Raw genomic sequence first — 57,671 nt, forward strand, 5'->3', positions numbered from 1 at the left:
ATCGTCGCGATCGTCGGACTCTCATCCTGATCGTCGCTAGACTCTCATCCAGATCGTCGCGCTACACTCTGCCGAAGCGTCAGTCGCTCCGCTACCGCCAGAAGCAGTTTAAGCTCCTGCCGTTCCTTCTCTGGATCGACCCGAAGCAAATCGGTCTCAAGACGACCTCCGAAGTCGATCGCATAGTTGGTAAGCTCCATGAGCGCCCGACCAACCTCTCCAGCCGCACGCTGCCGTTCTGCACGGGGCAGCCACATCGCAGCCACGACTGCGAACAAGGTGGCTATCGCGCTCAGCGCACCAGTGATCACCTGCGCCCACTCCGGGGTAATGTGGTTCATCAGTCGAAAATTCCTGGATTACGGGTGCAGTCCACCTCCCGAATTGACCGAATTGACGGTGTTCCGAAGGTGGGGATCAGCCTTCTTAGGCGCAACCGAAGTTACGGTGACACGTGCAATAACCTCTCAATTGATCGCTCATAATCACATGAGAGAAAAGGGGTTATTGCACGTGTCACCGTAATGCGCTGTGCGTCGAAAGTACTTAAAGTTCGAATGTTTCGCCGGTTTCCGGGAGGCCGACTTTTTCAACACAGTCCACCCAATCGTGGCCGTTTGACGCGATTATGTGTACGCTTGCGCGCGTCGCTCTCACTCCTTGGCAAGCCGAGCGGCCGTTTCTTCGATGTGCTTGCGTGCAGCATTCTCCAGCGCGACGCACACCTTTTCGATGATACCATCGGGCTCCTCATCCCATCCGAGCTTGTACCAACGTCGAACTAGCTCGCTACCGTCTTGAGCAAATCTGTCCCAGTCCGTGCGGAGGTGCTGCGTCAAGATTTCGAAAATATAGCATTGGTCCAAGCTCGGTGCGCAACTGAGAACCAGCACCAATCGCTGGAGCGTACGAAAACGCGGCGTCAAGTTGAGTCGGAGCTGCGCCCTAGTCAGCGTACAATTCAGTTCTAGAGAATAGTGCTCTGTACCCATCCATTCTGGGCTGAGTGCAACCATTGAATGCGCGATTAGGCCAAAGGCGTCCGATTTGGTTTTAGCCTTCGGAATCTCGGCCGTCACTAGCCGGTCGGGTCGTGTTTCACGCGCCAAGACTCGGATTATGAGATCGCGAGCAGTTACCTCTTGGTACGTTGCGTGTTCTACCTTGTCGACCTCGAAGAACTCGCCAAACTCTCCGTTATTAAAACGGGCCAGAACGCCGTCGAACAACTCGTCGATCAAGAGTTTCACGCGTTCTGGATTGCCCAACCGCCCTTCCGCCGCCAACAGAAGTTTCTTTGCGCTGAGTGGCTCAGTGACTGCGAGCGCGCTTTCAGCCCCGTGCTCGCCTTGGTCGAACCCGCTCCAGCGAGTCGTTAGCAACTCCCGAAACTCGGCCAGCTTCGTCGCGTCGTCGACCAACAACTCACGACCCGTACTCTGGGAGACAAAAAACGGTGTCTGCTCGTCGTTCCCTAGATAGTCATCACGTAACGTATTGAAGATATCTGTGAAGTAGATGGGGCCCGATGTCTTCCGGACGCTCGCATCACAGAAGGCACGCGTAAAGACGCTGAGTGGCTCACCGGCGAGCGAAGTTTGGCTGTCCAAAGACGATGAGAACTGCAGAACGTGCCGGAATCCGTCTTTCGGGATGGCCAATTGTGGGAGATTCCCTTTGACCAAGAGAGTACCGGAGAAACAAGCGTCAACCACTTTAACCAAAAGGTCAGGGTTGACTGCACGAAGCAGGTTGTGAAGCTCGGCGTTTGAAACTCCGGTCTCATTAGGGCGAGCGTCGTCGAACTGGGTGCCGCAATAATAGAATTCTGTACCAATCTGGGTGCCGTGTCCGGAGAAGTAAAAAAACACCTCATCGTGCGTGTCATCGGCCGATATGGCCGTGCGGACCGCTTCACGCATCCCATCTGCGTCTAAATCCGTTAATGCATGAATTGCCGAGTAGCGACCGGTCGCTTCAACCAGCGCTTTCATGGCTGCCACGTCTTCAATGCAACAAGGCAAGCTATCTTGCCGACTGTAAGTGGCGTTCCCAACGAGAATAGCAGTCGACGCCATCTGGACCTCCGTTGCTGAAGCCGTCCGGCTCAGCCTTAATTCTCCTGCTTAGCAATGATTCCCTTGTCGGGTACAGCTGGTGGGCTAGCTGTTGGCATGGATGACAGCCGCTTCCTAGGCCCTGAGCCCAAGAGGCGCCCGACAGCAATCAGGTCGCACGAGTATATAGTTCCCTTGCTGGACGTTGTTCGACGCCGCCCCTTTATCCCCACCGCTCCGTCATACCCCCCCGCCTTTGGTGACGCGAGACCCCTCACCTCAGCGCCCGAACCCGAAAAATGCACCAGCGATTGCCGCGGCGCCCCGACAGGCCGGTCAATCCCGAAAGCCCGGCACCAGCAGCCCGCTGCGCTCGAACGCGGCCGTCGCCACCGCATCATGCCCCGGCACCAGCGCGATCCGCGGCTCGGCCGCTGCCAGGCGGTGAAGCGCCATCGTCTGCAGCATCACGGCCCGGCGATCGTCGTGCGTCATGAAATCCGTCACCAGCCTCGACCGGATCCGCTCGAGGCGGACATTGTCAGCCTCCGACGCGACATCGCCCATGAACAGATATTCCTGGCCGTCGGCGCGCTGGACATAGACCATCTGCGAGCCCGGCGTGTGGCCCGGCGCCCGGATCAGCACCACGCCGGGGGCGATCGCGATCATCCCCTGATAGTCGAGCGGCCTGAAGCCGGCGCGGCTGCCCTTCGGCCAGGCGAGCGGCGCGCTTCGCCCGGACTCGGCGAACTGTTCGGGGTTGAGGATGGTGTGCGGCAGGAGGCGCGGCAGATGCGGGCTGGCGAGCAGGCCGCCGATATGATCGGCATGTTCGTGCGTCACGACGATGCGCATCGCGCCGTCGAGCGCCGCCTGCACGCGCCGGTAGGCTGCGTCGTCAAACCGGTCGACCTTGTCCGCCGCTGCGGTCTTCGGATCGAAGCCCGTATCGATGATGATAGAGCCTGTCGGAAAGACGAGGCGATAGCTGTTGCGGACCAGGTCGATCTTCGCCCAGCCGGTCCCGGCGACCATCGCGATGCCGGGCTTCCAGCTGTGCGAGACCGTCTCGACCTGGATGAGGCGCGCCTTGTCACCGGGGATTCGCGCCGCCTCGGCGCGGATTGCGGCGATATCGAGCGGGAAGCTGCCTGTCGGTGGCAGGCGATTGTCGTAGAACAGCCAGTAGACCGCCGCAGCGAGAATCAGGACGATAGCGAGCAGGCCCTTGGCGAGTCTTGCAGGCCATTTCCCCGCGCGCATTCCAGTCTCCTGAATCAGAAGGTCGTCCCATTATGTATCGTCACCCCGGACTTGTTCCCATAAGCGCTAAGGTAAGCGGCTATATCGCTGTAACGCGTCCATTTTAGATACGAATCTGTTTCCAAATCGTCATGCCGGACTTGTTCCGGCATCCACTGAGCCGGCGTCTCGACCAGTCGAAACGTGGAGAATGTGGCCCGGTGGATCCCGGAACAAGTCCGGGATGACGGTAGGATATTGAGATAACGCGATCTTTCCTTAACTTAGCGCCTATGGGAACAAGCCCGGCATGACGGAAATAGAATCGGGCCGAACGACCTTCTGGTTCACTACGCTGGATTCTTCGTGGTCGCGTGCTTGTCTGCGAATAGCTTTCACCTGTTCGCGGCACGCTCATCCCCCGCCCTGCAGCTGCTCATGGTGGCGGATGACCTCGTCGATGATGAAGCGCAGGAATTTCTCGCTGAACTCGGGATCCAGATTCGCATCCCGGGCCAGCCCGCGCAGCCGGGCGATCTGGGCTTCCTCGCGGCCGGGATCGGCGGCGGGCAGGCCGCTTGTCGCCTTGTAGCGGCCGACCGCCTGGGTGACCTTGAAGCGCTCGGCGAGCAGGAACACCAGGGCCGCGTCGATATTGTCGATGCTCTGGCGATAGCCGCTGAGCGTTTCGTCGGTCACCTGTGTCTTCCTTGCCAGTTTCGCGAACCTTTTGCGTGCCCGAAACGACCCGCGCAACCCCGAAGGCTTGCCTTTGTCCGGCTCTGCGGCCACATCGCGCGGGACATGAGTGCAACCATCCACCGCCTCGACGCACGGCCCCAGCCCTCGCTCGACTCGATGGTCAAGCTGGTCGCGGGCGATCTCAATCTCGTCAACGCAGTGATCCTCGATCGCATGCAGTCCGAGATTCCGCTGATTCCCGAACTGGCCGGCCATCTGATCGCCGGCGGCGGGAAGCGAATGCGGCCGATGCTGACCCTCGCGAGCGCAAGGCTGCTCGATTATACGGGCGCGCGGCACCACCGGCTCGCCGCTTCAGTCGAGTTCATCCATACCGCCACCCTGCTCCACGACGATGTCGTCGACGGATCTGACCTCAGGCGCGGGAAGCGCACCGCCAACCTGATCTGGGGCAATCCGGCAAGCGTGCTGGTCGGCGATTTCCTGTTCAGCCGCGCCTTCGAACTGATGGTCGAGGATGGCAGCCTCAAGGTCCTCAAGATCCTGTCGGGCGCCAGCGCGATCATCGCCGAGGGCGAAGTCAACCAGCTCACCGCCGCGCGGCGGATCGATATCGGCGAGGAACGCTATCTCGACATCATCGGCGCGAAGACGGCGGCGTTGTTCGCCGCCGCCTGCCGGATCGCCGCGGTGGTGGCGGAGCGGCCCGAGGCCGAGGAAGCCGCGCTCGATGCCTATGGCCGCAACCTCGGCATCGCCTTCCAGCTCGTCGACGATGCGATCGACTATATCTCGGACGCCGGCACGATGGGCAAGGATGCCGGCGACGATTTCCGCGAGGGCAAGTCGACGCTTCCCGTCATCCTCGCTTATGCGCGCGGCAATCCGGACGACCGGGTCTTCTGGAAAGCCGCGATCGAGGGCCACCGCTCGCGCGACGAGGATTTCGAGCACGCCATCGCGCTGGTCCGCTCGACCCGGGCGGTCGACGATACGCTTGCCCGCGCCCGCCACTATGGCCAGCGCGCCATCGATGCGCTCGGCAGCTTCGGCCCCGGCAAGGCCAAGGACGCGATGGTCGAGGCAGTCGAGTTCGCGGTCGCCCGCGCCTATTGAGGCACGCGTCCTTCGGGACAGTTTTCGCCGAGGATCTCCACCTGGATCGTCGCGTGGCCAATGCCGAACTTCTTCTTCAGCATCGCGCGCGCTTCCTCGAGGAAGACGTCGCCGGGATGCCCCTTGGGCATCACGAGATGCGCGGTGAGCACGGTTTCAGTCGTGCTCATCGGCCAGATATGGACATGGTGGACACGGGCGACACCGGGCAGCAGGCGCAACTCGATCCACACCTTGTCGTAGTCGATGCCGCGCGGCACCGCATCAAGCGACATCTCGACCGATTCGCGCAGCAGCCCCCAGGTCTGGCCGAAGATCAGCACCGCGATCGCGATGCTGACGACCGGATCGATCCAGGCGTTGCCAGTCCACAGGATGATGAGGCCGGCGATCACGACGCCGGCCGACACGGCCGCGTCGGCCGCCATATGAAGGAAGGCGCCACGGACATTGATGTCGCCCTTGCGGCCGCGCGCGAACAGCAGCGCTGTCGCGAGGTTCACGACGATGCCGACCGCAGCGACGATCGAGACGGTCTCGCCCTGAACCGGCGCCGGCGCGGCAAGGCGCTGCGCGGCCTCGAGGACGATCGCCCCGAGCGCGACCAGCAGCAGCAGCGCATTGCTGAGCGCGGCGAGGATCGTCGTGCCCTTCAGCCCATAAGTGAATCGCTTGGTCGGCGCCCTTTTGGTGAGCGCCACGGCGCCCCAGGCTACAGCGAGCCCAAGCACGTCGGAGAGATTATGCCCGGCGTCCGCCAGCAGCGCGACCGAGTGCGCGACGAAGCCGAAGCCCGCCTCGATGATGACGAAGCCCAGATTGAGGGCGATGCCGATCGCGAAGGCGCGCTCGAACCCGGCCTCGGTGGGCGCGTGGGAATGGCCATGGGAGGAATGGCCATGCCCATGGTGATCATGGCCAGCCTCATGGGCGTGCGAATGGCCGTGATGATGGCTGTGAGCGGCCACGCGATTCTCCGTTTGTTGGCAACGCGTACCATCGCTCGCCCGGGTGATGCTAGGACATGGATGAAATTGGCGGGTTACAGGTGGTGTGAAGGCGATTTGGGGCATAGGCAGGCCCTCATGACCGGCCAGGCTATCGAATGACGCCGCTCCCTATTCACGCGGTTCTGCCCGACCTGCTCGCTGCCTTGCGGGCCGGCCCGAACGCCGTGCTCGTCGCCCCGCCCGGCGCCGGCAAGACGACGGCGGTCGCGCCGGCGCTGCTCGCCGAGCCATGGTGCAATGGCGAGATCCTGCTCCTGTCGCCGCGCCGCCTCGCCGCGCGTGCCGCCGCCGAGCGGATGGCGAGCCAGGCCGGCGAGCCGGTCGGCAAGACCTTCGGCTATGCGACGCGGATGGATTCGAAGCGCTCCGCCGCGACGCGGGTGACGGTGGTGACCGAAGGGATTTTCGTCAACCGGATCCAGGCCGACCCCGAGCTCGCCGGTGTTTCCGCGGTGCTGTTCGACGAGGTGCATGAGCGCAGCCTCGACAGCGATTTCGGGCTTGCGCTCGCGCTCGACGCGCAAGGTGCGCTTCGTCCCGATCTGCGGCTGGTGGCGATGTCGGCGACGCTCGACGGCGCCCGCTTTTCGGCGCTGATGGGCGGCCAATCGGAGGGGGCCCCCGTCATCCAAAGCGAAGGCCGCAGCCATCCGCTTACGCTGCGCCATATCGGCCGCGCCGCCGAAGCGCGGATCGAGGATTCGGTTGCCGCCGCGATCCGGCTTGCGGTGCGTGACGAGCGCGGCGGCGTTCTCGCCTTTCTGCCCGGCGTCGCCGAGATCGAGCGGACCGCCGAGCGGATCGAGGGGCTGGGTGAGGATATCATCCTCCACAAACTCCATGGCAGCCTCGACCCCGCAGCTCAGCGCGCGGCGATCGCGCCCGGTCCGCAGGGCCGGCGGAAGATCGTCCTCGCAACCTCGATCGCCGAAACCAGCCTGACGCTCGACGGAATCAGCGTCGTCGTCGATTCAGGGCTGGCCCGCCGGCCACGCTATGATCGCGCGGCGGGCATGACCCGGCTCGTCACCGAGCGGGCGAGCCAGGCCGCCGTCACCCAGCGGGCGGGGAGAGCGGCGCGGCAGATGCCCGGGATCGCCTATCGGTTGTGGGAAGAGGCGGCGACGGCCGGGCTGCCGCGTTTCGATCCGCCCGAGATAGTGGAGGCGGACCTGTCGGCGCTGACGCTGGATTGTGCGCTCTGGGGCGTCGCCGATCCGCGCATGCTGGCGTGGCTCGATCCGCCGCCGGCGGCGGCGATCGAGGAGGCGCGCGCGCGGCTGACGGCGCTCGAGGCGATCGACGCGGATGGGCGACCGACCGAGCATGGCAAGGCGATCGCCAGGCTGCCGTTGCCGCCCCGGCTCGGCCACATGCTGGTGCGCGCCGGAGAGATGGGGCTGGCGGAGACGGCGGCGGAGGTCGCGGTGCTACTCGGCGAGCGCGGGCTGGGCGGGAATGATGTCGATCTGGAGACGCGGCTGCGGCGCTGGCGGACCGAACGCGGGCCCAGGGCGGAAGGCGGGCGGAAGCTGGCGAAACGCTGGGCCTCGCTCGCTCCCTCTCCCGCTCGCGGGAGGGGAGAAGAAGTTGGCCTCGCCGTCGCCTTGGCCTTTCCCGACCGCATCGCCAGGCGCCGCGATGCCTCGGGCGAGACCTGGGCCTCGGTCGGCGGCCGGGGCTTCAAGCTCGATCCGACCTCCTCACTCGCCCGCAACGAGTGGCTGGCGGTCGCCGAGACTCAGGGCATGGCGGCGGGCGCGCGCATCCTCTCCGCCGCTCCGATCGATCTGGCCACCGTCGAGGCACTGTTCGGCGACCGGATCGAGACTCGCCGCACCGTGACCTTCGATGCGGCAACCGGCGGCATCCAGGCGCTGCGCGAGCGACGGCTCGGCGCGATCCGGCTGTCGAGCGGCCCCGACGCCAATGCCGATGCGGAGGAGATCGCCGCCGCCCTGCTCGCCGCCGTCCAGGCCGGGGGATTGTCGCTTCTCCCCTGGAGCGAGGCCGCCCGCGCCCTGCTCGACCGAATCGCCTTCGTCCGGAGCGCTGGCGTCGCGGTCGAGGAGATCGACGAGGCAGGGCTGCTCGCGCGCGCCGACGAATGGCTGACGCCGCTTCTCTCCGGCAAGCGCCGCCTCGACGCGCTCGACCCGGGCGCGCTTGCCGATGCGCTGCGCGGGGTGATCGGCTGGGATACGCTGCGGACTCTCGATGCGCAGGCGCCGACCTATTTTCATACGCCGGCCGGCAGCAGCCACCCGATCGATTACGCAGCGGAAGGGGGACCCCGCGTCGAGCTCCGCCCCCAGGCATTGTTCGGGCTGGCCGCGCATCCGACGGTCGCGGGCGGCCGGGTGCCGCTGGTGCTCAGCCTCACCTCGCCCGCCGGCAGGCCGATCCAGACGACGCGTGACCTGCCCGGCTTCTGGGCGGGGAGCTGGGCCGCGGTCGCGAAGGAAATGCGCGGCCGCTATCCGCGCCATCCCTGGCCCGACGACCCCGCCGCGGCCGTGCCGACGACGCGGACGAAAAATGCGGATGCGCGGCGCGCGCAACCGCGATAGAGGGTCCGGGAGTTCAAGGAATCGATATGGCAACCGCACGCATTTTCCAGCGCCCCAAGAACGCGATGCAATCGGGCCGCGCCCGCACCGATCGCTGGACGCTCGAATTCGAGCCGGCCGAGCCGAAGCGGCCCGACCCGCTGACCGGCTGGGCCGGATCGGGCGATACCCGCGACCAGATCAGGCTCGGCTTCCCGACAAAGGAGGCGGCGATTGCCTATGCCGAGCGCGAGGGCCTGGCGTTCACCGTGATCGCCGCGCCCGAGCGCAAGCTCAAGCTGCAGAGCTACGCCGACAATTTCCGCTGATCAGCCGAGGGCGTCAAATCATGATCGCCACCCCGTTCGTCCTGAGTAGGGACCGAGTAGCCGAAGGCGTATCGAGGGCCCGTATCGAAGGACAGGTTGTCGCGCGGGGCCTGTCCTTCGATACGCCCTCTCGATACGCCGCTGCGCGGCTACTCGATGGCTACTCAGGACGAACGGATCAGATTTAGCGCTCGGTGCTCTCGCAGAAGGGGCACAATTTCCGCTGATCAGCCGAGGATCGACGGCCCGAGCAGCATCATGATCCGGACATCGATGCCAACGCCTTCGGCGCGCTTCGCCGCAACGAAATCGCCGATTCCGGCAAGCGGCACGCGGTGGACGGTGATATCCTCGTCGGGGAGCCCGCCGCCATCGTTCACCCTGGTCAGGCCGGTCGCGCGGACCAGCGTGAAGCCTTCCGACACCATGCCCGGCGAGGAGTAGAAATAGCCGAGCGGCTCGATGTGATCGGGCCGGTAGCCGGTCTCCTCCTCGAGCTCGCGCGCGGCGGACAGCTCGACCGATTCGCCCTCTTCCTCGTCGCCGACCAGGCCTGCCGGCAGCTCGAGACAACGCTGCCCGAGCGGCACGCGATATTGCTCGACCAGGATGACGTCGCCGTCGTCGATCGCGAGAATCACCGCCGCCTGGATGCCGCGGGCGCGGGTGACATATTCCCAGCTGCCCTGCTTCTTGACGGTAATGAACCGGCCTGCCCAGACCGTGTCGGCGGGGTCGTCGCTCACAATTCGATCAGCCGATCCGGCAGTTCGTTGCGATCGCTCTCGGTCTTGGGGAAATTCTCCGCCAGGATCGTGCCGATGCTGGCGACCGCCGCGGCCATCCCCTGGCCCGGGCGACCCTCGCGCACCTCGTCGATCAGCGCCGCCATCGCCTCGCCCCAGCGCTCGGCCGGCACTGCCTTGTGAATCGCCTCGTCGGCGACGATCTCGGCCATGCGCTCGTCAAGCGACAGGAAGAGCAGGATGCCGACCCGCGCCCCGGTCCGGTGCTCGGCGCCGACCTTGAAATACTGAATCGCCCGCCGCCGTACCCGGCGCGCGCGCGTACTGCGCGGGGTCAGCGCCATGCGGAGCGGCATCCAGGCGAGTGCGTAGCGGACGAGCAGGAAGATGACCGTCTCGACGATCAGCACGCCGAACAGCAGCATGCGCGCATCGAGTGCCCCCCAGCCATTGGAGAACCAGCCGAACTTCGTCTCGAGCGCGCCGGGGCTGATCGCCGCCAGCGCGATCACCGCCAGCGCGGCGGCAAAGGCGTAATGCAGTGCCGCGTCGTGATATTGATCCGATCGCTCGCTGACGATCGTCACGATCTCGCCGTCCGTGTCCCGTTCGGCAGCTGTTACCGCCGCGGAGATGAGCGCGTGATCCTCTGACGTGAGAGTCGTAATCCGTACCATCACCAGCCCCCCGAAGCGCCGCCGCCCCCGAACGAGCCGCCACCGCCCGAGAAACCGCCGCCACCACCGCCGCCGCTTCCCCAGCCACTGCCCCAGCCGCTGCCGAGCCCGGACCCCCAGAGCGTCACCGGCGCGATCCCGCCACGATATCGGCGCCCGCTGGTGCCGCGCCGGAAGCGCGACAGGACGACGAAAGCGATCACGATGATCCAGAAGATGACCACGAAGGGTATGCCGCTCGCGCTCGATTGGCTCCGCTTGGGGGTGGCGGCCAGCTTGGCGGCGCGGGCCTCGCCGGCTTCGAGCGGCAGCTTCATCTGGTCGGCGATCGCATTGGCACCGGCAATGATGCCGCCCGGCATGTCGCCCGCCTTGAATTTGGGCAGGATCGTCTCGTTGATGATCACGCTGGACAGCGCGTCCGTCATGATCGGTTCGAGGCCGTAGCCGACCTCGATCCGGACTTTACGCTCCTTGGGCGCGACGATCAGGATGATGCCGTTGTTCGCGCCGCCCTGTCCGATCTTCCAGGCCCGGCCGAGCTGATAGCCATAATCCTCGATCTCATGGCCCTGGAGATCGGGGATGGTCGCAACCACGAACTGCCGGGAGGACGCCTTTTCGATATCCTCGGAGAGCTGCGTGAGCTGCGCGATCTGCGGCGCCGACAGGAGATGCGCGTCGTCGACGACGCGGCCGGTGAGCGGCGGGAAGGTCTGCGCCCCGGCGAACTGCGCGCCGCAGAGCATCAGCGCCGCGGCGAGGACGAAGCGGAGGAAACTCATGCGGCAAGCCTTTCTGGAGGGGATATCTCCCGGATCACGCCATCGACTCCGGCAGCGATGCGGCCGGGGCGGCAGCGCCGCACCCGGCCAGCATCAACAGGAGGGCACATAATCGGATCAGTTGCTGTTCCCGAAATTGACCGTCGGCGCCTTCTCCGCCCCGGGCGTCGTCGCCTCGAACGGAGTCATCGGCTTGGCACCGTAGAAGACCTTCGCGCCGATCGCGTCGGGGAAGGTGCGGATCCGGGTGTTATAGCCCTGGACCGCCGTGTTGTAATCGCGGCGCGCGATCGTGATGCGGTTCTCGGTGCCTTCGAGCTGCGATTGAAGCGCCAGGAAATTGGTGTTCGACTTGAGATCGGGATAGTTTTCGGTGATCGACAGCAGCCGGCCGATGGCGCCGCCCAGCGTGTTCTGGGCGTCCTGATACTGCTTCACCTTGGCGGGATCAGTGAGATCGTTCGCGCTGACCTGGATCGAAGTTGCCTTTGCGCGCGCTTCGGCGACCTCGACATAGACGGTCTTTTCCTGGGCGGCATAGGCCTTCACCGTGCTGACCAGATTGGGGATGAGGTCGGCGCGGCGCTGATATTCGTTCTGCACATCGGCCCAGCGCGCCTTGGCGTTCTCCTCAGCCGTGGGAACGCTGTTGAGGCCGCAGGCGGAGAGCGCGACGGCGGATGTCAGCGCGAAGACGTTACGGTAGTTCATGAACAATCCCTCCAACCCTTGCGCTGCCCTGATACCCGACTAGCGTAGGCACGCGGTAGCAAAATCGGATGGAGGCGAGGCATGTTCAAGGACTTCAAGGCATTCATCGCGCGGGGCAACGTGCTCGACCTCGCCGTCGCAGTGATGATCGGCGCTGCATTCGGCAAGATCGTCTCTTCGCTGACCGATGACATATTGATGCCGATTATCGGCAAGATTTTCGGCGGGCTCGATTTTTCCAGCCATTTCGTCGTGCTCGGCAAGGTGCCCGCGGCGCTGGCCGGATCGACCGACTATGCGGCGCTGAAAAAGGCCGGCGTCTCGGTGTTCGGCTATGGCGCGTTCATCACCCAGGTGGTCAATTTCCTCATCCTCGCCTTCATCATCTTCCTGATCGTGCGGGCCGCGACGAAGCTGATGACGAAGCCAGAGGTCGCTCCCGCGGAGCCGGCGGCCGAGCCGGCCGATGTCGCGCTGCTGCGCGAGATTCGGGACGAGCTGCGCAAACGCGCGGCCTGATCAGGCTGCGGCGAGATCCCGCGCGTTGGCGTCGGCGAGGCTGGTGCCGTCGAGGATTCGGGCGGTCTCGTCGCGGACGCGCATCATTGCGTGGCGAATCGCGCAGGTCGCCTCGTCCTTGCAGTCGCGGCACGCCCGGTAAGCAGTACGGCTGACGCACGGCACGAGCGCGAGCGGCCCTTCGATCACCCGGATGATCTCGCCGAGCGAGATCAGGTGAGTCGGGCGCGAGAGGCAATAGCCCCCCATCTTGCCGCGATGGCTGTGGAGGAAACCGGCTTCGCGCAGATCAGCGAGGATCAACTCGAGGAACTTGCGCGGCACGTTCGCCTCGGCCGCGATCCTGTTCATCGGGATCGGGGGGCCGCCTGCGGGTGCTTCTGCCAGGAACATCATCGCGCGGAGCGCGTAGCGGGAACGCTGGGTCAACATAACGCACCCGATATGGGCTTATATTGTGGCGAGTGAAAGGCGGGCTTTTCATTAAGTTCGCAGTGCCTATATTAGGCGTGCCGCCGGTTCGCCGTCGGCTATGGTGATAAATTGCGGCGTGCAATAGATGCAGCGGACCCGGGGGCAGTACCCGGCGACTCCACCACAACCGGCCCTCACGGACCGGTCATGACGGGGTCGAACCAGGATCGACGTGTATTGAAAAGCGCTGTTTTTGCCCGGGCTGAGTAACCTGTAAAAGGCTCAAAACCACAAGTGCTAACGACAACGAAGCACTCGCGATTGCCGCGTAAACCGGACCTAACGGTCTAGTTTACTAAGGACGAAAGCGCGGTCCGGGCCGCACCGGGCAACAGAAGCGGATTCCAGCGGTACGGGGGGCACCGGGCAACAGAAGCCCCCCACTACGGGCCGATCGAGGTTTCGCCCATGCCGGGCTGCAAATCGCGCGCCACTGCGCTTCGGTGCTCACGTGCCGTAAGCACGCTGCGCTCCGATGCTCGTATCTCACGATTTTCGCCTCGGCCTGGACGAAACCTCGACCGGCCCTTCCTCACATTGTCATCATCGATACGGCTGACTCCCATTCGGCTTCATGCCGGCGATCCAGCGGGTCAGCATCGCCAGCGCCTCGTCATGCGCGGTGGCGCGGCCGAGTTCTGGCATGGCGACGCCAGGCTCGGTGCTCACCATGCGGAGCAGGATGATCGAATCCTCGGGGTGACCGGGGTCGATATCGTAGATCCGGTCGCCACTGCCGCGGCCGGCGGCGACCGGGTGTTTGAGGATACCGCGCGCAGTCGGGTCGGGTTCCTTCCAGCCGAAGAACAGGCCCGAGTTGGACGCAGCACCTTCCCGGTTGTGGCAATGGGCGCAGTTGGTTTCGAGATAGGCGGTCGCGCGGTCGGCGAGCGGGGCGGTTGCGTCGTCCCAGCGGGCGAGGCGCGGCGCGTCGGCGGGCGCGCGATCGAGCAGGCCCGCTGCTACCAACGCCTGGAGCTGGACGCCGTCGTTGAAGTTTCGCGCCTTGGGGCCAATCGGGGTGATGACCCCCGCCAGCGCGTGGCAATCCTTGCACTGGTTCTGGTTGGGGACTGAATAGCTGATCGTGCGGCTGCGGCCGGCGGGATCAGCGAAGGTAATGGGGATCCGGGTGCCCGCCCGTTTCAGTACTGCGTCGCTGCCATCGGCGTTCCAGACATAGGGAATGGCGACCCAACCGCTCGCGCGGTGGAGAAGCAGGCGGGTTTCGAGCGGCCTGAAGGTGCCTTGCTGCCGATAGCCGAAGGTCTTGATGAGGGCAGCGCCGATCGGGAGATCGAGGACCTTGTCCGGATCGTACCGCGCGCTCTTGCCGGCGGGAATGTAGAGATAGCGCTGCTTTTCGGCATAGTCGGAAAAGAGCGGGGTGTTGAGGTGATAGGCGGCAACGCGAGGGGCCGGGGTGCGGGTCTTCAGGTCGGTGAAGAGATGGTATTCGGAGAGGGTGGCGGGGTAGCCCTCCGCCGTGATGGCGGCATCGTTGACCTGAGTTGGACGGTCGAGCGCGGCTGTCAGGATGGTGACGCTCGCAAAGGCTGAAACGCACCAGGATAGAATCTTAGCCGGCGAGGGCCGGGGCCCAGTTGTGATGTCCCCCAACTGGGCCGCGGCCTTCGCCGGGGAAGGTTTAAGCAGAAGGGCCCAGAGGAGCTTCACCTTGCCGCTTCCTCCATGCCGGTCGGTAGTATTACCGGAGCCGGTGGCGCGATCGCGGCGCCCTTGGACAGATCAATAACCGCCGGTTTCACGGCTTCCATCGCGGCGCCCTGGGGCAGACCGAGCGAGAGGACCGGCACCTTGTCGGTCACCAGCAACCCAAGCTCCGGCCCGCCGGCACCGTCCCACAGGATCGGCGGGATCGCGCCGCCGAACGCCGCCTTGAGCTGGTCGGCGCCGGGCAGCTGCGGGTCATAGCCGGCGCGGCCATGGCGGTTGCCGGCGACCTCGATGCGGCGCGGATAGGGATTGTAGTGCGCATCAGTGAAGGCGTTGCGGTAGCTGACGACCATCACGTTCGCCGTGGCGTTTCCCGACAGATCATTGTCGGTGACCTGGACGTTCTCGTTGGCCATCACGAGCACGCCGGTGCCGTTGCGGACGCTCGCGACGATATTCCCCTTCGGCGCGAAATTGGGGGTGTCGTTGTCGACCACCTTGTTGCGGAACACGCGGACATCGCCGCCATTGCCGCGCGGCAGATTGGGCAGATCGAACACCAGGATGCCGCCCGTATTGTGGGTGGCGGTGTTGCCGGTGACATCGGCATGGCGGCTGTTCTCGATCTCGATGCCGGCGACATTGCCCGACGCCACCGAATTGCGGACGATGATGTTCTCCGACTGGCCGACATAGATGCCGGCATCCGACGCGCCGCTGACGGTGACGCCGTCGATCAGCACGTCATGGCTCGCGACCGGATAGACCCCATAGGCGCCGTTGGTCGGCTTCGGCCCGCCGGTCCAGGTGACGCGCAGGCCGCGATAGACGATCCGGTTCGCGCCCTTGGACTTGATGCCGTCTCCCTTGGTATCCTCCACCGCGAAATCGCGGAGCACGACATCGTCCGAGGTGACGAGCAGGCCTTCGCCCGCACCGAGCTGGCCCTTGAAGCCGAGGATGGTCTTGTCAGCACCGGCGCCGCGGATCGTGACCTTCGCGACGTCGAGCGAGAGGCCGTCAGTCAGCTCGAATCGGCCGGCGCCGAGCGCGATCACATCGCCGGGCTGCGCCTCGATCAACGCGCCCTGGAGGCGAGACTGGGCGTCAGGGCCGGGAGCGATGGTGACGGTCTTCGCGGCGGCGGGGCCGGCGAGGAGGGCGAGCGCGGCGAATGGCAGGATCTTGTTCATGGGGCCTCTCCGGTTTTTCGCGCAGTGTGGGGTTTTTGCGCGGGGATGCCAAGCCAGTCGCGGGCAGTGGCGGGGAACGTTACTATCTGCGCCGCCCTGGCGACAAATCGCCAATAATGCTTGCGCGAAGCCCGATTTTCGCGACCCGTATCAGCAATGCCTGGTTATACTCGGACAGCGGTAAGATCGGCCCGAGTTTACAAGGGCGGACCGTCGCCCTGAATCGCCGGCCCCGAGTCAGGGGCTGAGGCGGACGCCGATCTTCCAGAGCCGCGGTGTGCCGGGGCTGATCGCGCGCGGGTCGCGGATGCCCGGCGCCTCGGCGAAATCGACGGCGCCGGTCTCGGAGAAGGCGCCGAAGGTCGCGTATCGGCGATCGAACAGATTCTCGACGGCGGCGAACAGCTCGATCCGCGTTGACGGGCGGAGCCCGGCGGAAAGGTCGGCGCGCCAATAGGCGTTCGTCGGGCGGGTCAGGTTGGCCTCGTCGCCGACCGGCCAGCGGCCGCTCGCATATTGGCCCTCCAGCGTCACCCAGGCGCGATCGCCGAACCGGCGGGTCACCGCGGCTTTCAGCCGGTTGCGGGCAATGCCGGGCAGCCGGTCGCCGGGCAGGACCTCGATCAGGCCGTCGGGGCCGGCGGCCGGATTATTGGGGGATTGGGCAGTGAAGCCAGTGCGGAAGCGCGCGTCGGTCAGCACATAGCTCGCCGTCGCCGACCAGTCGCGCGCCGCCAGGCTGGCCTGCGCCTCGATGCCCTGTCGCCTCGTCGCGCCGACATTGCGGAAAAAAGCGCGTCCTACGGTCGCGGCGGCGGTGAACAGGATGTCGTCGGCGTTGGTCGAACGCCACCCGCCGACCCGCCAGCGGAGCGTCGCGCCCCCGAAGGCGCGGCGGCCGCGGACGCCGGCCTCGACGGTCCGCGCCACCACCTGGCGGAGATCGGGATCGGCGACGAAAAAGGCGCTGAGCGAGCAGGGAGCGGCCGGATCGGCGCAGGACAATTCGGCCGGTGTCGGCGCGCGACTGGTTTCGGCATAATCGCCGTAGAGCGCCAGGCCAGAACCTACCCGCCACACCGCGCCGATCGAGGGATTGACCCGCCCATAGCCGTGCCGGCCGTCGAGCGCAGTGCCGGCGCGGTCGTCGAGCCGGACATGCGCGTGATTGTAGCGCAGGGCGATCGTCACATCGACGTCGCGCGCCGGCGACAGCAGGTCGGCGACAAACAGGCCGATATCGTCGCGCCGGGCGACGAGATCGACCGAGCGGATCGGGCCGCCGGCCATGTCGATGACCCCCTGCCCCTTCGCGAAGCCACGGTCGGCGCCGAGCGCGCCGATCGTCGAATCGGCCGAGAAGCGCGTGCGCGCGCCGCTCCAGCCGGCGCCGACGGCGAGATGATTGGCGATGCCGGCGAGCGGCGCGTCCCGTTCCAGCCGCAGCTCGCCGCCATAACCGGTGGTGTCGGTGCGGGTGGCGTTCAGCTGGGCGTAGCGGCCGTCGCCCAGAAAGGCCGGAAATATCTCGCCGCGCGAATCAGTAAGGGGTGAATCGTCGGCACCGTCGAGGCACAGCAAGGCGGCATCGCCGTCACAGGGCCGCGCGTCGGAAAGGTCGCCATTGGCGGTGCGCTGGCGGAGACGATCGAGATGGACTGACGGCTTCAGGCGGAGACCGTCGCCAAGCGCCAGATCGGCCGAGAGGACGACGCGGCCATAATGGTTCGCGGTCCGGTCGGGATAGGTGAAGACCGCATGATAGGCCGAATCGAGCAGCTCGACCGGCGCGGTGCCGTTGCCGGTCAGCGCCGTCTCCGCGCCGAGCAGCCTGAGATCGACCTGGCCCCAACTGCCCTGCCCGCCGATCTGGGCGTAGAGCTGGTGCATCGTCGAGGGCGAGTGATCGCGCCAGCCATCGTCGTGCGCGACGCTTCCCGCGACATAAGCGGAGAGTCCGCCGCGTTCGATTCCCGCCTCGGCTGAGACGGCGCGGCGCCCGAACCGGCCGACCATCGCTTCGCCGCCGACGCCCTGGACGTCGCGGCCGGTTTTCAGGTCGATCGACAGGGCGCCCCCCAGCGCATTGAGGCCGAGCACTGGATTCGCCCCCTGGAGCGAGAGCCGGGCGACAGCGATATCGGGCACGAGATCCCAGTTCATCGTGTCGCCGAAGGGCTGGTTGAAGCGCACGCCGTCGACATAGACGGCCAGCCCCTGGGCATTGCCGCCGAGCGGGCTCGCCTCATAGCCGCGGTAGAGGAGATTGGGCTGGAAGGGATTGCCCTGCGCCTGATTCAGGGTGACGCCGGCCGCCTGGCCGTCAAGCGCGCGCAGCAGATCGGCCACGCCGCCGCTGCGCAGCGCAGCCGCGTCGACCGTCTGGGTCGCGACCGGCAGCCGATCGGGATCGACGGCGAGGCCGGGCAGGCCGCCCGTGGCAGTGACGACGACGTCCGGCGCTGGTTGCCCCCGCTGCGCCGCCGCCGGCGTGGCCACTGCCAGGCCGCCCAGAGCGACCACCCCAATCCAGCGCATCCGCTTCCCCTTTTCGCCTCGCCTTGGACGCGCTGTGGCGCGGCGATCATGAGAATGTCCTGAGAAGAGCGCATTCCGATGGATTTGGCCGATCGGCCGGGTGGCTCTAAGGGCGCGGCGATGACGCTTTCGCTCAACGCCCGGGCCGGCGCCATGACCGGCGTGATCGCCGTGCTGGCGGTCGCGCTGGCGCTGTTGGCGCTGGGCGCGGCGATGCGCCTCGACCGCGCCGTCGAGCAGCTGGTGCTCTCCCAGGGGCAGCTCGACAGCGCGCTTCGCCTGCGCGCGGCGCCCTACCTGCCCGGCAGCGACGCCCCGCGCCTGCTCGACCTTTATGGCGCCCAGATCGAGGCCGAGGACCGGATGGCGTCAACCCCTCGCGACCATGAGCGGCAACGTGGGGAACGCAGCGACCTGGAGCGGTTGCGCCGGATCATGTCGGCGGACCGGGCGAGCCCCGCGCTCGACGCGCTGACCGGCCGCATCGTGGAGCGCGAGCAGGCCGAGACGCTCGACGCCCGCCGGGAGCTGGCGCGCACCGAGCGGATGATCGCCGTGGTCGCCGCGATCATCGCGTTGATCCTGCTGGTCTGTGCAGCGCTGTTCGTCGCCGTCCTGCGGCGCTCGATCCTGCGGCCGATCCGGTTGCTGACCGCCGCGGTCGCCACGCTGCGCGACGGCGGCACCGCGCCAGTGCCGCTCAGCGGCCTGGCGCCCGAATTCGGGCTGCTCGCCGGCGGCTTCAACGCGATGGCGGCGCATATCCGGGCGCAGCACGACCAGCTGCAGGCAATGAACGAAACGCTCGAAGACAGGGTCGCCGCGCGGACGCGCGCACTGGCCGAAGCGATGGGCCTTCGCTTCGACCGCGACATGCGGATGCTGTCGTGCAACGGCAAGGAGATCGCGCTGACCGATCGCGAAGCGGCGCTGCTCGGCTTCCTGCTCGAGCGCAAGGGCAGGACGGTCAGCCGCGCCCAGATTCTCCAGGCGGCCTGGCAGGCGAGCGAGGAGGCGAGCGACAATCTGGTCGACGTCTATGTCGGCTATCTGCGCCGCAAGCTCGGCGCGATCGAGGCGCCCTGGGAAATCGCCACGGTGCGCGGCGCGGGCTTCGTGCTGCGGGAGCGGCGATAGCGGCGGATCGACGGCGGCTATTTGTCGGGGGGCGGCGACCTGGCGTCGCTGGCTGGCAGCTGCGGCGCTTCGATCCTGGGCTGATCCCCGGTCTGCGCGTTCAGGAACGCGACGAGCTGATCAGTCTCGATCTTCGTCAAATCCTGCCCCAGTTGCACCTTCGCCATGACATCGACGACCTTCGCCAGATCCTGCTCCGATCCGGTATGGAAATAGGGCGCGGTCAGCGCGATGTTGCGCAGAGTGGGCACCTTGAAGAAATAGTCGTCGGCCGGCTTGCCGGTGACCACGCTACGCCCCTTGTCGGCGACAGGGCGATATTTGACGTCGGGCGCGGCGACCAGGCCGAACTTCGCGTACATCGATCCGCCGAGATTGACGCCGGCGTGACAGGCGGTGCACCCCTTGTCCATGAACAGGCTCAGACCCGCCTTCTGGTTGGCATCGAGCGCCGTGGTGTCGCCGCGCAAATAACGATCGAACGGCGCGTTCGGCGTGATGAGCGTCGCCTCGAACACCGCGATGGCCTTTTGCGCATTGGCCAGTGACACCGGGTTCGGATCACCCGGAAAGGCGAGAGCGAAGGCGTCATGATATCTGGGCAGCGCTGCAAGCTGTTCCGCGACATGCTGCTTCGGCGAGGCCATCTCCACCGGATTGACGAGCGGTCCGCCCGCCTGCTCCTCGAGATCCTTCGCCCGGCCATCCCAGAACTGCGCGAAATTGAAAACCGCGTTGAACACGGTGGGCGAGTTGCGCCCGCCGCGCTCGCCATGGAAACCTGCCGATGTCGGCGAATTGTCCGCGCCGCCGAGGCCGATATTGTGGCAGGAGGCGCAGCTGATGGAATGGGTGACCGACAGGCGGGGATCGAAATACAGCATCTTCCCGAGCGCGACCTTCGCCGCAGTGGCGGGGTTGCCGGGCAGTTCCGGCGCGTTGATCGGGATCGGCTTGAAGAGCGCGCGCGCCTGGGTCAGCAGCGGATCCGAAGACGGCTTCAGCGCTGGCTCGGCCGAGGTTGCCGCCTCGTTGGAGGTCACCGCCTTGTCCGGCGATCGGTTGCACGCGGCAACCAGCAGGCCGAGGCTCGTTGCCACCAGGAAAGAGCTGCGGCCGACACGAAAACGGGTCATGAGGCGACATCCTTTCGCAGGCCGTCCCGTGGTGATCGGCCAGCCCGAACAGGAAACCCTCGTGTCGTTATGCGCTTTGCGCGCGCTGCGCTTTACGTAAATGCCCTTAGAGTATCCGTGCGCCCCCTCTTCTTGCCGGCAACGGCAAACGCGTCGAGCGGCTCACCAGCAGTGGAGGGAGTCACACCAGGGCGTTGCGGGCGACGAGCTCCCGGTACCAGGCGGCGCTCAGCTTGGGCAGGCGCTGGCCGGTCTGGAAATCGACATAATGGATGCCGAAGCGCTTGGTATAGCCGTCAGCCCATTCGAAATTGTCCATCAGGCTCCACAGGAAATAGCCGTGAAGCGGATAGCCCTCGGCGACCGCGCGGTGGAGCTGGCCGATATAGTTGCGCAGGAACATCACGCGGTCGGCATCGTCGACCCGGCCGTTCACCAGCGGATCGTCGGCCGAGCAGCCATTTTCCGAGATGTACATCGACTTGGGCGACCAGAGCTCGCTGACGGTGCGCACCGCCCAATAGGCGACTTCGGGGCCGACATAGAGCCAGGGCGAGGCCATGCGCGGCGAGGAGGCGAGATGCGGGATCACCGCATAGCCCGGCGCTGACGCGTCGGCGCGGACATAGACCGGCGCGTAGACGTTGAGCGCGACGAAATCGAGCGGGCTGCCGATCGCGGCCATGTCGCCCGCCTCGACCTTCGGCGCGGCGGCGCCCTGCGCGGTGAGGTAGGAGTCGATATAGCGCCCCTCCATGATCGCGGTGAGGAACATCGCGTTCGCCTCACGCGTCGCCTTTTTCGCTGCCTCGATATGCTCGGGCGTCTCGATCACGGGGACGTGGAAGACGGTGTTCTCGGCAAGGCCGACCTGGGTGCCCTTGCGCGCGCTCGCCCGGATCGCCTGGACACCGAGACCGTGCGCGAGGACGCCGTGGTGGCGGACCTGGTTGACGTCCGCCTGGCCGAGCTTGAGGCCGGGCGCATGGCGGCCTTCCTGATGGCCGATATCGGTGAAGCAGCGGATCTCGTTGGTGGTCATGAAATGGCCGACCCGATCGGAGAGCTTGCCGGCCATGTAACCGGCATAATCGGCGAAGGCCTTCGCCGTGTCGCGCGATTGCCAGCCGCCGGGGAGCGCAGCGGGCAGATCCCAGTGGAACATCGTCACATAGGGATCGATGCCGGCCGCGAGCAGGTTGTCGATGACGCGGTTATAGTGATCGACGCCCTTCTGGTTGGGCTTGCCGCGGCCTTCGGGGAAAATGCGCGACCAGGCGATCGACATCCGGTACGCCTTGACGCCGAGCCCGGTCAGCAGCTTCGTGTCGTCGGCATAGCGATGATAGCTATCGCAGGCGACGTCCCCGGTGTCGCCATTGGCGACGCGGCCGGGGGTGTGGGAGAAGACATCCCAGTTGGTCGGCCCGCGGCCGTCTTCATTGGCGGCGCCCTCGATCTGATAGGAAGCGGTGGCGCAGCCCCAGCGGAAGCCTTTCGGGAAGCTCATGTCGAGCGGCGCGGCGAGCGCCGAGGCGGCGCCGGTGCCGGTTGCGGCGAGCGCTGCGGTGGCGGCGGCGAAGGTCTTGCCGATGTCGCGGCGCGTGTAGTTGGTCATTGAGCCTCTCCCCGGGGTGTATCTTTGGGAGGAAGGTATCAATGTCCTACGTTGTCGGAAACAGAAAAATGGTCGTAGCCACTTCGCCGCTGACCGGCTCCCCTCAGCCGCGCGGCGCTGCCCGGGCGACAGTCCCTTATTATCAGAACTCGCAGCGCTTGCGGCTGCACGAGGGCAATGCCGGGCTGAACGCGCGGTAGCGGGACGAGAACTGGTGCCATTCTCGTTGCAGTCAGCCGTCAATCGAGGGCTTGGATCTGTGATTCCGTCGAGGCTCGGGTAAAAAGGCAGGCCTCCCTTCCCCTTCGTTCAGCCACGGAATTGAGCAACCCGCCATGTCACAGCCGATCCCGGTGCTGATCGATACCGACGTCAATATCGACGACTGGATGGCGATCCTTTTCCTGATGCAGCATCCCGGCGTGACGGTAATCGGGATCAGCACCACCGGGTGCGGGGTCGCGCATCTCACGCCTGCGGGCCGCAATGTGCGCGACCTGCTGATGCTCACCGCAGCGCCCGACACGCCGGTGGCATCGGGGACGAGCGCACCGCTGATCTATTCCAACATCTTTCCCAATTCGATCCGTATCCCGGCAGATACCCTGTTCGGCCTCACCCTGCCGACCAACCCCGCGGCGCTCGATCCGCGACCGGCGGCGACATTCCTGTACGAGACGCTGCGGGACTCGCCGGAGCCTGTCACGATCCTGTCGATCGGTGGACTGACCAACCCGGGGACGCTGGTGCGCGACCATCCCGATATCCTGCCGAAGATCGCGCGGATCGTGGTGATGGGCGGGGCGATCGACGTGCCGGGCAATGTCCAGTCAGTCGATGGCGACTATCTCAACAGGGTCGCCGAGTGGAACATCTTCCTCGATGTGCTCGGCGCGAAGGCAGTGTTCGAGTGCGGCGTGCCGATCACCCTGGTGCCGCTCGACGCGAGCCAGTTCGTGCCGATGGACAAGGCCTTCTACAACCGCTTCGCCGCGGCGGCGACCAGCCCCGCGGCGCGCTTCGTCCATGACGCGCTGACCGCAGACCTGTCCTTCGTCACCAGCGGAGGCTTCTATTTCTGGGATCCGCTGGCGGCGGCGATCCTGGTCGATCCCTCGCTGGCGGTCTCGGCTTCCCCGCCCTCGCCCCGGTCGATGATCCTCTCGGTCGTACAGGAGCTGGACGAGGAGGATGACCGGTCGGGCCAGCTGGTGCCGGCTGCGTTCGGCCCATCGATCGAGGTGGCGATGTGGGCCGACAAGGACCGTTTCTATGACCAGTTCATCGATATCCTGAACCGGGTTTGAGACGGCGGCGCCGCGAACATCGGCCGCCGGCCACCATGGGTTCGTTCAATCGACACCCGGCGCGCGACATGCCATCAACGCGTTGATTCGACGCGCTTCGAGATGAGGACCCCGCCCCATGCACACCAATCGCCGCGACTTTCTCGCCGGCACGGCCGCCACCGCTGCCCTGATCGCAACGCCCATCCGGGCGGCCGAAGCGGCGCCGCTGTCACGGCTGTTCGACGACCTCGTCCAGGCGCAGCTCCACCGCAATCCGGAAGGGGCGACTCAATTGGGGCTCGATACGGGCGCCAATGCCGGTCTGCGCGCCAAGCTCAGCGACCAGTCGGCGGCGGCGATCGCGGCGAGCAAGGCGGAGACAAGAGCCGAACTGGCGAAACTCGAGGGAATCGATCGCCGGGCGCTGTCGGCGGCGGAGGCGATCGATCTCGATTGCGTGCTCTATACCAGGCGCTCGGCGGTCGCCGTCCAGGCGTTCGATTTCGGCGGCGCGTCCTATGGCCCGAGCCCCTATGTCGTGTCGCAGCTGTCAGGTGCCTATCAATCAGTGCCGGACTTTCTCGACACCAAGCACAAGATCGAGAGCAAGGGCGACGCCGACGCCTATCTCCAGCGGATCCAGGCGTTCGGGCGGCAGATCGACGATCAGACCGAGCGGATGCGCCATGATGCCGCCGCCGGAATCGTGCCGCCCGACTTCATCCTCGACCTGGCCATCGAGCAGATGGGCAAGACCGCCGTGCCGGCCGCTGACGCGCTGGTGGTGCAATCGATCACGCGACGCGCCGCGGCCAAGGGGCTGGGTGACGAATACGGGCGCCAGGCGGCGGCACTTTATACCGCGGGCGTGCTGCCGGCGCTCGAGCGCCAACTCGCCTATAGCCGTGCGTTGCGCGGCAAGGCCACTCATGACGCGGGCGTGTGGAAACTGCCGCAGGGCGCCGCCTTCTATCCCGTCGCGCTGAAGGCGACGACGACCGCGAGCATGAGCCCCGAGGAGGTGCATCGCTTCGGGCTCGACCAGGCCAAAGCGCTTTCGGCGCGGCTCGACCTTGAGCTCCGCAAACAGGGCTTCACCGGCGGGTCGGTCGGCGAGCGCATGGCAGCGCTCTACAAGAATCCCGACCAGCTTTATCCCAACACCGACGCGGGCAAGGTGCAGGCGATCGCCTATTGCAACGCGCGGCTCGACGCGATCCGGCACAAGCTGCCCGATGTGTTCGAGCGCGTGCCGCCCTACAGCTTCGAAGTGCGCCGGGTGCCGGCCCAGACCGAAGCCGGGGCGGCGGCTGCCTTCAGCCAGTCGCCCGCGATCGACGGCTCGCGGCCGGGCCTCGTCTATTTCAACCTGAAGGATTCGGGCGACTGGCCGCGATTCTGCCTCGCGACCACGGTCTATCATGAAGGGCTGCCCGGGCATCAGCTGGAAGGCGGGCTCGCCTTGTCGAACAAGGAGCTGCCGCTGATCCGCAAGATCAACGGCTTTTCCGGCTACGGGGAAGGCTGGGCGCTCTATGCCGAGCAGCTGGCGGACGAGATCGGCATGTATGACGACGATCCGCTCGGACGGCTCGGCTATCTCAAATTCATGCTGTTCCGCGCCAATCGCTGCGTCGTCGACACCGGCCTGCACCACTTCAGATGGACGCGCGAGCAGGCGATCCAGCGCTTCGTCGAGCAGGAGGGCGAGACGCCCGGCTTTGCCGCGCGCGAAGTCGAGCGCTACTCGGTCAATCCAGGCCAGGCCTGCAGCTACAAGCTGGGTCATTCGGTGTTCGCCGATATCCGGCAGCGCGCCAAGGCGAAGCAGGGATCGCGCTTCGACCTCAAGGCCTATCATAGCGCAGTGCTGCGCCATGGCCGGGTGCCGCTCGATGTGCTGCGCCAGATCGGCAATCAATGGGTCGCGCAGCTATGATGTCCGTGGCGGGCGTTCAACCCGCGCGCTGAAAGGACACCATCCGATGCGCCGGGTCGACCGCGCTCACCACGACCTGTAGCGCATCGCCCGGCTCGACCCCCTGCGCCGCGACGCGCGCAACCACGGGCAGATCTCGGAGCTGCATGCGGACGCCGCGATCATCGACGTCAGTGACGATTGCGGGGAAGCCGCGCCCGACGCAGTTCTGGAGCATCACCGCCTCGGCGAGATCGATCACGGCGCGATCGACCTGGCCGCCGAGCGTGTCGGCGCGGGCCATCACGCCGGGCAATTGGCTGAAGGCGGCGGTCACCACTTCAGGCACCGGCCGGCCATTGGCGATGGCGAGAGTCGCGCGGACGACATAGCGATCGGCGAGGCGGCGCAAGGGGGCGGTGGCATGGGCATAGGTCGCCGCCATCGCAGCGTGCCAGGGGACGACACCCTCACGGAACGGCACATAGGAGGCGCCCGCACCGGCGCGGCGGATCGCCAGCATGAAGGCTGCCTGTTTGGGATCGGCGGCGTCGAGGCCGAGCTGATATTGAGCGAGGGTTTCGTTGGCGGGCCAGATCAGCCCGAACGCCTTCGCGGTGTGGCGCAGGCGCTGGACAGCGTGCTCGTCGGGCGGGGCCATGACCCGGAACAGGCCGGTGTGATGGGCCTGAAGGGCGTCCGCGATGGCGAGGTTGGTGGCCAGCGACAGGGCCGCGTTGCGATCCTCCGAGGCGAGCCTCGGGCGGAAGGCGAGCGCATAGCCCCCGCCCTCGACCGCATCGACTTCCTGCTCGGGCGGATCGACGCGTGAGGCGCCGCGCCTATCCTCGGCCGCGGCGATGCGATCCGCCAGTTCGGCGAAACCGGGGGGCAGGTCGCTGTCTTTCACACTGTCATATGCGAGCTTGGCGGTGCTGCGGATGATCGCGCGCTCGGCGCCGTCGAGGCGGACCCCGCCATCGGGCGCGACGCGGACGGTGAAGATGATCGCCGGGCGCGGGCCGGCGGGAAGCAGGCTGGCGGCGCCCTCGGCGAGCACGGGCGGATAGAGGCCGGCGCGACCGTCAGGCAGATACAGGGTCGCGCCGCGACGCCAGGCTTCGCCATCGATCGCGCCGCCATCGTCAACGAACCAGGCGACATCGGCGATCGCATAATGGAGCAGCAGGTCAGCACCCTCGCGATCGATGGTGAAGGCCTGATCGAGATCGGTCGAACTGGCCGGATCGAGCGTGACGAAGGGCCAGGCGGTGCGATCCCTGTGTTCGGTCGGGGCCCGGCGGGCGGCAGCCTCGGCGGCGGCGAGGACATCCGCCGGAAAGCCGGCCGGGACCTGATATTCAGTGCGAATCTCGGCAAGGCCGCGGGAGAGGGCGTTGTTGGGGTCGATCAGGGCCTTCATGTGCGGGGCTGGTACAGGATCGGGTAGGGGTTTGGCGAGGTGTGGCGCCGCGCCCGATTTCAGAACCCGATCGTCGCCATCCCACCCGGCTTCACCGCCAGTTCAGCCTCGAGCCGCCCAAGCAGGGCCTCGGCGGAGAGCGGACCCGTCACCCTCACCTGCCGCGCGACGACCGCGAAATCACCCGGCGTCAGCGCGTTCAGCCTGGCAAGGCCAGCGGGCGCCGCACAGGCGAAGAAGCGCTCGAAAGCACGCGCCGCCGTCGCCGCCGAGAGCGGCTGCAGGGCAAGCTTGAAGGTGAAGCGGCGCAGCGCCGCCGGATCGAGCCTGCGCTGGTCGTTAGTGGCGGCGAACACCGGGAGCGGATGGCGATCGAGCCAGGTGAGCAGCTCGTTGACCTGAGTCACCTCCCAGCTCGCCCGAGCGGTCTGGCGGTCGAACAGCAGCGAATCCGCCTCGTCGAAAAACAGAACGCTGCCATCAGCGGCCGCATCGCGAAAGGCGGCGGCGATGTTCGCCTCGGTCTCGCCGACCCATGCCGACAGCAGGTCCGACGCGCGTCGCGTCGCGAGCGGGCGGCCGAGCCGTTCAGCCACTTCAGCGGCGAGCTGGGTCTTGCCGGTGCCGGGCGGGCCGGCGAGCAGGACGGAAAAGCCGGGCGGCGCGCCGGGACGGGTGAGGCGTTCGACCAGGCCGGCGACCGGCGGATCGCTCTCGAACAGGCTGAGGTCAATCCGGGCGGCGGCTTCGGCCGGGCGCACCGGCGCGCCGCGCAGGCCGCCGACCAGCGCGCGCGCGACGCGTGCGTCGTCCCCCGCCTCCGCGCCGGCGATCCGGGCGGCGCGCATCGCGGCACGCGCGACGCTCGGCGTTTCGGGCGCCTGGCGGGCGAGGCCGGCAAGCGCCTCGCCGACCGCGCAGCCCTCGATCGAGGCCATGCGGGCGAGCACCCGATCACGTTCGGCGCCGCGCGGGTGATCGAGCTTCAGGACGAAGCTCATCCGGCGCAGATAGGCCGAATCGACATTGTCGATCGCGTTGCTCGTCCAGATGATCGGCACGCTGTTGCTCTCGAGCATGCGGTTGACGAAGATCTTCGAGCCGGCCCGGTTGGCAAAGCGCTTGCTGCCCTCGACCTGGCGCGCATCGCCGATCAGATCCTCGAGCTCGTCGAACAGCAGCAGGGCGCGCTCGTCGCGCTGCAGCGCGCGCTGGGCACGAAGCAGGGCGGCGACGCGTTCGTGGCGGCGCGGCTCAGTGCCGTCGGCATCGCTTTCGCCGACCGCGAACAGGGCGGCGCCACCATGCGCGGCAAGCGCTCGGGCGAGCTCGGTCTTGCCGACGCCGGGCGGGCCGTGGAGCAGGATGTTGATGCCCGGCGCGCGCGTTTCCACCGCACCGGCGAGCAGCCGCGCGGCGAAATCGACATCGCCCTGCATCGCGGGGAAGTCGGCGAGGGTGAGGGTCGCCTGCTGGCGCTTGCCGGCGAGCGCCTCGATCAGCCGCTCGGGATCATGCCCGCCACGGGCGAGCAGCGTCTCGAACCACCAGCTGACATCGAACGCCACGCCGCCGCCCGACGCCATATCGATCTCGAACAGGCCGAGCTGCACCGGCAGGCTGGTGCGAACCATGGTGCCGGCATGGACCGCCTCGGCGCCGGCCAGCATGCCGGCGACCCGGGCCATATCCTCATGCGCCATCTCGAGCGCCCAGCCCAGCCGGGCGATGCGAGGGTGGAAGGAGAGCGCGAGCCCCGCTTCCAGCACGGCGCGATCCTGCGCGCCGAAGTTGAGCACGGTCGCGACATTCTCGACTGCTTCCGCAAGCTCGGCCGGGAGCGGATCTTCAGCCATATCGGCCGCGAGCGTGGCGAGCTTCGCCCAGCTGATCTTGCGTTCTTCCTTGTCCTTCGCGCAGCGCTTCAGCGCCGGCCAGAAGACCGAGCGATGTTCTTCAGCCCATTCAAGCAGCGCCCGGCCGGCGCGGCCTTCCTTCGTGAGTGTCGCGCGGAGCATGATTGCCAGCCGCCGCGACGTTACCGTCGTGCCCATTTTCTCATCCACCTGAGGCGCGGAGACGGACGCAACCATGGCGTCGGCTTCTCGCGCTTTGAATTCTAGGGATTGAACATGCCGGGTCCTCGACCCGGCCGGGGCGCGACTAGCGCTTCGGCGAGGTTCGGACGGCGGCGGGTTCAAGACCCAATTGATATGCCGTGGCGAACATGGTCAGCCTTCCTGCACCCCGGATTGGGGCGGTGGGGCACTAGGCGCGGGGGTTGGCGAAGTCAAGCGGGGGACTCCTGTGTGCCCCGGTCAGGCGGTGATGTCCCGCTGTTCCCCGCTGTTATTGACGATTTTATTTTTTGCCGCTGTTATGTTGGAATTTATCCGCGATTTATTTGCCTGTTATCAATCGCTTGCAGGAGATCCCGCTGTTATCGAATAACAGCGGGAGAACAGCGACGGAACAGCGGGGAGAACAGCAAGCGGAACAGCGGGAACAGCGGCGGAACAGCGAGGCGGATCGCTACGCCGTCAAAGATAGTCGGTCATGTCAAAGAGCAGGGCGGAGGCAGCCTCCACCCGTTCGGACAGTCCCATAATCTTTGCCAAGGTTGAATTGGCCCGATCGCCTCAATCGCCGATGCGCGCCAGGCGCGTGGCCCTCTCGAAGCCGGGATGGGCGCCGGCCCAGGCGATGAGCGCTCGCTCGAGCGCAGCGCGATCGTGGAAGACACAGCTCGGGCTGCCGCCTTCGCCCTCGATCGTCCCGCCCGCCGCGCGGACCAGCGGCTCATTGCCCTGGCAGGTGATCGCCGGATCGAGGACCAGCGCGCCGTTGCTGTCGTCGAGCAGGCCGTAAACGACATCGTCCGCGGTTTCGCCGATCTGCGATTCGACGATCCAGAGGTGCCGGCCCGGTATCGCCAGCGGCGCCAGCACGACATGAGTCGGCTTGCCGTCCCGATAGTCGTCGGGCGGCGCGACCAGCAGCGCGCCGTCTGCGGCGCGGCCGACGCGGAGGCGATCAGGGGCGCTGTCGTCGCCATGGGTTTCGGCCTTGTAGAGGCCGGGCGACAAGGGCCCCGGCGCGGCGGGATCGGGCTGGTAGAAGGCCGGGCCTTCCCACCAGCAACCGGAGAGAAGGAGCGCGAAGAAAAACCCTGCCAGGCCCCCCGCGCGCCTCACTCGGCCGCCAGCAGGGTTTCGGCACCGCCGAGATCGACCGAGACCAGCCGGCTCACGCCCTGTTCGATCATCGTCACGCCGAACAGGCGGTGCATGCGGCTCATCGTCACTGCATTATGGGTGACGATCAGATAGCGGGTCGCTGTTTCCCGGGTCATCGCGTCGAGCAGATCGCAGAAGCGCTCGATATTGGCGTCGTCGAGCGGCGCATCGACTTCGTCGAGCACGCAGATCGGCGCCGGGTTGGTGAGGAACAGGCCGAAGATCAATGCAACCGCGGTCAGCGCCTGCTCGCCGCCCGACAGCAGGGTGAGCGATTGCAGCTTCTTACCCGGGGGCTGGGCCATGATCTCGAGCCCCGCTTCGAGCGGATCGTCCGAATCGATCAGCTCGAGATGGGCCTGGCCGCCATTGAACAGGGTGGTGAACAGGCGGCGGAAATGGCCATCGACTGCCTCGAACGCAGCGAGCAGGCGCTGCCTGCCCTCGCGATTGAGCGTGCCGATTGAGCCGCGCAGCCGGTTGACCGCAAGGCCGAGCTCCTCGCGCTCGGCAAGGTTGCCGATGCTCGCCGCTTCGAGCTCGGCAAGCTCGGTCTCGGCGACGAGATTGACCGGGCCGATCCGCTCGCGGTCGAGCAGCAATTTGTCGTGCGCAGTCGATTCGTCCTGCGGCGCGCCGACGATCTCCGCGGCGAACCCGACGCGCTCGGGCAGCAGGACCGAGGGGCATTGGAAGCGCTCGCCCGACAGGCGGTTCATTTCGATTCGCCGCGTCTCCTGATTTTCCGCGCGCGCCGCGGCACCCGCGCGGGATTCGCGGGCTTCGGCGAGCGTCTCGCTCGCTGACCGGGCGGTCGCTTCAGTGGCGCGCAGCGCTGCCTCAGCCTCGCGTTCGGCGGCGATCATGGTCTCGGCTTCGGCGCGGGCAGTCCCGTGCGCCGTTTCGAGCGCGGCGATTTCGGTGGCGAGCAGCGCCGGCTTTTCAGCAAGCCCCGCTGCCTCGCGCGCCAGATCGGCATCGCGCCGGTCCATCTCGGCGATCCGTCGCGCTGCCTCCCCCGCCCGGTTCTTCCAGCCCTTGCTCTCCGCGACCCCAGCCGCGAGGCGCTCGCGATCCTGGCCGATCGAACGCTCGAGCGTAGCGCGGTCGGCACGGGCGGTCGCGACGGTCGCGCGCTTCGCCTCCGCCTCGGCTGACAGCACCGCGACCCGCTCGCGCGTCGCGCTGCCGTCGGGAAGCGCTGCCCTTGCCTCAGCGGCACGCGCCACGTCGCCCTGCGCCTCCTCATGCTCGGCAGTGATACGGCCGCGGCGCGTTTCGAGATCGGCGCGCTGCGATTCGATCCGTTCGATCGCGACCGCGGCGCGATCCTCGGCGCGGCCCGCATCGCGGGCATTGGTTTCGGCCCCTTCCAGCACACGGCGGGAATCAGTCGCGGCGCGGCGCGCCTCGGCGATCGTCGCGTCGATTCGGGCAAGCTCGCCATCGGCTGCCTCGACCGCGCGCACCGCCGCCGGACGCGCCTTTTCGATCGCGCGCAGGCGGTTCATCCGTTCGAGCCGGGCTGCCGCCTCGGCACCGCCCGACCTGGCGACATAGCCGTCCCAGCGCCGGAGCAGCCCCGCCATCGTCACCAGCCGTTGCCCGACCGCAAGCGCCTGCCCGCCATCGGTATCAGCGACGAAGACCTGGGCCAGCCGCCGCGCGAGCGCCGCCGGGGCGCCGACATGCGTTGCCAGCGCCACGGTGCCGGCGGGTCCTGCGGGATCGCCGGGCGCGGGTGCGGCGCCGGCCCAGAAGCGTTCCGCTGTCGAATCAAGTCCGGCCTCGAGATCGTCGCCCAGTGCCGCGGCCAGCGCGCGCTCATAGCCGGGATCGGCGCTGAGCTGATCGAGCAGCCGGTCCTTGCCCTCGCGGCGGGTGGCCTTGGTCAACGCCGCGGCTTCGCTGTCGAGCGCGCTCAGTTCGGCATGAGCGCTTGCCCGGGCCGACTGGGCGCGATCGCGCGATCCGATCGCCTCGCGCTCGCTCGCATCGGCACGGGCGAGCGCTGTCCGGGCCGATTCGGCATGGCGCAGCGCCTGCGCGCGCGCCTCGGCGGCACGGGTCCGCTCGGCAAGCAGCGGCGCCGGATCGCCGAGCGCCTTCGCCTCCGCAGCGATTCGGGCGAGATCCCGCTCGCTCCGTTCAGCCCGCGTTCGTGCGGCCGCCAGGGCGGCGTCGGCAACCCGCGCATCGGCCGCCTCGCTCGCTTGCGCCGCCAGCGCCTGGGCAAGCGCCACCTCGGCATCACGCGCGGCGCGTTCCGCCTCGGCAAGCGCTGTTTCGAGCTGGGGCGATCGTTGGCCTGCTGCGGCGATCTGCGTCTCGAGCGCGGCGACCTCGTCGGCAAGCCGCGCGATCGCCTCGGCCGCATCGCTGGCGAGCGACCCCTCGCGAATCCGGTCCTCGGCAAGCCGCGCGCGGCTGTCGGCGAGCTCGGCGAGGCGGCGCTCGGTCGCAGCATGTTCAGTGCGAAGCGCGGCGAGCCGGTGCCCCGCCTCGCTTGCCCGGTCGCGCGCCGCCTGCGCCTCGGCACGCACGCCGGCGAGCGTCTCGGTCGCCTCGGCCTGATAGGCCGCCGCCGCGCGCTGCGCCTCGGCCGCCTCCACAACCCGGTTCTCGGCCTCAGCCGCTTCCACCTTGGCCGCATCGGCCGCCGCCGCGGCGTCGCGCCAGCGGGCGAAGATCATCCGCGCTTCCGCCACCCTGATCTGGTCCGAAAGGGTGCGATAGCGCTCGGCCTGGCGGGCCTGGCGCTTCAGTGCGGCGGCACGCGTGTCCTGGTCGGCGATCACCTCGTCGAGCCGGGTGAGATTGGCCTCGGTCGCGCGTAGTTTCTGTTCGGCGTCCTTGCGGCGAACATGCAGCCCGGCGATTCCCGCCGCTTCCTCGAGCATCGCGCGGCGTTCGGCCGGCTTGGCGGCGATCACCGCGCCGATCCTGCCCTGGCTGACCAGTGCCGGCGAATGCGCGCCGGTCGCGGCATCCGCGAACAGCAACGCGACATCCTTGGCGCGCACGTCGCGCCCGTCGATCCGATAGGCGGAGCCGGCACCGCGTTCGATGCGGCGGACCACCTCGGTCTCCTCGCCGGTGATCTCGGCGAGGATCGAGACCTCAGCGAAGTCGCGTGCCGGGCGGGTCGAGGTGCCGGCGAAGATCACATCGTCCATGCCGGCGCCGCGCAGAGACTTGGCCGAACTCTCGCCCATCGTCCAGCGCAGCGCCTCGAGCAGGTTCGACTTGCCGCAACCATTGGGGCCGACGATCCCGGTCAGCCCGGGCTCGATCCGCATGTCCGCCGCATCGACGAAGCTCTTGAAGCCCGAAAGCCTGAGCCGTTTGATCTGCACCGGTCGGCCCCCTTTCCGCTCCGGTTACAGGGCGCCGGCAGCCTTGAGCACCGGCTGCAGCGCTGCCCAGTCGGCGACATCAGTCACGACCTTGCCGTTGAGGATGAAGGTCGGCGTGCCCGAGACATTATATTTCTGGTTCGCCGCCTCGGTCTGCTTGGCGATCGCATCGAGCGCCTTGGCGTCGCTCAGACAGGCCTGCACCTTCGCTTCAGGCACGCCGCGCTGCTTCACGAAATCGGTATAGCCGTAGAAATTGGCGAGATAGACCGCGACCTGGCCCGGCGAAGCGGTCTGGAGCCGCGCATTGTCAGCATCCGGGATCTTTGCCTGCCGTCCGATCAGCGTGGCCTGCGCCGCCATCATCTGTTCGAGCATCGGAAAGAACTGCGCCGGCTCGACGCACTGGCCAAGCAGGATCGGGCCCATATCGACTGCCCCGTGAACCGGGAAATCGCGGAATTCATAGCTCATCTTGCCGGCGGCAATCGGCCCGGTCTTGAGCGTCGGCACGCCCTCCGCATCGAACGCGGCGCAATGCGGGCAGCTGCGCGAGCCATATTCGATCAGCTTCACCGGCGCATCGGGATTGCCCATGCGGTAGCCGCCTTCGGGCGTCCTGCTGACGACATCGACCCAGTTCTGCCCGGCCGGCGCCTTGGCGCCTGCGACCGGCGCGGCAGCCGGCGCACTGGTATTGCCGGTTGAGTCCCCCTTGCCGCACGCGGCGAGCAACAGGGTGGGCAGGACGACGCAGGCAATGCGGAAATTCATGTCAGGCTACTCCAGGCAGGGATTCGGGAATCATTTGGCGCCGGCCGCGGTGAGGACAGGCTCGAGCGCTTTCCAGTCGAACACATCCTTTGCCACCTTGCCATTGACGATGAAGGTCGGCGTGCCCGGAATGGCGTAGCGCGCATTCGCCGCATCGGCGCTCTTGGCAATCGCTTCAATCGCCTTGACGTCGCCGAGGCATGCGCGCGCCTTTGCCGGGGTGAGGCCGTGCCTGGCCGCGAAATCGGTATAGCCATAATAATTGGCGAGCCAGGTGATGAGCGACGCCGGCTTCATGGCGCGGAGCTTTTCCTGCTCGGCCGCGGGGATGTCGTCCTTCTTCATCAATTGACTTTGCGCGGCCATCATCTGGTTGAGCATCGGGAAGAACTGAGCGGTCGTGACGCACTGGCCGAGCAGGATGGGACCCATATCGAGCACACCGTGCACCGGAAAATCGCGGAATTCATAGCTGAGCTGGCCGGTCGCGATATATTTGCTCTTGATGACGGGGAGGCCTTCCGCATCGAACAGCGCGCAATGGGGGCAGGTGCGCGAACCATATTCGATCAGGGAAATCGCCGCCCTGGGATTCCCCATGCGGACGCCGCCTTCCGGCGTGCGCAGGAGCGTGGCGACCCAGTTGGGGTGAGCCGCCATTGCGGGATGCGCCCTGGCGGGCGCGTGTCTCGTGGGTGCCGAACCGGCCGGCATTGCAATCGCGCCTGCAAGCGCTGTCGCCATCAGCAATTTTCGCATCATTCCTCCACCTGGCCAATCGTCGGCGCGCCGCGCGTCGCCGCGACACTTGCGGCCAGCGCCTCGAGCACTGCCTTCAGCTCCGGGTCAGCGATCGTCCGCAAGCTGGCGCCGAGCTCGACCGGAACCGGGCGGAGCGACGGCGGCGCAGCTTTCACCCGCGGCGCCGGCACGTCGCCCTGGCGGATCATGACCCGGGCAATGGCGCCATAGCCGAAGAAGCGGTTCACCCGTTCGACGATCTCCGGCGCAATATGCTGCATCATCGTCGCGTGCGCGCCGCGCACCACCAGGTTGAGCGTGCCGTCGATGCGCTGGCCTTGCGGGAATTTGATCGATTCGGGCGCCGAGACGCCGGCATAGCGCGCGCCGACGATTTCCGGCCAGCGGCTGACGATCGCGCTCTGCACGAAGCCGAATTTGCGGAAAGCGGCGCGCCCGACATCAGGCAGCAGCTCGGAGACCGCGCGCGCGCGTCCGCCGCGCGGCTTCTCTGCCTTGCCTTCCGAAGGGGGAGCGGGGGCGCCGCGCTTGCTCATTCCGCCATCCATGCCATAGCGACCGCGTGCCCGCCAAGCTCCCATCGGACATCGCCGCTCGCCAGGTCGCGGGGAACCTTCTCGCCTGGTATGACGCGCACGCCCGTGACCTGCCGTGGCGGAGCCCGCCGGGAACGAACGCACCCGACCCCTATCGCGTGTGGCTCTCCGAAATCATGCTGCAGCAAACCACGGTCGCCACCGTCCGTCCGCGATTCGAGGAATTCGTCGCGCGCTGGCCCGATATCGAATCGCTCGCGAAAGCCGATGACGCGACGCTGATGACCGCCTGGGCCGGGCTCGGCTATTATGCGCGCGCGCGCAACCTGATCGCCTGCGCGCGCGCCGTCATCAGCGAGCATGGTGGCGCCTTTCCCGCGACTGAGGAAGGCCTGCGCGGGCTGCCCGGCGTCGGCGCCTATACGGCCGCCGCGATCGCCGCGATTGCGTTCGGCGCGCGCGCCGTGGTCGTCGACGCCAATGTCGCCAGAGTCGTCGCGCGGCTTTTCGCCATTGCCGAGCCCTTGCCGGCAGCGATGCCCGACATCCGCGCGGCGACCGATTCGATCACCCCCGATGCCCGCGCCGGCGATTTTGCGCAGGCGATGATGGACCTCGGCTCGTCGATCTGCACGCCGCGCAGCCCGCATTGCCTGTCATGCCCGCTATCCGCTCACTGCCGTGCCTATGGCGAGGGCGATCCGGAGCGCTTGCCGGTCAAGCGCCCGAAAGCCGGCAAGCCGCAGCGTTACGGAACGATCTTCTGGGTAGAGCGCGACGGACAGGTGCTTCTTGTCCGGCGCCCACCCAAGGGGTTGCTCGGCGGCATGCGCGCCTTGCCGACCGGACCCTGGGCCGATTCGCCGCCCGGCCTCGCGGACCCGCCCCTTGCCGGCGCCTGGCGCATGGTCGGCGGCACCGTCGACCATGTCTTCACCCATTTCCGGCTCGAACTCGCGCTTGCGGTCGCGTCGGCGGACAGGCATTCGGGCAACGGGATTGGCGACGAGTGGTGGCCGATAGCCGATATCGAATCGGCGGGGCTGCCCACCGTCTTCGCCAAGGCGGCACGCGCGATCAGGAGAGCGGGATGATCATCAGGCGGTTCATGACGGCGGGGGCGCTGGCAGCGCTCGTCGCAGGCGCAGCATTGGCCGGGCAATCGACGCCCGAGCCACAGGCTCCGGTGACCGCCAGCCAAAGGCAGCTTCAAGCAACGCAGGCGCTGTTCGATTCCTATGTCGGCAGCGACAAGATGCCCGGAATCGTCGGCGCCTTCGGCCATGGCGACGATCCGACCATATTCGTGAGCGCGGGCAAGATCGCCGACGGACCGACCGCCGCTGCCGCGGGGCCCGACAGCCTGTGGCGGGTCTATTCGATGACCAAGCCGATCACCGCGACGGCGGCGATGATCCTGATCGAAGACGGCAAGATCAAGCTCGACGAGCCGGTCAGCGATTTCATCCCGGCGTTCAGGACGATGCGGGTCCAGCTCAACCCGAAGACGCTCGATACCCGCCCGGCGGCCCGGCCGATCACGATCCGCAACCTGCTGACGCACACCGCCGGGCTCGGCTACAACATCATCACCACCGGGCCGTTGCTCGAGCAATATAACAAGCTCGGCATCAATCCCGCCGAGGTCAATGTGCAGATGGAGGCCAAGGCCCGGCTGGTGCGTCCGGCAAGCCTCGAGGCGTTCGCGAACAAGGTCGCCGAGCTGCCGCTGATCGCCGATCCGGGGACGAAGTGGAGCTACTCGATCGGCCTGGACGTGATGGGCCGGGTGATCGAGGTCGCCTCCGGCATGCGGTTCGACGCGTTCGTCCAGAAGCGCATCTTCGATCCGCTCGGGATGACGTCGAGCTACTGGACGGTGCCCGAGAGGGAGACCGGGCGCTTCGCCACCAACTATCTGTTCGTCGGCGACGGGCGGATTCCGATCGACCCCGCAGCGACCTCGGTCTGGCTGTCGCCGCCGAGCTTTCCCTATGGCGGCGCCGGGCTGGTGATGTCGGCGCGGGACTATGACCGTTTCCTGCACGCGCTCCAGAACCACGGCACGCTCGACGGCGTACGGATCCTGAAGCCGGAAACCGCCGCGCTGATGATGTCGAACCTGCTGCCGGCGGGCACCGATACGAGCCTGCTCAACAAGATGGGCAATCTCGGCGCGCTCGGCTTCGGGGCGGGCGGCTCGGTTACGCTGGCCGACCTGCCGGGCGGCGCCGCAAAAGGCACTTATGGCTGGGGCGGCGCAGCCGGCACGGCTGCCTGGGTCAACCCGGCAACGCATCGGCGCGGCACGATCATGGTCAATTATTTCCCCGGCGAGAAATGGCCGTTGCGCCCCCAGATCCTCGCTGCCCTCGCGACCGATCTCAGCACCGGCCCGGCGACCGTGAGCCGATGATCAGCCCGGGTTTCACCGGAGGCACGCTCGATCGTGCCGACCGGCTCCGTCACGATAGCGAGGCCTTCGCCGCGGCGCTGGGCGACTGGCGTGCGCGCCTGCTCAAGCTCGAGAATTTCGAGCCGGAGCTCGACAGCGAGGGGAGGCTCGCCTGGACGACGATCGCCGACGCGCCCGAAGGATCCGAGCTGCTCCTGCTCGGCCTGGACGGCGACAGGCCCTGCTTCGCGGCGCTGACGCCCGGCATGCTGCCGCCCGCGGGGCGGCCGATGCGAATGTTCGCGATGCTCGAGCAGTTCGCGCCCGGCGAGGCAGCGACCTATGCCGCCGCGCGCAGCCTCCTCGACTGGCACACACGGCACCGTTTCTGCGCCAATTGCGGCACGGCGACCAACATCTTCCGCGCCGGCTGGGCGCGATCATGCCCCAATTGCCACGCGGAGCATTTCCCGCGCGTCGACCCGGTCGTGATCATGATCGCCGAGCATGACGGCCGCGCCTTGCTCGGCCGCCAGCATGGCTGGCCGCAAGGGCGCTATTCGGCGCTCGCCGGCTTTCTCGAGCCGGGCGAATCGATCGAGGAAGCGGTCGCGCGCGAGATCATGGAGGAAGCGGGGGTGCGCGTTTCCGATGTCCGCTACATCGCCAGCCAGCCCTGGCCCTTCCCCTCGTCGCTGATGATCGCCTGTGTGGGCATGGCGGAGGACGAGAGGATCACGCTCGATACCCATGAGCTCGAGGATGCGATCTGGGTTTCGCGGGAGGTGGTGCGCGCGGTACTGGCAGGCGAGCCGGGGCCGTTCCTGCCGCCCCCGCCCTATGCGATCGCCTTTACCCTGCTGACCGAATGGGCGAACGGCTGACCTTCGCGCCGCTCAATGAACGAAGCGCGGCTCCATCGCCTTGTGGATCGCGTCCCTCAACTGCGCCGGGGTGAAGGGCTTGCTCACCGCGATCACATCTTCTTCAGTCAGGTCGATCGCGCTGCTGTCGGCATAGCCGGTGATGATGATCGAGGGCAGGCCGGGCCGGATCTGCCGCGCGCGGCGGATCACCTCGACGCCGGAGACATGCGGCATGGCATAGTCGCTGATGATGAGATCGGCGCGGTCGGGATCCGCCTCCAGGATCTGCAGGATCGTCGCGCCGTCGGCCGCCGCGACCGGATGGTGGCCGAGATCCTCGAGCAGCGCCATCGTGGTGTCCCGAACCCCATCATGATCATCGACCAGCAGGATGTTGAAACTGGCCTCGGGCGTCGTCGATTCAGCGAACGCCATCGCGCGGGGCCGGCAGGTCGCATCGGGTGATCGCGGCAGCCATAATTCGACCCGCGTGCCGGCGCCCTCGTTGCTCTCGATCCGCATCGCGCCGCCGGACTGGTTCGCGAAACCATAGACCATGCTCAGCCCGAGACCCGTCCCCTTGCCGATATCCTTGGTCGTGAAGAACGGCTCCATCACCCGCTCGATGATGTCCGGCGCGATGCCGCACCCGCTGTCCACCACGGCCAGAACGACATAGGTGCCAGGCGCCAGGCCGAGATCGTCCTGCTGTCGCACCTCGGCATTGCGCACCGAGATGGCGATCGTGCCCCCATCGGGCATCGCGTCGCGGGCGTTGATCGCGAGGTTCATCAGCGCGAGCTCGAGTTGCGCTTCATCGGCATAGGGGTGGCCGGCATCGGGCGCCACGTCCCAGCGCATCTCGACCATGCCGCCCAGCGTGTGCGACAACAGGCCGTTCACGGTGGTCTCGAGCGCGCCGAGATCGATCGCGGCCGGCTCGAGCTTCTGCTTGCGGGCGAAAGCGAGCAGGCGCGAAACCAGCTCGGTGCCCTGGCTGGCCGCATGCTGAGTCATGGCGAGGATCTTGCGATGCTCCTCGGCCAGCGGAATGCGGCGCTCGATCATGCCGAGGCCGCCGATCACCGCTGCAAGCAGATTGTTGAAATCATGGGCAATGCCGCCAGTGAGCTTGCCGATCGCATCCATCTTGCGGACATGGAGCAACTGGGATTCGAGATCCTTGCGATCAGTCACGTCGAGCAGGGTGCCGGCATATTCGAGCGGCCCGCCCTCAGCATCGCGGAGCAGGACTGCCTGATCGAGAAAGTGGCGGTAACGCCCGTCAGCGCATTGCCAGCGATATTCGATGGCGAGCGCGCCGCTGCTGGCGCGCCTGGCGAGCGCCTCCTGGACCGGGTCGCGGTCTTCGGGATGGAGCCTTTCGAGCCACAAGGTCGGGTTTGCCTGCACCGCCTCGAAGGCGAAACCGGTGAGCGCGGTGAAATTGCCGCTGACGAATTTCGGGACCCGCGGCGCGGCATCGATGGCTTCGAGATACAGGATGATCGGGAGCGAGCCGATGATCGCTGCCTGGCGCTGGTCGGCAAGGCGCAGCGCGCGCTCGGCCTTCAGCCGCTCGGCTTTGGCGCGCAGGTTGGCATCCAGCAGCTCCTGCTCGGCCCGGGCCTTGCGCTGGATCTCGCGCGTCATCTGGAACAGGTCAACGAACACAGCGACCTTTGAACGCAGGACGATCGGCTCCACGGGCTTGAAGACATAATCGACCGCGCCCATCGAATAGCCGCGGATCAGATGCTCCGTCTCCTTGTTGACGGCCGAGAGAAAGATGATCGGAATCCGCTTGGTCTGCTCGCGCCCGCGGATCAGCCCGGCGGTTTCATAGCCGTCCATGCCGGGCATGTAGACATCGAGCAGGATGACCGCGAAATCGCCGCGCAGCAATTCGCGCAGCGCCTCCTCGCCCGATTTGGCGACGACGACGTCGCCGACGTCCTCGAGCACTGTCCGGATGGCGAGCAGGTTATGCTCGTCATCGTCGACGACCAGGATGCGCGCGCGGCCGGCGGCCGGCACGAGCTTCAGGCCGGGCGGTGAAACGGGGGACTTCATCGGCGACACCGGTACTGGGTGCTTCCGCTGCATCGGATCATTCCGCTGCCGTGCCGAGGCGAACCGGCGCGCGATCGCGCGACCGCGCCACCCAGACACGCAGCAGAGCGAGAAGCAACTCGATATCGACTGGCTTGGCGATATAGTCCGAGGCACCGGCATCGAGGCATTTCTGACGGTCACCCTTCATCGCCTTGGCAGTGACCGCGATCAGCGGAATGTCGGCAAGTTCGGGTAACGCGCGAATGCGCTGCATCGTTTCATAGCCGTCCATCTCGGGCATCATGATATCGATCAGCGCGAGGTCGATGCCCGGCGTCTGTTCGAGGATCAGGATGCCGTCCCTGCCGCCCTCGGCATGGACGACCTCGACATCATAGCTCTCCAGCACGCTGGTGAGCGAGTAGATGTTGCGGATATCGTCATCGACGATCAGCATCTTCGAGCCGGCAAGCTCAGGCACGGCGGGCAGGCCCGAGGCCGCTTCGGCGCCGTCGACGGTCGTCATCGTCGGCACTCTGGGTTCAGCGGGGATGACGCTGCCCAGGCCGCGGAACACCGAGGCGAGCTGTTCGGGCGCCGCCGGTTTCTCGGTCACGCCGAACGCACCCATGTCGAGCGCCATATCGAGCTTGTCGGCACCGGAAATGACATGAATCGGCAGATGCATGGTCAGCGGATCGTGGCGCAGCAGATCGAGCAGCACGAAGCCGTCGATATCGGAAAGCCCGAGATCGAGGGTGATCGCATTCGGCTGGAGCTTGCGGGCGAGCGCCAGCGTTCCCGCGCCGGCGGTCGACACAACCCCCTTCAGCCCCGCGTCGCGCGCGATATCGAGCAGGATGGAGGCGAAGGTGGGATCGTCCTCCACGATCAGCACGAAGGGCGAGTCGCCGAGCGAATCGCGATCGTCGGTCACATCAAGCTGGGGCGGGAGCGCATTGGGCAAGGTCGCGCCGCTATTGTCGTAGCGGGCAGTGCTGGTCGCGGCGAAATTCGCGTCGGTGGCCTCCGCCTGCATCGGCACGAACAAGGTGAAGGTCGATCCCTCGCCCGGCATTGACCGCACCTTCAGCTCGCCGCCGAGCAGGCGCGCGATTTCGCGGCTGATCGACAGGCCAAGGCCGGTGCCGCCATATTTGCGGCTGGTGGTGCCATCGGCCTGCTGGAATGCCTCGAAGATCAGCTTCTGCTTGTCCTGCGGGATGCCGATACCGGTATCGGTGACCGCGATCTCGATTGCCTGCTCGGCGTTGCGCAGCACCGGGTGATTGGTGCTCCAGCCGGCGCGGGCGCCGCGCACCGACAGCGTGACGCTGCCATGCGAGGTGAATTTGAACGCGTTGGACAGCAGGTTGAGCACGACCTGCTGCAGGCGCTTCTCGTCGGTCCTGATCGCGACGGGCAGTTCGTCGCTGAACTCGACCTTGAAATCGAGATTCTTGTCGGCGGCGAGCTGGCGGAAGGTACGCTCCATATGCTGCTTCAGCGCGTTCAGGCGCATGTCGCCGATCTCGATCGAAACAGTGCCCGATTCGATCTTCGACAGATCGAGAATGTCGTTGATCAGGTTGAGCAGATCGGAGCCGGCCGAGTTGATCGTGCGGGCGAACTCGGTCTGCTTCTCGTTCAGATTGCCCTGCGGGTTGTCCGCCAGCAGCTTCGACAGGATCAACAGCGAATTGAGCGGGGTGCGCAGCTCGTGGCTCATATTGGCGAGGAATTCGGATTTGTATTTGGAGGTGAGGGCAAGCTGCTCGGCCTTCTCCTCCACCGCGCGCCGCGCCATTTCGATTTCGAGATTCTTGGCCTCGACCTGTTTCTTCTCATTCTCGAGGAGCTGCGCCTTCTCCTGAAGCTCCTCGTTGGTGGCGTGCAGCTCTTCCTGCTTGGTGGTCAGCTCGGTCTGGCGTGCCTGAAGCTCCTGGGTGAGCAGCTGCGACTGTTTCAGCAGCCCCTCGGTGCGCATCGTCGCCGCGATCGTGTTGAGCACGATACCGACCGATTCCATCAGCTGGTCGAGAAAGGTCTGGTGAGTCTCGTTGAACTCGCTGAACGAGGCGAGCTCGATCACTGCCTTCACCTCATCCTCGAACAGGGCGGGGAGAATATTGACGTTGGTCGGCGCGGCATGGCCGAGGCCCGAGCCGATGCGGATGAACTCGGCCGGCATGTTCTCGAGCAGGATCGGGCGCTTGTCGGCGGCGGCCTGGCCGACCAGCCCCTCGCGCAGGCGGAACTCGGTCTTGAGCTCGCTGCGATTCTCGGCGCCATAGCTTGCGGCCAGCTCGAGCACGGTTTCGTCATTGTCGCGGTTGGTGACGTAGAACACGCCGTACTGCGCGTTCACCAGCGGCGCGAGCTCCGACATGATCAGGTTCGAAACGGTGGACAGATCGCGCTCACCCTGCAGCATGCGCGAGAAGCGGGCGAGGTTGGTCTTCAGCCAATCCTGCTCCGCATTCTTGAGCGTCTGCTCCTTCAGGTTGCGGATCATCTCGTTGATATTGTCCTTGAGCGAAGCCATTTCGCCCGAGGCCTCCACCGCGATCGACCGCGTCAGGTCGCCCTTGGTCACCGCCGTCGCCACATCGGCGATCGAGCGCACCTGGTTGGTCAGGTTCGCGGCGAGCTGGTTGACGTTGTCGGTCAGGTCGCGCCACAGGCCGGCGGCGCCCGGCACGCGCGCCTGGCCGCCCAGCCGCCCCTCGATGCCGACCTCGCGCGCCATGTTGGTCACCTGGTCGCCAAAGGTCGACAGAGTCTCGATCATGCCGTTGATCGTGTCGGCGAGCGCCGCGATCTCGCCCTTGGCGTCCACCGCCAGCTTGCGCTTGAGGTTGCCCTGCGCGACCGCGGTCACCACGTCGGCGATGCCGCGCACCTGGTTGGTCAGGTTTGTCGCCATCAAATTGACGTTGTCGGTCAGGTCCTTCCACGTGCCGCCAACGCCCGGCACCTGCGCCTGGCCGCCGAGCTTTCCTTCAGTGCCCACCTCGCGGGCAACGCGCGTCACTTCGGAGGCGAAGCCGTTGAGCTGGTCGACCATCACGTTGATCGTGTTCTTGAGCTCGAGGATCTCGCCCTTCACGTCCACCGTGATCTTCTTGGAAAGATCGCCCTTCGCGACGGCGGTCGTCACCTCGGCGATGTTGCGGACCTGACCGGTGAGATTGTCGGCCATCAGGTTCACATTGTCGGTCAGGTCCTTCCAGGTGCCGGCGACGCCGCGCACCTGCGCCTGGCCGCCGAGCTTTCCTTCAGTGCCGACTTCGCGTGCCACGCGGGTCACTTCGGAGGCAAAGCTGTTGAGCTGGTCGACCATGGTGTTGATCGTGTTCTTGAGCTCGAGGATCTCGCCCTTCACATCCACCGTGATCTTCTTGGAAAGGTCGCCGAGTGCCACGGCGGTCGTCACCTCGGCGATGTTGCGGACCTGGCCGGTGAGGTTCGCGGCGAGCTCGTTCACATTGTCGGTCAGATCCTTCCAGGTGCCGCCGACGCCCTCCACCTTGGCCTGGCCGCCGAGCTTGCCCTCCGAGCCCACCTCGCGCGCGACGCGCGTCACTTCCGAGGCGAAGCTGTTGAGCTGATCGACCATCACGTTGATGGTGTCCTTGAGCTCGAGGATCTCGCCCTTCACGTCGACGGTGATCTTCTTGGAAAGGTCGCCGCGCTGCACGGCAGTGGTCACCTCGGCGATGTTGCGCACCTGGCCGGTGAGATTGCCGGCCATCAGGTTGACGTTGTCGGTCAGGTCCTTCCAGGTGCCGGCAACGCCTTCCACCTGCGCCTGCCCGCCGAGCTTGCCTTCCGAACCCACCTCGCGCGCCACGCGCGTCACTTCGGACGCGAAGCCGTTGAGCTGGTCGACCATGGTGTTGATCGTGTTCTTGAGCTCGAGGATCTCGCCTTTCACATCGACGGTGATCTTCTTCGACAAATCGCCGCGCGCAACCGCCGTGGTCACCTCGGCGATGTTGCGGACCTGGCCAGTGAGGTTCGCAGCCATCAGGTTCACATTGTCGGTCAGATCGGCCCAGGTGCCGGCGACGCCGGGCACCTGGGCCTGACCGCCGAGATTGCCCTCGGTGCCCACCTCGCGGGCAACGCGCGTCACTTCGGACGCAAAGCCGTTGAGCTGATCGACCATGGTGTTGATCGTGTTCTTGAGCTCGAGGATCTCGCCCTTCACGTCCACCGTGATCTTCTTCGACAGATCGCCCGATGCCACCGCGGTGGTCACCTCGGCGATGTTGCGGACCTGGCCGGTCAGATTGTCGGCCATCAGGTTCACATTGTCGGTCAGGTCCTTCCACGTGCCGCCGACGCCCGGCACCTGGGCCTGGCCGCCGAGCTTTCCTTCAGTGCCCACCTCGCGTGCCACGCGCGTCACTTCGGAGGCGAAGCCGTTGAGCTGGTCGACCATGGTGTTGATCGTGTTCTTGAGCTCGAGGATCTCGCCCTTCACGTCCACCGTGATCTTCTTCGACAGATCGCCCGACGCCACCGCGGTGGTCACCTCCGCGATGTTGCGGACCTGGCCGGTGAGATTGTCGGCCATCAGGTTCACATTGTCGGTCAGGTCCTTCCAGGTACCCGCGACACCTTCCACCCGCGCCTGGCCGCCGAGCTTGCCCTCGGTGCCCACTTCGCGCGCCACGCGCGTCACTTCCGAGGCGAAGCTGTTGAGCTGGTCGACCATGGTGTTGATCGTGTTCTTGAGCTCGAGGATCTCGCCCTTCACCTCGACCGTGATCTTCTTGGAAAGGTCGCCCGATGCCACCGCCGTCGTCACCTCGGCGATGTTGCGCACCTGGCCGGTCAGGTTGGTGGCCATCGCGTTGACGTTGTCGGTCAGGTCCTTCCAGGTGCCGGCAACGCCCTTCACCGTCGCCTGGCCGCCGAGCTTGCCCTCGGTGCCGACTTCGCGGGCCACGCGCGTCACTTCGGAGGCGAAGGAGGCGAGCTGCTCGACCATGGTGTTCACCACCTTGCCGATGCGCAGGAATTCGCCGCGCAGCGGGCGACCGTCGATCTCGACCGTCATTGATTGAGAGAGGTCGCCCTTGGCGACCGCGCCGATCACGCGCGCGACTTCGGCGGTCGGCTGGACCATGTCCTCGATGAGTTCGTTGACTGAGCGAATCGCACTTTCCCAGCCGCCGGTCGCTGCCTTGACCCGGCCGCGCTGGGTGATCTTGCCTTCCTTGCCAACGACGCGCGAGAGCCGCTCGAACTCCTCCGTCATCTGCTGGTTCAGGCCGACAACCTCGTTGAACAAGGTCGCAAGTTCCGCATCCGGGCCGGAAAGATCCTCCGGCAGACGAATGGAGAAGTCACCGCGACGCAACCCGCGCAGCGCTGACACAATCTGGCGGCGGTCGAGAGTCTCACGAGGGGTCTGGACGTTCACGTGCTGCTCCTGACAGTCTCCCCCCCATGGTGATTGTCCGGCCCCCCGGCCTCGCGCCGCGCAGCATAACGTACGCTTTATCGACAGCTACTGAATTTTTTGGCCGTTGCGGCCCATTATTGGGCGCAATCAATCTGGCAGCGAGCTGGTCCTCGGCCCGGACGAATCCTCGCCGGCGCGAGCGCCGATCAGCCCCGCGCCCGGGCCTGCCGATAGGTGCCCAGCACCCGCACCCATTTCGAATGGAAGCCGAGCTCTTCCAGCGCGCGGTCGAGCCCGGGATCACCGGGCTTGCCTTCGACATCGGCATAGAATTCAGTCGCGGCGAAGCTGCCACCGCGCTGATAGCTTTCCAGCTTGGTCATGTTGACGCCGTTGGTCGCAAAGCCGCCCATCGCCTTGTAAAGCGCCGCGGGGACGTTCTTCACCTCGAAGATCAATGTCGTCATGAACGCACCATCGCCGATGGGGGCATGTCCGGCGCGGGCCAGCACGAGGAAGCGGGTCGTGTTGTGATCGGCGTCAGCAATGCCCTTGCCGAGCAGATCGAGCCCATAGATCGCCGCAGCGCCCGGAGGCGCCAGCGCTGCGATCGCGGGATCACCCAACTCGGCAACCATTGCCGCCGCGCCTGCCGTGTCGGGATAGTTGACCGGCCTGATGCCGCGTTCACGCAGCCAGAGTCGGCATTGCCCAAGCGCCTGGGGGTGGCTCATCGCCTCCCGCACGCCCTCGATCGGACCGGTACCCATCAAGGCATAATGGATCGGCAGAAAATGTTCGCCGGTGATCGCCAGCCCCGATTCGGGGAGCAGGAAATGCATGTCGGCAACGCGGCCATGGAGCGAATTCTCGATCGGGATGATCGCGCAATCCGCCCGACCGTCACGCACGGCATCTATCGCGTCGGCGAAATCGAAACAGGGCAAGGGGAGTCCGTCCGGGAACGCCTGGAGCGCAGCGATATGGGAATTGGCGCCGGGGGCGCCCTGAAAGGCGACGGCACGATCGGGATGCGCGGCGGCTTGCTCGATCATCCGCGCCACGATCGGGCGCGCGGGGGCGGCGAAATTTTCCATGGGAAGGGCGCGCTTAACGACGCGCCGCCCGACGCACAAGCGCAGCTTGCGGTAAGGCTCTACCGAATCTAAAGGGAGCCGACTTTCCGACAGGGGCGCTTTGGCAAATGGACAACCGGACGAACACGATCGCGGGCTGGGTACTGGGCTCCCTCATGGTTGCGCTGGGCCTTTCGATTGCTGGCGACATGCTGTTCCATTCCGAGAAACCGGAAAAGGCAGGCTATCCGATCGAAGGCGCTGCCACCGAGGGTGGCGGCGGCGCGGCCGCCGAGGTGCCGATCGCGGCACTGCTGGGCAAAGCCGATCCCGCCAAGGGCGCCGAGGTCTTCAAGAAGTGCGCGGCCTGCCACACCATCACGCAGGGCGGGGCCAACGGCATCGGCCCGAATCTCTATGCGACCGTCGGCGAGGCAATCGCCACCGGCAAGGGCGGTTTCGCCTTTTCCGACGCGCTCAAGGCGAAGGGCGGCAAGTGGGACTTCGACAATCTGAATGCCTGGCTGACCAGCCCGCGTACCTTTGCGAGCGGCACCAAGATGACCTTTGCCGGCCTGACCAATGAGCAGGATCGCGCGAATGTGATCGTCTATCTCAATTCGATGGGCTCCAACCTGCCGCTCCCGGCAGCGCCCGCCGCCGCTGCGCCGGCTTCGGCTCCCGCCGGCAAGGCAACCCCCGGCGCCGAGGCCCTGTCCAACGCCGCCACGCCGGCACCCGGCGCACCCTCGGTCGATCCGAAGGCGGCCGTCGAGGCAGAGAAGAAGTAGAAGAAGAGTAGAAGAAGAAGTAAGAGGCACGCTTTCCGTTCCCGGCCCGAGCCGGGAACGAATCAGGCCGCCGAGGCGGCCTTGGGCTCGTCGCGGTAGAAGGCCTTGACCACTGCCCATGCCTCTTCGGCCGTTTCGACGAAGGTGAAGATGTTGAGGTCGCGGGCGCTGATCACGCCTTCCTCGACCAGCGCCTCGAAATTGACCACCCGGTTCCAGAATTCGCGGCCGAACAGCAGCACCGGGATCGGCTTGATCTTGCCGGTCTGGATCAACGTCAGCAGCTCGAACAGCTCGTCGAAAGTGCCGAAGCCGCCCGGAAAGGCAGCGAGCGCGCGGGCGTGAAGCAGGAAATGCATCTTCCTGAGTGCGAAATAGTGGAACTGCATGCTGAGCGCAGGCGTGACATAGGGATTCGGCGCCTGCTCGTGCGGCAGGACGATGTTGAGCCCGATCGATTCGTGCCCTGCCTCGGCCGCGCCGCGATTCGCGGCCTCCATGATCGACGGGCCGCCGCCCGAGCAGACGACGAAGTGGCGCTTGCCCTCTTCGTCGCGCGGGAAGGCGCTGGCCAGCTGGGCGAGCTCATAGGCGACGTCATAATATTTCGACTTGGCGACCAGGCTTTTGGCGATGCGAATCGCCTCGTCGCCTTGAGCTAGCTCGAGCAGCGCCTTCGCCTTGGCCGGCTCGGGAATCCGCGCAGACCCGTACATGACGAAGGTCGAGGCGATATTCGCCTCGGCGAGAATCAGTTCGGGCTTGAGCAGCTCGAGCTGGAAACGGACCGGGCGCAGATCCTCGCGCAGCAGGAAATCCATGTCCTGGAAGGCGAGGCGATAGGACGGATTTTCGGTCTGGGGGGTGCTGATCCCGGCATTGGCGGTTTCGGCATCCTGGCGGGCGCGCGGAAAAACCCGCGACGGAACATGTGTATCACTCATTGAAGCAGACCCTAACGGAAAAGCCCGCAAAGATGAAGGCGGGCGCGATCAACGGCAGAAATGTGCGTGATCGTCCTCGAGATGGAGGTGGTTGGCGTGCGCTGCGTTATAGTCGGGGCTCAACACCGTCCCGAACCGCTTGCAGGCCGAGGCATGGATGACCTGCAGGAATTCGCGCACTGCCGGATCGTCCGATCGCCAGCCGTCGAGGACCGTGATTCGTCGCCCATCGTCGAGGACAAAGGCCGAGATATCGACTGCGTTCGCGATCGCGTGGCCCGACAGCTTGTTGCCCGCCATGGCCGAGCCGATCACGTTGCGGCACGCATAGGAGCCGAAGCTTTCGATACGCACCAGATCACTGCCCAAAATCTGGTGCGCGGCCGGCGCGACCGCGTTGCGTGCCCAGCCGACGAACGCGTCCGCCAGGCCGCAACGCATTCCCTTCAGGTTGGTCACGGGCACGCCGATGTCGATCAGCTGAACCGCGCCGATGATCTGGCAGCCCCCGCCATAATCGCGATCGGGCATTGGGCTGAAGCGCACCTCCTGGCGCGACAGATCGGCAAAGCAGGCCTGGGTCTCGCGCGATGTGGGGATATCGAGCGTGACCGGCCTCGATCCCGCCGGGCGCGGCGGTGGACGGACTTCATGGCCGCCGCACCCGGCGAGCAATGATGTTAGCGCAAACATTTCGCTGGCCAGAAACAGGCGCCGCATGCTTAGCTTCGGGCGAAAAGAAGAAGAGAGGATCGCCCGATGCGCCTTGCCCCCCTGCTCGCGGCACTCGCCGCCGCTTTGTCCAGCCTGTTGACCGCGCCCGCCTGCGCGCAGGAAGGCACCCGCTATCCGCTCTGGCCGAACGGCGCACCGGGCTATGAAAGCCGCGCCGCGATCCCCGAAGAGTCCGCGGAATATTGGACCAAGCATATCAACAACCCCAGCATCACCGCCTTCCTGCCCGAAAAGGGCAAAGCGAACGGCACCGCGGTGGTGATCGTCCCCGGCGGTGGACACAGGATTATCGTGATCACCACCGAAGGCAATGACGTGGCGCGCTGGTTCGCCGCGCGGGGCGTCGCGGCGTTCGTGGTTCGCTACAGGCTGTTTCGCGAGGAGGGTTCGCCTTACTCCGAAGAGGAAGCGCGCGCCGATACCGAACGCGCGATGCGCCTCGTCCGCTCCCGCGCCAGCGACTTCGCAATCGATCCGAATCGCATCGGCATCATGGGTTTCTCGGCCGGCGGCGAGCTCGCCCGGATGGCAGCTCTCAGTGCGCCGGTGGCCCAGCGCGGCAAAGGCGATGCGATCGACCGCGTCTCGGCCCGGCCCGATTTCGCGATCCTCGAATTCCCCGGACCACTGAAGGCGGAGGAGACGGTGACGAAGGATTCGCCGCCGATGCTGCTCACTGCCGCAAATGACGATAAATGCTGCTCGGCGCCGCTTGTCGACCTGCTCCAATCCTACCGCGCGGCCGGCGCCTCGGTTGAATTGCACATGTATGCGGCCGGCGGTCACGCCTTCAACATGGGCGAGGATACGCCGCTGATCAGCCTGCAGCATTGGCCCGATCGAATCCCTGACTGGATGTCCGACCGGGGCCTGCTCGGCAAGCCGGCACCGAAGTTCGTGCCGAAATAAGCGGCTCGCTTCGCCGCATCGCAGCAGAAAACGCATTGACGTAACCGCCCATATCGTTAGGGCCGTCGACGGGCCACGCGGTCCCAACGCCGCGCGTGCTCTCTGCAAGGAGAGACTACATGACTGAACTATCTGCGCCTCCGGCAACGAAGCCGACTCGCCCCTATTTCTCTTCCGGTCCCTGCGCCAAGCCGCCGGGCTGGGCCCCCGAAAAGCTCAAGACCGAAGTCCTCGGCCGGTCGCACCGCTCGAAGCTCGGCAAGACGCGCCTGCAATACGCCATCGACCTGATGCGCGAGATGCTCCAGCTGCCCGACACCCACCGCATCGGCATCGTCCCCGGTTCCGACACCGGTGCGTTCGAGATGGCGATGTGGACGATGCTGGGCGCGAAGCCGGTAACGGCGCTTGCCTGGGAGAGCTTCGGTGAAGGTTGGGTCACCGATGCCGTCAAACAGCTCGGGCTCGATCCGACCGTGATCCGTGCCGATTATGGCGCGCTCCCCGATCTCGGCCAGGTCGACTGGTCGAACGATGTGCTGTTCACCTGGAACGGCACCACCTCGGGCGTGCGCGTGCCGAATGGCGACTGGATCCCCGATAATCGCGAGGGCCTGAGCTTCGCCGACGCGACCAGCGCGGTGTTCGCGTACGATATCCCCTGGGACAAGATCGATGTCGCCACCTTCTCCTGGCAGAAGGTGCTGGGCGGCGAAGGCGGCCACGGCGTACTGATCCTCGGCCCCCGTGCGGTCGAGCGGCTCGAAAGCTATACGCCGAAATGGCCGCTGCCCAAGGTCTTCCGCCTGGTCTCCAAGGGCAAGCTGGCCGAGGGCGTGTTCAAGGGCGAGACGATCAACACCCCGTCGATGCTTGCCGTCGAGGACGCGATCTTCGCGCTCGAATGGGCGAAGGGCCTGGGCGGGCTGGAAGGCCTGATCGCGCGCTCGGACGCAAACGCCGCCGCGCTCGACAGGATCGTCGCGGAGCGCTCGTGGCTCGGCCATCTCGCGGCTGACCCGGCCTCGCGCTCGAAGACAAGCGTGTGCCTGACGGTCGAGGGCGCCGACGAGGCGCTGATCAAGAAGCTCGCCGGGCTGCTCGAAGCCGAGCATGCAGCCTATGACATTGCGGGCTACCGCGATGCCCCGGCTGGCCTCAGGATCTGGTGCGGCGCGACCGTCGACGCCGCCGATATCGAGGCGCTCGGGCCATGGCTCGACTGGGCCTACGCCTCGGTCACCGTTTCCGCCTGATTCACGCCGCCCCGGCGGAGGCCGGGGCCGCTCCTCGTCGGAGCGCATCCTCCATAACCCAGCGACCCCGGCACGCGCCGGGGTGACGAAGGAACCCATCATGCCAAAAGTCCTCATCTCCGACAAAATGGATCCCAAGGCCGCGCAGATCTTCCGCGAGCGCGGCGTCGAGGTCGACGAGATCACCGGCAAGACGCCCGATGAGCTCAAGGCGATCATCGGCAATTATGACGGCCTCGCGATCCGCTCCGCGACCAAGGTCACCAAGGATATCCTGGCCCACGCGCCGAACCTGAAGGTGATCGGTCGCGCCGGCATCGGTGTCGACAATGTCGATATTCCGGCGGCGTCGGCGCAGGGCGTCGTCGTCATGAACACCCCGTTCGGCAACTCGATCACCACCGCAGAGCACGCAATCGCCCTGATGTTCGCCCTCGCCCGCCAGCTGCCCGAGGCCGATGCCTCCACCCAGGCCGGCAAGTGGGAGAAGAACCGTTTCATGGGCGTCGAGCTGACCTCCAAGACTCTCGGACTGATCGGCGCCGGCAATATCGGCTCGATCGTCGCCGACCGTGCGCGCGGCCTGAAGATGAAGGTGGTCGCCTATGATCCCTTCCTCACCCCCGAGCGCGCGATCGAGATGGGGGTCGAGAAAGTCTCGCTCGACGACCTGCTTGCCCGCGCCGACTTCATCACGCTGCACACGCCGCTGACTGACCAGACGCGCAACATCCTGTCCGCCGAGAACCTCGCCAAAACCAAGAAGGGCGTGCGGATCATCAACTGCGCGCGCGGCGGACTGATCGACGAGGCAGCACTCAAGGCCGGGCTCGATTCGGGGCATATCGCGGGTGCCGCGCTCGACGTGTTCGTGACTGAGCCGGCGACCGATTCGCCCTTGTTCGGCACGCCCAACTTCGTCTCGACCCCGCATCTCGGCGCCTCCACCTCGGAAGCCCAGGTCAATGTCGCGATCCAGGTCGCCGAGCAGATGGCCGACTATCTGGTGTCGGGCGGGATCACCAACGCGCTCAACGTGCCGAGCCTGTCGGCCGAGGAAGCGCCGAAGCTCAAGCCGTACATGGCGCTTGCCGAGAAGCTCGGTTCGCTGATCGGCCAGCTTGCGCATGGCGCGCTGTCGGGGATCGCGATCGAGGTCGAGGGCGCGGCCGCGTCGCTCAACCAGAAGCCGATCACCAGCGCCGTGCTCGCCGGGTTGATGCGGGTCCATTCGGACACGGTGAACATGGTCAATGCGCCGTTCCTTGCCAAGGAGCGCGGCATCGATGTCCGCGAAGTGCGGCATGACCGCGAAGGCGACTACCACACGCTGCTGCGGGTGACGGTGAAGACCGATGCCGGCGACCGCTCGGTCGCGGGCACGCTGTTCGGCGACGCGGCGCCGCGGCTGGTCGAGCTGTTCGGGATCAAGGTCGAGGCCGATCTGGTCGGGCACATGCTCTATGTGGTCAATGAGGATGCGCCCGGTTTCATCGGCCGGCTCGGCTCGCTGCTCGGCGAGGAGGGCGTGAATATCGGCACCTTCCATCTCGGCCGGCGCTCGGCCGGCGGCGAGGCGGTGCTGCTGCTCTCGGTCGACGAGCCGGTGACCCAGGATCTCATCGCCAAGGTCCGCGCGCTTGCCGGCGTGAAGACGGTGATGGGGTTGAGCTTCTGATCCGGCACAAAAACGACCGCTAGCCTGCTTCCCCGGCCCGCGCCGGGGAAGCATGGCTTGTCATAGGCGGCGTTGTGATGAAGGAGAGCGCCTGATGACCAATGCCCTCCTCCCCGAAGGCTTTCGCGACCGGTTGCCGCCGTTCGCCGATGCCGCCGCGCGCCTCGAACAGGCGGTGCTCGGCGCTGCCTATGCGCATGGCTATGAGCGGGCCGACCCGGCGCTGGCCGAGTTCGAGGCCGGGCTGGCGAGCCGGCTCAAGTCCGCCCGCGCGCAGGATGTGGTGCGCTTCGTCGATCCCGTCTCGCAGGCGACGCTGGCGATCAGGCCCGACATGACGGCGCAGATCGGCCGGATCGCCGCGACGCGGATGGGGCATCATCCGCGCCCGGTGCGGCTTTCCTATGCCGGGCCGGTGCTCAAGCTGCGCGCTTCGCAGCTCAGCCCAGAGCGCGAGCTGCGGCAGATGGGGTGTGAGCTGATCGGGCTCGATACCGTCGTCGCCGCGCGCGAGATCGTCGATGTCGCGGTCGCAGCACTCGAGGCAGCCGGCGTGCGCGGCATCTCGATCGACTTTACCCTGCCCGATCTGGTCGCGACGCTGGCGGCAGGACCGTTGCCGGTCGACGCGTCCCTGATCGGTGAACTCAGCGACCGGTTGGACGCGAAAGACGCCGGCGGCGTCGCCGAGATCGCACCTGCCTATCTGCCGCTGATCGAGGCTGCCGGGCCGTTCGAGCCGGCGCATGACCGGCTCTGCGCCTTCGATGTCGGCGGCGCGCTGCGCTCGCGGCTCGACGGGCTGTGGGCGATCGCCTCGGGCCTCAAGGGCCGCGTCGCGCTGACGCTCGACCCGACCGAGCGCCACGGCTTCGAATATCAGACCTGGCTCGGCTTCTCGATCTTCGCCGAGGGCGTGCGCGGCGAGATCGGGCGCGGCGGCAGCTATACCATCGTCCATGAAGGTGGCGCTGAAGAGGCTGCTGTCGGCTTCTCGCTCTATGCCGACGCGATCGTTGCGGCAGGACTCGGCGATATCGACCGGCGGCGCCTGTTCGTGCCGCTCGGTACCGACCCGGCGATTTCGGCCGCGATGCGCGCCAAGGGCTGGGTCACCGTCGCTGCCCTCGAAGCGGGCGACACGCCCGAAGCGCAGCTCTGCACGCATCTATTAGTGGAAGGCGAGGCCCGCGCGCTCTAGCGCGGCGCCCGATCGAAGGAATTCAGCTTGGCCAATGTAGCGGTTATCGGCGCCCAATGGGGCGATGAGGGCAAGGGCAAGATCGTCGACTGGCTCGCCGAGCGCGCGGACATGGTCGTGCGCTTCCAGGGCGGCCATAATGCCGGGCACACGCTCGTGGTCGGCAACATGACCTACAAGCTGTCACTGCTGCCCTCTGGCATCGTCCGCGGCACGCCCTCGGTGATCGGCAACGGCGTGGTGCTCGACCCCTGGGCGCTCAAGGCCGAAGTCGAGAAGCTCACCGCGCAGGGCGTGGCGATCAGCCCCGAGACGCTGATGATCGCCGACAATTGCGCGCTGATCCTTCCCTTTCACCGCGATCTCGATTCGCTGCGCGAGGACGCCAGCGGCGCGGGCAAGATCGGCACGACGCGGCGCGGCATCGGCCCCGCCTATGAGGACAAGGTCGGCCGTCGCGCGATCCGGGTGTGCGACCTCGCCCATCTCGATTCGCTCGAATCGCAGCTCGACCGGCTGACCGCGCATCACGACGCGCTCCGCGCCGGCTTCGGCGAGCCGCCGATCGACCGCGCCGCGCTGATCGAGGAATTGCGGGCGATCGCGGATTTCGTGCTGTCCTTCGCCAAGCCGGTGTGGCGCAACCTCAACGAGGCGCGGGCGCGCGGCCGCCGCATCCTGTTCGAGGGCGCGCAGGGCGTGCTGCTCGACGTCGATCACGGCACCTATCCGTTCGTCACCTCGTCGAACACGATCGCCGGCACCGCAGCGGGCGGATCGGGGCTCGGGCCGAGTGCGGTCGGCTTCGTGCTTGGGATCGCCAAGGCCTATACGACCCGGGTCGGATCGGGCCCCTTCCCGACCGAGCTGGACAACGCGACCGGCGAGCGGCTCGGCGAGCGCGGGCATGAGTTCGGCACCGTCACCGGCCGCAAGCGCCGTTGCGGCTGGTTCGACGCAGTGCTGGTCCGGCAATCGGCCGCGGTCGGCGGCATCACCGGCATTGCGCTGACCAAGATCGACGTGCTCGACGGGTTCGACGAAGTGAAGATCTGCACCGGCTACAGGCTGCGCGGCGAGACGCTCGATTATTTCCCCGCGCATGCCGCCGACCAGGCAGCGGTCGAGCCGATCTATGAAACCATGGCCGGCTGGCACGAATCGACCGCCGGGGCGCGGAGCTGGGCCGACCTGCCCGCCCAGGCGATCAAATATATCCGGCGCATCGAGGAGCTGATCCGCTGCCCGGTGGCTCTGGTGTCGACCAGCCCGGAGCGGGAAGACACGATCCTGGTGCGGGATCCGTTCGCGGATTGACCTCGGGGCTGGCGTCCGGGACTGCCATTTCCCGCTGTTCCCGCTGTTCTTCCGATAATTATTTTCTGCCGCTGTTATGTTGGATTTTGCGGGCAGTTTCCTCGCGTGTTATCAAAGGTTTGCGGGTAATCTCGCTGTTATCGAATAACAGCGGGGAACAGCGGCGCTGCCGGCCATAACAGCGGCGGAGCAGCGACGAACAGCGGGATAACAGCGGCGCGCCGTCACTCACGATAAACAGTCATGTCAAAGAGCGGGACGGTCATGCTTCGTCCCGCTGCGCCGTCCCACACTCTCCGCCAGCATTGAATCGGCGTGCTCAGCCGCACTGCGCACGGTGGAGCAGCTTCTGGTCGGCGAGCACCAGGGCAACCATTGCCTCGACCACCGGGGCACCGCGAATGCCGACACAGGGATCGTGGCGGCCTTTGGTCATGATCTCGGTCGCCTCGCCGCTTCGGGTGATGGTCTCGACCGGCGTCAGGATCGAGCTTGTCGGCTTGAAGGCGACGCGGATGCGCACCGGCTGGCCGGTCGCGATCCCGCCGGCGATCCCGCCGGCATGGTTGGCGAGGAATTCAGGGCCGTCAGCACCGGGCCGCATGGCATCGGCATTCTCCTCGCCGCGCAGGCGCGCGGCATCGAAGCCGTCGCCGATTTCGACGCCCTTCACTGCGTTGATGCTCATGCAGGCGGCGGCAAGCTCGGCATCGAGCTTGGCGTAGAGCGGCGCGCCCCAGCCGGCGGGGACGCCCGTCGCCTCGCAGGCGATCACCGCGCCGAGCGATGACCCCGCCTTGCGCGCGCCATCGACCAGCGCCTCCCAGCGGGCGGCGGCTTCGGCATCGGGGCAGAAAAAGGGGTTGGCGTCGATCTGGCCGGGATCGAAATTGGCCGGGTCGATCGAATCGCCGCCGATCGCCTCGACCCAGGCGCGGATGCGCACCTCGGGGATCACCAGTCGCGCGACCGCGCCCGCCGCGACGCGCGACGCAGTCTCGCGTGCCGAGGAGCGGCCCCCGCCACGATAATCGCGAAAGCCGTATTTCGCGTCATAGGCATAATCGGCATGGCCGGGACGATAGGCCTGGGCGACCTCCGAATAATCCTTCGAGCGCTGGTCGACATTCTCGATCATCAGGCTGATCGGCGTCCCCGTCGTCTTTCCCTCGAACACGCCTGACAGGATGCGGACCTGGTCGGGCTCCTGGCGCTGCGTCGTGAAGCGCGAGGTGCCGGGGCGGCGCTTGTCGAGATAGGGCTGGATATCGGCCTCGGAGATCGCCAGTCCCGGCGGGCAGCCATCGACCACCGCACCGATCGCGGGACCATGCGACTCACCCCAGGTCGTGAAGCGGAAGACGCGGCCGAAGGTGTTGAAGCTCACAAACGCACTCCTGTTGGGCTACCAGATTCACCCATATTGCGAGCAGCCGGCTTCCCCTCTCCTTTCAGGAGAGGGGCAAGCTGCGCAGCAGCGCGGGGTGAGGTTGAGTTCAAGACGCTCACGACAGTCACC

General features: G+C 66.6%; 45 protein-coding genes and 1 other RNA gene. 19 read left to right on the forward strand and 27 right to left on the reverse strand.

Features of this window, described 5'->3' with window-relative positions; translation table 11 throughout:
- A partial coding sequence (locus ABD050_RS01860; RefSeq protein WP_343887430.1) for a hypothetical protein occupies positions 1 to 485 on the forward strand: 485 nt, incomplete at its 5' end.
- A 168-nt stretch (positions 486 to 653) separates the two neighbouring features.
- Here the strand turns inward: ABD050_RS01860 and ABD050_RS01865 are convergent.
- The 3 genes from ABD050_RS01865 to ABD050_RS01875 form a co-directional block, all read right to left on the reverse strand.
- Entirely contained in the window at positions 654 to 2,078 is a 1,425-nt protein-coding gene (locus tag ABD050_RS01865) for a caspase family protein (RefSeq protein ID WP_343887431.1), read from the reverse strand.
- A gap of 315 nt (positions 2,079 to 2,393) precedes the next feature.
- Entirely contained in the window at positions 2,394 to 3,323 is a 930-nt protein-coding gene (locus tag ABD050_RS01870) for an MBL fold metallo-hydrolase (protein WP_343887432.1), read from the reverse strand.
- 393 nt (positions 3,324 to 3,716) lie between these two features.
- The gene (locus ABD050_RS01875; protein WP_343887433.1) at positions 3,717 to 4,001 is read right to left on the reverse strand and encodes a chorismate mutase; all 285 of its coding nucleotides are present in this window, start codon (positions 3,999 to 4,001) and stop codon (positions 3,717 to 3,719) included.
- Positions 4,002 to 4,106: 105 nt separating this feature from the next.
- On the opposite strand from ABD050_RS01875, the gene ABD050_RS01880 reads away from it, so the two are divergent.
- Positions 4,107 to 5,120 carry a polyprenyl synthetase family protein gene (locus ABD050_RS01880; protein ID WP_343887434.1) on the forward strand — a complete coding sequence of 338 codons (1,014 nt, stop codon included), beginning with the start codon at positions 4,107 to 4,109 and terminating at the stop codon, positions 5,118 to 5,120.
- On the opposite strand, the gene ABD050_RS01885 is transcribed toward ABD050_RS01880, so the two are convergent.
- A complete protein-coding gene (locus tag ABD050_RS01885) occupies positions 5,114 to 6,088 on the reverse strand; it encodes a cation diffusion facilitator family transporter (protein ID WP_343887435.1) in 975 nt (324 codons plus the stop codon). The genes ABD050_RS01880 and ABD050_RS01885 overlap by 7 nt on opposite strands.
- Before the next feature lie 137 nt (positions 6,089 to 6,225).
- On the opposite strand from ABD050_RS01885, the gene hrpB reads away from it, so the two are divergent.
- Entirely contained in the window at positions 6,226 to 8,700 is a 2,475-nt protein-coding gene (gene hrpB / locus ABD050_RS01890) for an ATP-dependent helicase HrpB (RefSeq protein WP_343887436.1), read from the forward strand.
- Between the two features lie 26 nt (positions 8,701 to 8,726).
- Positions 8,727 to 9,008, forward strand: a complete 282-nt coding sequence (locus ABD050_RS01895; protein ID WP_343887437.1) for an ETC complex I subunit — start codon at positions 8,727 to 8,729, stop codon at positions 9,006 to 9,008.
- Positions 9,009 to 9,235: 227 nt separating this feature from the next.
- On the opposite strand, the gene ABD050_RS01900 is transcribed toward ABD050_RS01895, so the two are convergent.
- The 4 genes from ABD050_RS01900 to ABD050_RS01915 all read right to left on the reverse strand — a co-directional run bounded on the left by ABD050_RS01900 (position 9,236) and on the right by ABD050_RS01915 (position 11,927).
- Entirely contained in the window at positions 9,236 to 9,754 is a 519-nt protein-coding gene (locus tag ABD050_RS01900) for an NUDIX hydrolase (RefSeq protein WP_343887438.1), read from the reverse strand.
- Complete coding sequence (locus ABD050_RS01905; RefSeq protein ID WP_343887439.1) at positions 9,751 to 10,431, reverse strand: TPM domain-containing protein; 681 nt, start codon at positions 10,429 to 10,431, stop codon at positions 9,751 to 9,753. Before ABD050_RS01905 ends, ABD050_RS01900 begins: the two co-directional genes overlap by 4 nt.
- Positions 10,431 to 11,216, reverse strand: coding sequence for a TPM domain-containing protein (locus ABD050_RS01910; RefSeq protein ID WP_343887440.1), 786 nt, complete (start codon positions 11,214 to 11,216; stop codon positions 10,431 to 10,433). The genes ABD050_RS01905 and ABD050_RS01910 overlap by 1 nt, the downstream gene beginning before the upstream one ends.
- Before the next feature lie 117 nt (positions 11,217 to 11,333).
- Complete coding sequence (locus ABD050_RS01915) at positions 11,334 to 11,927, reverse strand: LemA family protein (RefSeq protein WP_343887441.1); 594 nt, start codon at positions 11,925 to 11,927, stop codon at positions 11,334 to 11,336.
- 81 nt (positions 11,928 to 12,008) lie between these two features.
- Here ABD050_RS01915 and mscL point away from each other — a divergent pair, with 81 nt between their 5' ends.
- On the forward strand, positions 12,009 to 12,446 hold the full coding sequence (mscL, locus tag ABD050_RS01920) for a large conductance mechanosensitive channel protein MscL (protein ID WP_343887442.1): 438 nt from the start codon (positions 12,009 to 12,011) through the stop codon (positions 12,444 to 12,446).
- Here the strand turns inward: mscL and ABD050_RS01925 are convergent, their stop codons facing one another.
- Entirely contained in the window at positions 12,447 to 12,878 is a 432-nt protein-coding gene (locus ABD050_RS01925; protein ID WP_343887443.1) for an RrF2 family transcriptional regulator, read from the reverse strand. It abuts the gene before it with no gap.
- A 41-nt stretch (positions 12,879 to 12,919) separates the two neighbouring features.
- On the opposite strand from ABD050_RS01925, the gene ssrA reads away from it, so the two are divergent.
- Positions 12,920 to 13,266: a transfer-messenger RNA gene (ssrA, locus tag ABD050_RS01930) on the forward strand.
- Between the two features lie 197 nt (positions 13,267 to 13,463).
- On the opposite strand, the gene ABD050_RS01935 is transcribed toward ssrA, so the two are convergent.
- From ABD050_RS01935 to ABD050_RS01945, 3 genes are all read right to left on the reverse strand, one after another.
- A complete protein-coding gene (locus ABD050_RS01935) occupies positions 13,464 to 14,597 on the reverse strand; it encodes an SO2930 family diheme c-type cytochrome (protein ID WP_343887444.1) in 1,134 nt (377 codons plus the stop codon).
- The gene (locus ABD050_RS01940) at positions 14,594 to 15,790 is read right to left on the reverse strand and encodes a parallel beta-helix domain-containing protein (RefSeq protein ID WP_343887445.1); all 1,197 of its coding nucleotides are present in this window, start codon (positions 15,788 to 15,790) and stop codon (positions 14,594 to 14,596) included. Before ABD050_RS01940 ends, ABD050_RS01935 begins: the two co-directional genes overlap by 4 nt.
- Before the next feature lie 237 nt (positions 15,791 to 16,027).
- On the reverse strand, positions 16,028 to 18,328 hold the full coding sequence (locus ABD050_RS01945) for a TonB-dependent receptor (protein ID WP_343887446.1): 2,301 nt from the start codon (positions 18,326 to 18,328) through the stop codon (positions 16,028 to 16,030).
- A 78-nt stretch (positions 18,329 to 18,406) separates the two neighbouring features.
- On the opposite strand from ABD050_RS01945, the gene ABD050_RS01950 reads away from it, so the two are divergent.
- A complete protein-coding gene (locus ABD050_RS01950; RefSeq protein ID WP_343887447.1) occupies positions 18,407 to 19,465 on the forward strand; it encodes a winged helix-turn-helix domain-containing protein in 1,059 nt (352 codons plus the stop codon).
- Positions 19,466 to 19,482: 17 nt separating this feature from the next.
- Here ABD050_RS01950 and ABD050_RS01955 read toward each other — a convergent pair whose 3' ends face one another.
- Both ABD050_RS01955 and ABD050_RS01960 read right to left on the reverse strand, forming a co-directional pair.
- Positions 19,483 to 20,601 carry a cytochrome-c peroxidase gene (locus ABD050_RS01955; protein ID WP_343887448.1) on the reverse strand — a complete coding sequence of 373 codons (1,119 nt, stop codon included), beginning with the start codon at positions 20,599 to 20,601 and terminating at the stop codon, positions 19,483 to 19,485.
- Positions 20,602 to 20,782: 181 nt separating this feature from the next.
- Positions 20,783 to 22,219 carry a GH1 family beta-glucosidase gene (locus tag ABD050_RS01960; protein ID WP_343887449.1) on the reverse strand — a complete coding sequence of 479 codons (1,437 nt, stop codon included), beginning with the start codon at positions 22,217 to 22,219 and terminating at the stop codon, positions 20,783 to 20,785.
- A 68-nt stretch (positions 22,220 to 22,287) separates the two neighbouring features.
- Here ABD050_RS01960 and ABD050_RS01965 point away from each other — a divergent pair, with 68 nt between their 5' ends.
- From ABD050_RS01965 to ABD050_RS01975, 3 genes are all read left to right on the forward strand, one after another.
- The gene (locus tag ABD050_RS01965; RefSeq protein ID WP_343887450.1) at positions 22,288 to 22,419 is read left to right on the forward strand and encodes a hypothetical protein; all 132 of its coding nucleotides are present in this window, start codon (positions 22,288 to 22,290) and stop codon (positions 22,417 to 22,419) included.
- 135 nt (positions 22,420 to 22,554) lie between these two features.
- On the forward strand, positions 22,555 to 23,526 hold the full coding sequence (locus ABD050_RS01970; protein WP_343887451.1) for a nucleoside hydrolase: 972 nt from the start codon (positions 22,555 to 22,557) through the stop codon (positions 23,524 to 23,526).
- A 118-nt stretch (positions 23,527 to 23,644) separates the two neighbouring features.
- Positions 23,645 to 25,447 (forward strand): DUF885 domain-containing protein, encoded by a 1,803-nt coding sequence (locus ABD050_RS01975; protein ID WP_343887452.1) that lies wholly within the window; start codon positions 23,645 to 23,647, stop codon positions 25,445 to 25,447.
- A gap of 16 nt (positions 25,448 to 25,463) precedes the next feature.
- Here ABD050_RS01975 and ABD050_RS01980 read toward each other — a convergent pair whose 3' ends face one another.
- The 7 genes from ABD050_RS01980 to ABD050_RS02010 form a co-directional block, all read right to left on the reverse strand.
- On the reverse strand, positions 25,464 to 26,849 hold the full coding sequence (locus ABD050_RS01980; RefSeq protein ID WP_343887453.1) for an RNB domain-containing ribonuclease: 1,386 nt from the start codon (positions 26,847 to 26,849) through the stop codon (positions 25,464 to 25,466).
- Positions 26,850 to 26,908: 59 nt separating this feature from the next.
- Positions 26,909 to 28,903, reverse strand: a complete 1,995-nt coding sequence (locus ABD050_RS01985) for an AAA family ATPase (protein ID WP_343887454.1) — start codon at positions 28,901 to 28,903, stop codon at positions 26,909 to 26,911.
- A gap of 585 nt (positions 28,904 to 29,488) precedes the next feature.
- Positions 29,489 to 30,043, reverse strand: a complete 555-nt coding sequence (locus tag ABD050_RS01990; RefSeq protein ID WP_343887455.1) for a hypothetical protein — start codon at positions 30,041 to 30,043, stop codon at positions 29,489 to 29,491.
- On the reverse strand, positions 30,040 to 33,441 hold the full coding sequence (smc, locus tag ABD050_RS01995) for a chromosome segregation protein SMC (RefSeq protein WP_343887456.1): 3,402 nt from the start codon (positions 33,439 to 33,441) through the stop codon (positions 30,040 to 30,042). The genes ABD050_RS01990 and smc overlap by 4 nt, the downstream gene beginning before the upstream one ends.
- 24 nt (positions 33,442 to 33,465) lie before the next feature.
- The gene (locus ABD050_RS02000; protein WP_343887457.1) at positions 33,466 to 34,215 is read right to left on the reverse strand and encodes a DsbA family protein; all 750 of its coding nucleotides are present in this window, start codon (positions 34,213 to 34,215) and stop codon (positions 33,466 to 33,468) included.
- Between the two features lie 30 nt (positions 34,216 to 34,245).
- Positions 34,246 to 34,974, reverse strand: a complete 729-nt coding sequence (locus tag ABD050_RS02005; protein WP_343887458.1) for a thioredoxin domain-containing protein — start codon at positions 34,972 to 34,974, stop codon at positions 34,246 to 34,248.
- Positions 34,974 to 35,525, reverse strand: a complete 552-nt coding sequence (locus ABD050_RS02010; RefSeq protein WP_425542397.1) for a DUF721 domain-containing protein — start codon at positions 35,523 to 35,525, stop codon at positions 34,974 to 34,976. Before ABD050_RS02010 ends, ABD050_RS02005 begins: the two co-directional genes overlap by 1 nt.
- A 14-nt stretch (positions 35,526 to 35,539) precedes the next feature.
- On the opposite strand from ABD050_RS02010, the gene ABD050_RS02015 reads away from it, so the two are divergent.
- The 3 genes from ABD050_RS02015 to nudC are packed head-to-tail and all read left to right on the forward strand — an operon-like array spanning position 35,540 to position 38,792.
- Positions 35,540 to 36,607, forward strand: coding sequence for an A/G-specific adenine glycosylase (locus ABD050_RS02015; RefSeq protein ID WP_343887460.1), 1,068 nt, complete (start codon positions 35,540 to 35,542; stop codon positions 36,605 to 36,607).
- A complete protein-coding gene (locus ABD050_RS02020) occupies positions 36,604 to 37,929 on the forward strand; it encodes a serine hydrolase domain-containing protein (protein WP_343887461.1) in 1,326 nt (441 codons plus the stop codon). The genes ABD050_RS02015 and ABD050_RS02020 overlap by 4 nt, the downstream gene beginning before the upstream one ends.
- Complete coding sequence (gene nudC, locus ABD050_RS02025) at positions 37,926 to 38,792, forward strand: NAD(+) diphosphatase (RefSeq protein ID WP_343887462.1); 867 nt, start codon at positions 37,926 to 37,928, stop codon at positions 38,790 to 38,792. The genes ABD050_RS02020 and nudC overlap by 4 nt, the downstream gene beginning before the upstream one ends.
- A 12-nt stretch (positions 38,793 to 38,804) precedes the next feature.
- Here the strand turns inward: nudC and ABD050_RS02030 are convergent, their stop codons facing one another.
- The 3 genes from ABD050_RS02030 to ABD050_RS02040 form a co-directional block, all read right to left on the reverse strand.
- A complete protein-coding gene (locus ABD050_RS02030) occupies positions 38,805 to 40,847 on the reverse strand; it encodes a response regulator (RefSeq protein WP_343887463.1) in 2,043 nt (680 codons plus the stop codon).
- A gap of 37 nt (positions 40,848 to 40,884) precedes the next feature.
- Positions 40,885 to 46,263 carry a HAMP domain-containing protein gene (locus ABD050_RS02035; RefSeq protein WP_343887464.1) on the reverse strand — a complete coding sequence of 1,793 codons (5,379 nt, stop codon included), beginning with the start codon at positions 46,261 to 46,263 and terminating at the stop codon, positions 40,885 to 40,887.
- Between the two features lie 188 nt (positions 46,264 to 46,451).
- Positions 46,452 to 47,342 carry a prephenate dehydratase gene (locus ABD050_RS02040; protein WP_343887465.1) on the reverse strand — a complete coding sequence of 297 codons (891 nt, stop codon included), beginning with the start codon at positions 47,340 to 47,342 and terminating at the stop codon, positions 46,452 to 46,454.
- Positions 47,343 to 47,449: 107 nt separating this feature from the next.
- Here ABD050_RS02040 and ABD050_RS02045 point away from each other — a divergent pair, with 107 nt between their 5' ends.
- Positions 47,450 to 48,112, forward strand: coding sequence for a c-type cytochrome (locus ABD050_RS02045; RefSeq protein WP_343887466.1), 663 nt, complete (start codon positions 47,450 to 47,452; stop codon positions 48,110 to 48,112).
- 62 nt (positions 48,113 to 48,174) lie between these two features.
- On the opposite strand, the gene ABD050_RS02050 is transcribed toward ABD050_RS02045, so the two are convergent.
- Both ABD050_RS02050 and ABD050_RS02055 read right to left on the reverse strand, forming a co-directional pair.
- Positions 48,175 to 49,056 carry an LOG family protein gene (locus tag ABD050_RS02050; RefSeq protein ID WP_343887467.1) on the reverse strand — a complete coding sequence of 294 codons (882 nt, stop codon included), beginning with the start codon at positions 49,054 to 49,056 and terminating at the stop codon, positions 48,175 to 48,177.
- A gap of 48 nt (positions 49,057 to 49,104) precedes the next feature.
- On the reverse strand, positions 49,105 to 49,776 hold the full coding sequence (locus ABD050_RS02055; protein WP_343887468.1) for an extensin-like domain-containing protein: 672 nt from the start codon (positions 49,774 to 49,776) through the stop codon (positions 49,105 to 49,107).
- 39 nt (positions 49,777 to 49,815) lie between these two features.
- Here ABD050_RS02055 and ABD050_RS02060 point away from each other — a divergent pair, with 39 nt between their 5' ends.
- The 5 genes from ABD050_RS02060 (at position 49,816) to ABD050_RS02080 (ending at position 56,152) form a co-directional block, all read left to right on the forward strand.
- Positions 49,816 to 50,700 carry an alpha/beta hydrolase gene (locus ABD050_RS02060; RefSeq protein ID WP_343887469.1) on the forward strand — a complete coding sequence of 295 codons (885 nt, stop codon included), beginning with the start codon at positions 49,816 to 49,818 and terminating at the stop codon, positions 50,698 to 50,700.
- A 119-nt stretch (positions 50,701 to 50,819) separates the two neighbouring features.
- Positions 50,820 to 51,956, forward strand: coding sequence for a phosphoserine transaminase (locus ABD050_RS02065; RefSeq protein WP_343887470.1), 1,137 nt, complete (start codon positions 50,820 to 50,822; stop codon positions 51,954 to 51,956).
- Positions 51,957 to 52,056: 100 nt separating this feature from the next.
- Positions 52,057 to 53,634: a phosphoglycerate dehydrogenase gene (serA, locus tag ABD050_RS02070; RefSeq protein ID WP_343887471.1), complete on the forward strand. Its 1,578-nt coding sequence runs from the start codon at positions 52,057 to 52,059 to the stop codon at positions 53,632 to 53,634.
- Positions 53,635 to 53,728: 94 nt separating this feature from the next.
- A complete protein-coding gene (locus tag ABD050_RS02075) occupies positions 53,729 to 54,835 on the forward strand; it encodes an ATP phosphoribosyltransferase regulatory subunit (RefSeq protein ID WP_343887472.1) in 1,107 nt (368 codons plus the stop codon).
- A 27-nt stretch (positions 54,836 to 54,862) separates the two neighbouring features.
- A complete protein-coding gene (locus ABD050_RS02080; RefSeq protein ID WP_343887473.1) occupies positions 54,863 to 56,152 on the forward strand; it encodes an adenylosuccinate synthase in 1,290 nt (429 codons plus the stop codon).
- 319 nt (positions 56,153 to 56,471) lie between these two features.
- On the opposite strand, the gene aroC is transcribed toward ABD050_RS02080, so the two are convergent.
- On the reverse strand, positions 56,472 to 57,539 hold the full coding sequence (aroC, locus tag ABD050_RS02085) for a chorismate synthase (protein WP_343887474.1): 1,068 nt from the start codon (positions 57,537 to 57,539) through the stop codon (positions 56,472 to 56,474).
- Positions 57,540 to 57,671: the final 132 nt, after the last annotated feature.

Source organism: Sphingomonas oligophenolica (genome assembly GCF_039522915.1).
Classification (GTDB): Bacteria; Pseudomonadota; Alphaproteobacteria; order Sphingomonadales; family Sphingomonadaceae; genus Sphingomonas; species Sphingomonas oligophenolica.

Coding starts and splice junctions, on each gene's coding strand:
- ABD050_RS01865 (WP_343887431.1), bottom strand. CDS start 2,078: ATGGCGTCGACTGCTATTCTCGTTGGGAACGCCACTTACAGTCGGCAA.
- ABD050_RS01870 (WP_343887432.1), bottom strand. CDS start 3,323: ATGCGCGCGGGGAAATGGCCTGCAAGACTCGCCAAGGGCCTGCTCGCT.
- ABD050_RS01880 (WP_343887434.1), top strand. CDS start 4,107: ATGAGTGCAACCATCCACCGCCTCGACGCACGGCCCCAGCCCTCGCTC.
- hrpB (WP_343887436.1), top strand. CDS start 6,226: ATGACGCCGCTCCCTATTCACGCGGTTCTGCCCGACCTGCTCGCTGCC.
- ABD050_RS01895 (WP_343887437.1), top strand. CDS start 8,727: ATGGCAACCGCACGCATTTTCCAGCGCCCCAAGAACGCGATGCAATCG.
- ABD050_RS01905 (WP_343887439.1), bottom strand. CDS start 10,431: ATGGTACGGATTACGACTCTCACGTCAGAGGATCACGCGCTCATCTCC.
- ABD050_RS01910 (WP_343887440.1), bottom strand. CDS start 11,216: ATGAGTTTCCTCCGCTTCGTCCTCGCCGCGGCGCTGATGCTCTGCGGC.
- ABD050_RS01915 (WP_343887441.1), bottom strand. CDS start 11,927: ATGAACTACCGTAACGTCTTCGCGCTGACATCCGCCGTCGCGCTCTCC.
- mscL (WP_343887442.1), top strand. CDS start 12,009: ATGTTCAAGGACTTCAAGGCATTCATCGCGCGGGGCAACGTGCTCGAC.
- ABD050_RS01925 (WP_343887443.1), bottom strand. CDS start 12,878: ATGTTGACCCAGCGTTCCCGCTACGCGCTCCGCGCGATGATGTTCCTG.
- ABD050_RS01940 (WP_343887445.1), bottom strand. CDS start 15,790: ATGAACAAGATCCTGCCATTCGCCGCGCTCGCCCTCCTCGCCGGCCCC.
- ABD050_RS01945 (WP_343887446.1), bottom strand. CDS start 18,328: ATGCGCTGGATTGGGGTGGTCGCTCTGGGCGGCCTGGCAGTGGCCACG.
- ABD050_RS01950 (WP_343887447.1), top strand. CDS start 18,407: ATGGATTTGGCCGATCGGCCGGGTGGCTCTAAGGGCGCGGCGATGACG.
- ABD050_RS01955 (WP_343887448.1), bottom strand. CDS start 20,601: ATGACCCGTTTTCGTGTCGGCCGCAGCTCTTTCCTGGTGGCAACGAGC.
- ABD050_RS01960 (WP_343887449.1), bottom strand. CDS start 22,219: ATGACCAACTACACGCGCCGCGACATCGGCAAGACCTTCGCCGCCGCC.
- ABD050_RS01965 (WP_343887450.1), top strand. CDS start 22,288: ATGGTCGTAGCCACTTCGCCGCTGACCGGCTCCCCTCAGCCGCGCGGC.
- ABD050_RS01970 (WP_343887451.1), top strand. CDS start 22,555: ATGTCACAGCCGATCCCGGTGCTGATCGATACCGACGTCAATATCGAC.
- ABD050_RS01975 (WP_343887452.1), top strand. CDS start 23,645: ATGCACACCAATCGCCGCGACTTTCTCGCCGGCACGGCCGCCACCGCT.
- ABD050_RS01980 (WP_343887453.1), bottom strand. CDS start 26,849: ATGAAGGCCCTGATCGACCCCAACAACGCCCTCTCCCGCGGCCTTGCC.
- ABD050_RS01985 (WP_343887454.1), bottom strand. CDS start 28,903: ATGGGCACGACGGTAACGTCGCGGCGGCTGGCAATCATGCTCCGCGCG.
- ABD050_RS02000 (WP_343887457.1), bottom strand. CDS start 34,215: ATGAATTTCCGCATTGCCTGCGTCGTCCTGCCCACCCTGTTGCTCGCC.
- ABD050_RS02005 (WP_343887458.1), bottom strand. CDS start 34,974: ATGCGAAAATTGCTGATGGCGACAGCGCTTGCAGGCGCGATTGCAATG.
- ABD050_RS02010 (WP_425542397.1), bottom strand. CDS start 35,525: ATGGATGGCGGAATGAGCAAGCGCGGCGCCCCCGCTCCCCCTTCGGAA.
- ABD050_RS02020 (WP_343887461.1), top strand. CDS start 36,604: ATGATCATCAGGCGGTTCATGACGGCGGGGGCGCTGGCAGCGCTCGTC.
- nudC (WP_343887462.1), top strand. CDS start 37,926: ATGATCAGCCCGGGTTTCACCGGAGGCACGCTCGATCGTGCCGACCGG.
- ABD050_RS02030 (WP_343887463.1), bottom strand. CDS start 40,847: ATGAAGTCCCCCGTTTCACCGCCCGGCCTGAAGCTCGTGCCGGCCGCC.
- ABD050_RS02040 (WP_343887465.1), bottom strand. CDS start 47,342: ATGGAAAATTTCGCCGCCCCCGCGCGCCCGATCGTGGCGCGGATGATC.
- ABD050_RS02045 (WP_343887466.1), top strand. CDS start 47,450: ATGGACAACCGGACGAACACGATCGCGGGCTGGGTACTGGGCTCCCTC.
- ABD050_RS02050 (WP_343887467.1), bottom strand. CDS start 49,056: ATGAGTGATACACATGTTCCGTCGCGGGTTTTTCCGCGCGCCCGCCAG.
- ABD050_RS02055 (WP_343887468.1), bottom strand. CDS start 49,776: ATGCGGCGCCTGTTTCTGGCCAGCGAAATGTTTGCGCTAACATCATTG.
- ABD050_RS02060 (WP_343887469.1), top strand. CDS start 49,816: ATGCGCCTTGCCCCCCTGCTCGCGGCACTCGCCGCCGCTTTGTCCAGC.
- ABD050_RS02065 (WP_343887470.1), top strand. CDS start 50,820: ATGACTGAACTATCTGCGCCTCCGGCAACGAAGCCGACTCGCCCCTAT.
- serA (WP_343887471.1), top strand. CDS start 52,057: ATGCCAAAAGTCCTCATCTCCGACAAAATGGATCCCAAGGCCGCGCAG.
- ABD050_RS02075 (WP_343887472.1), top strand. CDS start 53,729: ATGACCAATGCCCTCCTCCCCGAAGGCTTTCGCGACCGGTTGCCGCCG.